Source organism: Streptomyces sp. f51 (assembly GCF_037940415.1).
In the GTDB taxonomy this organism is placed as follows: Bacteria; Actinomycetota; Actinomycetes; order Streptomycetales; family Streptomycetaceae; genus Streptomyces.
The window spans coordinates 1422501-1478394 of record NZ_CP149798.1 but is presented as its reverse complement, the minus strand read 5'-3'; the positions used below and the strand labels follow the sequence as shown (position 1 = coordinate 1478394).

Annotated in this window: 57 protein-coding genes (1 of these 57 running past the window's edge); 34 read left to right on the top strand and 23 right to left on the bottom strand. The window is 71.9% G+C overall.

Going from position 1 to position 55894, the window contains the following annotated elements; translation table 11 throughout:
- Positions 1–446, top strand: the 3' portion of a protein-coding gene (locus WJM95_RS06640) for an enoyl-CoA hydratase/isomerase family protein (protein ID WP_339128564.1). The gene continues 358 nt to the left of window position 1, outside the view; only the last 446 of its 804 coding nucleotides appear in the window; its start codon lies beyond the left edge, outside the window; the stop codon is at positions 444–446.
- Positions 447–1103: 657 nt separating this feature from the next.
- Here the strand turns inward: WJM95_RS06640 and WJM95_RS06635 are convergent.
- Complete coding sequence (locus WJM95_RS06635) at positions 1104–1919, bottom strand: nucleopolyhedrovirus P10 family protein (RefSeq protein ID WP_339128562.1); 816 nt, start codon at positions 1917–1919, stop codon at positions 1104–1106.
- Between the two features lie 87 nt (positions 1920–2006).
- Here WJM95_RS06635 and WJM95_RS06630 point away from each other — a divergent pair, with 87 nt between their 5' ends.
- The 5 genes from WJM95_RS06630 (at position 2007) to amaP (ending at position 4460) form a co-directional block, all read left to right on the top strand.
- Positions 2007–2492, top strand: a complete 486-nt coding sequence (locus WJM95_RS06630; protein WP_339128561.1) for an Asp23/Gls24 family envelope stress response protein — start codon at positions 2007–2009, stop codon at positions 2490–2492.
- An 83-nt stretch (positions 2493–2575) separates the two neighbouring features.
- The gene (locus WJM95_RS06625; protein ID WP_339128560.1) at positions 2576–2761 is read left to right on the top strand and encodes a hypothetical protein; all 186 of its coding nucleotides are present in this window, start codon (positions 2576–2578) and stop codon (positions 2759–2761) included.
- A 3-nt stretch (positions 2762–2764) separates the two neighbouring features.
- Positions 2765–3187, top strand: coding sequence for an Asp23/Gls24 family envelope stress response protein (locus tag WJM95_RS06620; RefSeq protein ID WP_339128558.1), 423 nt, complete (start codon positions 2765–2767; stop codon positions 3185–3187).
- The gene (locus WJM95_RS06615) at positions 3184–3876 is read left to right on the top strand and encodes a DUF6286 domain-containing protein (RefSeq protein ID WP_339128556.1); all 693 of its coding nucleotides are present in this window, start codon (positions 3184–3186) and stop codon (positions 3874–3876) included. Before WJM95_RS06620 ends, WJM95_RS06615 begins: the two co-directional genes overlap by 4 nt.
- Positions 3873–4460: an alkaline shock response membrane anchor protein AmaP gene (gene amaP / locus WJM95_RS06610; protein ID WP_339128555.1), complete on the top strand. Its 588-nt coding sequence runs from the start codon at positions 3873–3875 to the stop codon at positions 4458–4460. The genes WJM95_RS06615 and amaP overlap by 4 nt, the downstream gene beginning before the upstream one ends.
- 66 nt (positions 4461–4526) lie before the next feature.
- On the opposite strand, the gene WJM95_RS06605 is transcribed toward amaP, so the two are convergent.
- From WJM95_RS06605 to WJM95_RS06585, 5 genes are all read right to left on the bottom strand, one after another.
- Positions 4527–5282 (bottom strand): SDR family oxidoreductase, encoded by a 756-nt coding sequence (locus tag WJM95_RS06605; RefSeq protein WP_339128554.1) that lies wholly within the window; start codon positions 5280–5282, stop codon positions 4527–4529.
- A 14-nt stretch (positions 5283–5296) separates the two neighbouring features.
- Positions 5297–7111, bottom strand: a complete 1815-nt coding sequence (locus WJM95_RS06600; protein WP_339128553.1) for a glycoside hydrolase family 15 protein — start codon at positions 7109–7111, stop codon at positions 5297–5299.
- A 176-nt stretch (positions 7112–7287) separates the two neighbouring features.
- Complete coding sequence (locus tag WJM95_RS06595) at positions 7288–8079, bottom strand: SURF1 family protein (RefSeq protein WP_339128552.1); 792 nt, start codon at positions 8077–8079, stop codon at positions 7288–7290.
- A gap of 92 nt (positions 8080–8171) precedes the next feature.
- Positions 8172–8405, bottom strand: coding sequence for a hypothetical protein (locus tag WJM95_RS06590; RefSeq protein WP_339128551.1), 234 nt, complete (start codon positions 8403–8405; stop codon positions 8172–8174).
- 78 nt (positions 8406–8483) lie between these two features.
- Complete coding sequence (locus WJM95_RS06585) at positions 8484–9482, bottom strand: DEDDh family exonuclease (RefSeq protein WP_339128550.1); 999 nt, start codon at positions 9480–9482, stop codon at positions 8484–8486.
- Positions 9483–10390: 908 nt separating this feature from the next.
- Between WJM95_RS06585 and WJM95_RS06580 the strand changes: the two genes are divergently transcribed.
- The 8 genes from WJM95_RS06580 (at position 10391) to WJM95_RS06545 (ending at position 18266) form a co-directional block, all read left to right on the top strand.
- Positions 10391–11188 (top strand): acetoacetate decarboxylase family protein, encoded by a 798-nt coding sequence (locus WJM95_RS06580; protein WP_339128548.1) that lies wholly within the window; start codon positions 10391–10393, stop codon positions 11186–11188.
- Positions 11188–12072 (top strand): SDR family NAD(P)-dependent oxidoreductase, encoded by an 885-nt coding sequence (locus WJM95_RS06575; RefSeq protein WP_339128547.1) that lies wholly within the window; start codon positions 11188–11190, stop codon positions 12070–12072. Before WJM95_RS06580 ends, WJM95_RS06575 begins: the two co-directional genes overlap by 1 nt.
- Before the next feature lie 9 nt (positions 12073–12081).
- On the top strand, positions 12082–13365 hold the full coding sequence (locus WJM95_RS06570; protein WP_339128546.1) for an amidohydrolase family protein: 1284 nt from the start codon (positions 12082–12084) through the stop codon (positions 13363–13365).
- Between the two features lie 104 nt (positions 13366–13469).
- The gene (locus WJM95_RS06565) at positions 13470–14675 is read left to right on the top strand and encodes an amidohydrolase family protein (protein ID WP_339135392.1); all 1206 of its coding nucleotides are present in this window, start codon (positions 13470–13472) and stop codon (positions 14673–14675) included.
- 50 nt (positions 14676–14725) lie between these two features.
- The gene (locus WJM95_RS06560) at positions 14726–15436 is read left to right on the top strand and encodes a VIT family protein (protein WP_339128545.1); all 711 of its coding nucleotides are present in this window, start codon (positions 14726–14728) and stop codon (positions 15434–15436) included.
- 191 nt (positions 15437–15627) lie between these two features.
- Entirely contained in the window at positions 15628–16515 is an 888-nt protein-coding gene (locus WJM95_RS06555; RefSeq protein ID WP_339128544.1) for a sterol desaturase family protein, read from the top strand.
- Positions 16512–17183, top strand: coding sequence for a lysoplasmalogenase (locus tag WJM95_RS06550; protein ID WP_339128543.1), 672 nt, complete (start codon positions 16512–16514; stop codon positions 17181–17183). The genes WJM95_RS06555 and WJM95_RS06550 overlap by 4 nt, the downstream gene beginning before the upstream one ends.
- Positions 17184–17222: 39 nt before the next feature.
- A complete protein-coding gene (locus tag WJM95_RS06545; protein ID WP_339128541.1) occupies positions 17223–18266 on the top strand; it encodes a zinc-dependent alcohol dehydrogenase family protein in 1044 nt (347 codons plus the stop codon).
- 62 nt (positions 18267–18328) lie between these two features.
- Here WJM95_RS06545 and WJM95_RS06540 read toward each other — a convergent pair whose 3' ends face one another.
- Positions 18329–19783, bottom strand: coding sequence for a CoA transferase (locus WJM95_RS06540; RefSeq protein WP_339128539.1), 1455 nt, complete (start codon positions 19781–19783; stop codon positions 18329–18331).
- A 125-nt stretch (positions 19784–19908) separates the two neighbouring features.
- Positions 19909–21435, bottom strand: coding sequence for a S8 family serine peptidase (locus WJM95_RS06535; RefSeq protein ID WP_339128538.1), 1527 nt, complete (start codon positions 21433–21435; stop codon positions 19909–19911).
- Between the two features lie 438 nt (positions 21436–21873).
- Here WJM95_RS06535 and WJM95_RS06530 point away from each other — a divergent pair, with 438 nt between their 5' ends.
- The 3 genes from WJM95_RS06530 to moaA all read left to right on the top strand — a co-directional run bounded on the left by WJM95_RS06530 (position 21874) and on the right by moaA (position 25051).
- Complete coding sequence (locus WJM95_RS06530) at positions 21874–22230, top strand: DUF485 domain-containing protein (RefSeq protein WP_339128537.1); 357 nt, start codon at positions 21874–21876, stop codon at positions 22228–22230.
- Positions 22227–23864, top strand: coding sequence for a cation acetate symporter (locus tag WJM95_RS06525; protein WP_339128536.1), 1638 nt, complete (start codon positions 22227–22229; stop codon positions 23862–23864). The genes WJM95_RS06530 and WJM95_RS06525 overlap by 4 nt, the downstream gene beginning before the upstream one ends.
- Positions 23865–24061: 197 nt before the next feature.
- On the top strand, positions 24062–25051 hold the full coding sequence (moaA, locus tag WJM95_RS06520; protein WP_339128535.1) for a GTP 3',8-cyclase MoaA: 990 nt from the start codon (positions 24062–24064) through the stop codon (positions 25049–25051).
- Positions 25052–25104: 53 nt separating this feature from the next.
- Here moaA and WJM95_RS06515 read toward each other — a convergent pair whose 3' ends face one another.
- Positions 25105–25356 (bottom strand): hypothetical protein, encoded by a 252-nt coding sequence (locus WJM95_RS06515; protein ID WP_339135390.1) that lies wholly within the window; start codon positions 25354–25356, stop codon positions 25105–25107.
- 341 nt (positions 25357–25697) lie between these two features.
- On the bottom strand, positions 25698–26084 hold the full coding sequence (locus WJM95_RS06510; protein ID WP_339135388.1) for a DUF3099 domain-containing protein: 387 nt from the start codon (positions 26082–26084) through the stop codon (positions 25698–25700).
- Between the two features lie 244 nt (positions 26085–26328).
- Here WJM95_RS06510 and WJM95_RS06505 point away from each other — a divergent pair, with 244 nt between their 5' ends.
- Positions 26329–26613, top strand: coding sequence for a GlsB/YeaQ/YmgE family stress response membrane protein (locus WJM95_RS06505; protein ID WP_339128534.1), 285 nt, complete (start codon positions 26329–26331; stop codon positions 26611–26613).
- 78 nt (positions 26614–26691) lie between these two features.
- On the opposite strand, the gene tyrS is transcribed toward WJM95_RS06505, so the two are convergent.
- From tyrS to WJM95_RS06490, 3 genes are read right to left on the bottom strand one after another with little or no spacing between them, the layout of a single operon-like run.
- A complete protein-coding gene (gene tyrS, locus WJM95_RS06500) occupies positions 26692–27960 on the bottom strand; it encodes a tyrosine--tRNA ligase (protein WP_339128533.1) in 1269 nt (422 codons plus the stop codon).
- Positions 27961–28004: 44 nt separating this feature from the next.
- Positions 28005–29399 (bottom strand): metallopeptidase TldD-related protein, encoded by a 1395-nt coding sequence (locus WJM95_RS06495; RefSeq protein WP_339128532.1) that lies wholly within the window; start codon positions 29397–29399, stop codon positions 28005–28007.
- Complete coding sequence (locus WJM95_RS06490; protein WP_339128531.1) at positions 29396–30919, bottom strand: TldD/PmbA family protein; 1524 nt, start codon at positions 30917–30919, stop codon at positions 29396–29398. Before WJM95_RS06490 ends, WJM95_RS06495 begins: the two co-directional genes overlap by 4 nt.
- Positions 30920–31190: 271 nt before the next feature.
- On the opposite strand from WJM95_RS06490, the gene fabG reads away from it, so the two are divergent.
- The 3 genes from fabG (at position 31191) to WJM95_RS06475 (ending at position 33213) form a co-directional block, all read left to right on the top strand.
- On the top strand, positions 31191–31895 hold the full coding sequence (fabG, locus tag WJM95_RS06485) for a 3-oxoacyl-[acyl-carrier-protein] reductase (protein WP_037623748.1): 705 nt from the start codon (positions 31191–31193) through the stop codon (positions 31893–31895).
- A gap of 5 nt (positions 31896–31900) precedes the next feature.
- Positions 31901–32668, top strand: a complete 768-nt coding sequence (fabI, locus tag WJM95_RS06480; RefSeq protein WP_339128529.1) for an enoyl-ACP reductase FabI — start codon at positions 31901–31903, stop codon at positions 32666–32668.
- Positions 32669–32826: 158 nt separating this feature from the next.
- Entirely contained in the window at positions 32827–33213 is a 387-nt protein-coding gene (locus WJM95_RS06475; protein ID WP_339128528.1) for a hypothetical protein, read from the top strand.
- A 17-nt stretch (positions 33214–33230) separates the two neighbouring features.
- Here WJM95_RS06475 and WJM95_RS06470 read toward each other — a convergent pair whose 3' ends face one another.
- Positions 33231–33917, bottom strand: a complete 687-nt coding sequence (locus WJM95_RS06470) for a FadR/GntR family transcriptional regulator (protein WP_339128527.1) — start codon at positions 33915–33917, stop codon at positions 33231–33233.
- A gap of 103 nt (positions 33918–34020) precedes the next feature.
- On the opposite strand from WJM95_RS06470, the gene WJM95_RS06465 reads away from it, so the two are divergent.
- From WJM95_RS06465 to WJM95_RS06450, 4 genes are all read left to right on the top strand, one after another.
- Positions 34021–35442, top strand: coding sequence for a CynX/NimT family MFS transporter (locus tag WJM95_RS06465; protein ID WP_339128525.1), 1422 nt, complete (start codon positions 34021–34023; stop codon positions 35440–35442).
- A 227-nt stretch (positions 35443–35669) separates the two neighbouring features.
- Entirely contained in the window at positions 35670–35786 is a 117-nt protein-coding gene (locus WJM95_RS06460; protein WP_107059069.1) for an SGM_5486 family transporter-associated protein, read from the top strand.
- A 202-nt stretch (positions 35787–35988) separates the two neighbouring features.
- Positions 35989–36204 carry a hypothetical protein gene (locus WJM95_RS06455; RefSeq protein WP_339128522.1) on the top strand — a complete coding sequence of 72 codons (216 nt, stop codon included), beginning with the start codon at positions 35989–35991 and terminating at the stop codon, positions 36202–36204.
- Positions 36205–36361: 157 nt separating this feature from the next.
- Positions 36362–36880: a histidine phosphatase family protein gene (locus WJM95_RS06450; RefSeq protein ID WP_339128521.1), complete on the top strand. Its 519-nt coding sequence runs from the start codon at positions 36362–36364 to the stop codon at positions 36878–36880.
- Positions 36881–36950: 70 nt separating this feature from the next.
- Here WJM95_RS06450 and serB read toward each other — a convergent pair whose 3' ends face one another.
- Positions 36951–38168 carry a phosphoserine phosphatase SerB gene (serB, locus tag WJM95_RS06445; RefSeq protein WP_339128519.1) on the bottom strand — a complete coding sequence of 406 codons (1218 nt, stop codon included), beginning with the start codon at positions 38166–38168 and terminating at the stop codon, positions 36951–36953.
- A 476-nt stretch (positions 38169–38644) separates the two neighbouring features.
- The gene (locus WJM95_RS06440; RefSeq protein WP_339128517.1) at positions 38645–40402 is read right to left on the bottom strand and encodes a streptophobe family protein; all 1758 of its coding nucleotides are present in this window, start codon (positions 40400–40402) and stop codon (positions 38645–38647) included.
- Positions 40403–40641: 239 nt separating this feature from the next.
- On the opposite strand from WJM95_RS06440, the gene WJM95_RS06435 reads away from it, so the two are divergent.
- Complete coding sequence (locus WJM95_RS06435) at positions 40642–43125, top strand: FHA domain-containing protein (protein ID WP_339128516.1); 2484 nt, start codon at positions 40642–40644, stop codon at positions 43123–43125.
- Between the two features lie 82 nt (positions 43126–43207).
- On the opposite strand, the gene WJM95_RS06430 is transcribed toward WJM95_RS06435, so the two are convergent.
- From WJM95_RS06430 to WJM95_RS06420, 3 genes are all read right to left on the bottom strand, one after another.
- A complete protein-coding gene (locus WJM95_RS06430; RefSeq protein WP_339128514.1) occupies positions 43208–43984 on the bottom strand; it encodes a transglycosylase SLT domain-containing protein in 777 nt (258 codons plus the stop codon).
- 290 nt (positions 43985–44274) lie between these two features.
- Complete coding sequence (locus WJM95_RS06425; RefSeq protein WP_339128513.1) at positions 44275–45402, bottom strand: S-adenosylmethionine:tRNA ribosyltransferase-isomerase; 1128 nt, start codon at positions 45400–45402, stop codon at positions 44275–44277.
- Entirely contained in the window at positions 45399–46094 is a 696-nt protein-coding gene (locus tag WJM95_RS06420) for an SDR family NAD(P)-dependent oxidoreductase (RefSeq protein WP_339128512.1), read from the bottom strand. The genes WJM95_RS06425 and WJM95_RS06420 overlap by 4 nt, the downstream gene beginning before the upstream one ends.
- A gap of 184 nt (positions 46095–46278) precedes the next feature.
- Here WJM95_RS06420 and WJM95_RS06415 point away from each other — a divergent pair, with 184 nt between their 5' ends.
- From WJM95_RS06415 to WJM95_RS06400, 4 genes are all read left to right on the top strand, one after another.
- Positions 46279–47445 (top strand): GAF domain-containing sensor histidine kinase, encoded by a 1167-nt coding sequence (locus WJM95_RS06415; protein ID WP_339128511.1) that lies wholly within the window; start codon positions 46279–46281, stop codon positions 47443–47445.
- Complete coding sequence (locus WJM95_RS06410) at positions 47438–48079, top strand: response regulator transcription factor (RefSeq protein WP_339128510.1); 642 nt, start codon at positions 47438–47440, stop codon at positions 48077–48079. The genes WJM95_RS06415 and WJM95_RS06410 overlap by 8 nt, the downstream gene beginning before the upstream one ends.
- A gap of 145 nt (positions 48080–48224) precedes the next feature.
- Positions 48225–48470, top strand: a complete 246-nt coding sequence (locus tag WJM95_RS06405) for a chaplin (protein ID WP_339128509.1) — start codon at positions 48225–48227, stop codon at positions 48468–48470.
- A gap of 199 nt (positions 48471–48669) precedes the next feature.
- Positions 48670–48909: a chaplin gene (locus WJM95_RS06400; protein ID WP_339128507.1), complete on the top strand. Its 240-nt coding sequence runs from the start codon at positions 48670–48672 to the stop codon at positions 48907–48909.
- 422 nt (positions 48910–49331) lie between these two features.
- Here the strand turns inward: WJM95_RS06400 and WJM95_RS06395 are convergent, their stop codons facing one another.
- Positions 49332–50120 carry a hypothetical protein gene (locus WJM95_RS06395; protein ID WP_339128506.1) on the bottom strand — a complete coding sequence of 263 codons (789 nt, stop codon included), beginning with the start codon at positions 50118–50120 and terminating at the stop codon, positions 49332–49334.
- Positions 50121–50240: 120 nt separating this feature from the next.
- Here WJM95_RS06395 and WJM95_RS06390 point away from each other — a divergent pair, with 120 nt between their 5' ends.
- The 3 genes from WJM95_RS06390 (at position 50241) to WJM95_RS06380 (ending at position 52653) form a co-directional block, all read left to right on the top strand.
- Positions 50241–51032 (top strand): ABC transporter ATP-binding protein, encoded by a 792-nt coding sequence (locus WJM95_RS06390; RefSeq protein ID WP_339128505.1) that lies wholly within the window; start codon positions 50241–50243, stop codon positions 51030–51032.
- Positions 51033–51128: 96 nt separating this feature from the next.
- Positions 51129–51563 (top strand): NfeD family protein, encoded by a 435-nt coding sequence (locus WJM95_RS06385; RefSeq protein ID WP_339128504.1) that lies wholly within the window; start codon positions 51129–51131, stop codon positions 51561–51563.
- 130 nt (positions 51564–51693) lie between these two features.
- A complete protein-coding gene (locus WJM95_RS06380) occupies positions 51694–52653 on the top strand; it encodes an SPFH domain-containing protein (protein WP_339128503.1) in 960 nt (319 codons plus the stop codon).
- A 67-nt stretch (positions 52654–52720) separates the two neighbouring features.
- On the opposite strand, the gene WJM95_RS06375 is transcribed toward WJM95_RS06380, so the two are convergent.
- The 3 genes from WJM95_RS06375 to WJM95_RS06365 form a co-directional block, all read right to left on the bottom strand.
- Positions 52721–53227 (bottom strand): HNH endonuclease, encoded by a 507-nt coding sequence (locus WJM95_RS06375; RefSeq protein ID WP_339128501.1) that lies wholly within the window; start codon positions 53225–53227, stop codon positions 52721–52723.
- 144 nt (positions 53228–53371) lie between these two features.
- A complete protein-coding gene (locus WJM95_RS06370) occupies positions 53372–53911 on the bottom strand; it encodes a YbhB/YbcL family Raf kinase inhibitor-like protein (RefSeq protein WP_339128500.1) in 540 nt (179 codons plus the stop codon).
- 38 nt (positions 53912–53949) lie between these two features.
- The gene (locus WJM95_RS06365) at positions 53950–54735 is read right to left on the bottom strand and encodes a sporulation protein (RefSeq protein ID WP_339128499.1); all 786 of its coding nucleotides are present in this window, start codon (positions 54733–54735) and stop codon (positions 53950–53952) included.
- Positions 54736–54941: 206 nt separating this feature from the next.
- On the opposite strand from WJM95_RS06365, the gene WJM95_RS06360 reads away from it, so the two are divergent.
- Positions 54942–55583 carry a DNA-3-methyladenine glycosylase gene (locus WJM95_RS06360; RefSeq protein WP_339128498.1) on the top strand — a complete coding sequence of 214 codons (642 nt, stop codon included), beginning with the start codon at positions 54942–54944 and terminating at the stop codon, positions 55581–55583.
- Positions 55584–55894 lie beyond the last annotated feature (311 nt).

The following is a 55894-nucleotide window of genomic DNA, read 5'->3' as shown; positions in this document are numbered from 1 at the left end:
TCGTGTCCATCGCCGCCGTCCAGGGGCATGCCATCGGTGCCGGGTTCCAGCTCGCCCTCGCCTGTGACCTGCGCGTCGTCGCCGACGACGTGCAGTTCGCCATGCGCGAGACCAGCCTCGGTCTGGTGCCGGACCTCACGGGGACGCATCCGCTCGTCGGGCTCGTCGGGTACGCCCGTGCGCTGGAGATCTGCGCCACGGGCCGCTTCGTCCTGGCCGAGGAGGCCGAGCGCACCGGGCTCGCCAACCTCGCCGTGCCCGCCGAGCAGCTCGACGCCGCCGTCGCCGACCTCTCCGCGGCCCTGCTGGCCGCGCCGCGGGACGCCGTGATCGAGACGAAGGCGCTGCTGCGGGGGGCGCAGGAGCGGTCGTACGAGGAACAGCGCACCGCCGAGCGGGCCGCCCAGGCCCGCAGGCTGCGCGACCTGGCGGGCGTCGGAGAGTAGCCCGTCCGGGCGCGCACCGGCCTTTCGCCCCCGCCCCTCCGAGGCGGCACCCGGTGACACCGGGTGCCCCGCCCCGGAACGGCCGACGTCCCGGCGACCGGGGTGCCCCGGCCCGGAGTGGTCGACGTCCTGGCGACCGGGGTGCCCCGGCTCGGAGCGATCGATGTCCTGGCGACCGGGTGACCCGGCGGCCGGGATCATGCGCTCCGAGGTCGGGTGCGCTGCCGAGCGCGCGTCACCGTCCCCCGAGATCGGGCGCGCTGCCGCTGTCACCTCTCCCGGGTCGGGTGAGCTGCCGGGCGCGTGTCATCTTCCCCCGAGGGGCGGATCTCTGGGCCAGTGGGCGTCACCTTCTCGGACGGAGGTGCCTGGCACCCCGTCCGATGGTGGTCGCCTTCGCCCGGGGCGCCCCGTGTCCCGCCCGGCGGTCGTCGCCTCGCCCGGGGTGTTGCGTGCCCCGGCCGGTGATGGTCGTGGGCGCCCGGGGTGGCCGGTGCCCCGGTCTGCGGCGGTCAGGGTGGCCCGTGCCCCGGTCTGCGGCGGTCAGGGGTGCCCGGGGTGCCCCGCGCCCCGGGCTGCGGCGGTCAGGGGTGCCCGGGGTGCCCCGCGCCCCGGGCTGCGGCGGTCAGGGGTGCCGCGTGTTCCGGCATGCTGCGGTCACCGTCGGGGTGACGGGTGGGGTGGGGGCACCGCTGTCACCAGGACCGCCACCGACGGGGCGTCCTGCGCGGCCTCGGTGACGGCGGCTCTCACCGCGCGTGCCACGTCCGCCGTCCGTTCGTCCCCGGAGACCGCGAGCTCGATCCGGATGTGGCGGCGCGGCAGGGCCGGATCCGTGGCGCGCGGGCTCTCGACGTGGACCGGTCGGCCCAGTACGTCCGTCAGACGAGTGACGCCCGGGACGGCCGACGCGACCGCCGCGATCCGGGCTTCCTCGGGATCCTTGGGCAGCGGCGCCGGCCGCCTGCCGCCGCCCCCCTCCGCACCCCCCTCGGCCGTCCCGGTGTCCGCCGGGATCGCCGTGGGCGTTTCCCGTGCTCCGTCCGGGGGGTGGGGGGAGTCCTCCAGCAGGTCCGTCACCCGTAGATCCACCTCCTCGACGTCGAGGCCCAGGAGCCGGGTCGCGGCGGACACCACCGTCAGACGCAGCCGGGCCGCGACGGCCGGAAGGGGCTCCGCGCCCGCGGCCGTGGGATCAGCCGAGACCCCGAAGTCCGCGGTGACGCGCAGCGGACCGGGCGGCAGGGCGCTCGGCGGCGGCGGTACGGCCGGTTCGCCGGCCGATTCCGGGTCGGCCAGCGCGATCCGCAGCGCCCCGAGCCGCACCCCCGCCACGGCCGCCGCCTCACGCCGCAGCACCGACCCGGCCGCCTCCTCCGTGATCCACGTGCCGTCGAGCGCCAGACCCAGCGGCAGGAATCTGCCGAGCCCGAGCTGATGCCGTACCCCTTGCGTCCACCGGTCCGCCGTCATTGCTCCAGCCTGCCCCATCCACGGCGCGCGACCGCGCGACCCGACCTACTGTGAGCAGAGGAGGACGACCGAAAGGGACGTACGGCGATGACCGACATGACCGAGCGGGACCGGACGGACAGCCCCGACACCGAGAAGGAGTCGCAGCAGACCCGTAAGCCCACCAGGCGCGGCGGCGGAGACGCCGCCACCCGGGGGCGGACCACGATCTCCGACGGTGTCGTGGAGAAGATCGCCGGGCTCGCCGCCCGCGACGTACTCGGTGTCCACACGATGGGCAGCGGGCTGAGCCGGACCTTCGGAGCCGTACGCGACCGGGTGCCGGGCGGTTCCACCAAATCGGTGACGCGGGGTGTGAAGGCCGAGGTCGGCGAGCTCCAGACGGCGCTCGACCTGGAGATCGTCGTCGACTACGGCGTGTCGATCTCCGATGTGGCCCGTGCCGTACGCGAGAACGTCATCTCCGCCGTCGAGCGCATGACGGGGCTCGAAGTGGTGGAAGTCAACATCGCGGTGAGTGATGTGAAGCTGCCCGAGGAAGAGGAAGAAGAGCCGGAGTCACGACTCCAGTGACCCCGGGTCACCGGAATCCGCCGGACACCCCGGCCTTCGCACCATGAGTGATCGCGCGGCCACCGACTGCTGAGGAGAGCCCCATGAGCTTGGCCGTGATCGGCATGATCGCCGGAATGGCGCTGGCCTTCGCCGGGTACTTCGGCGGATTCGGCGCCTTCCTCCTGGTGGCCGCCCTGGGGGCCGTCGGGTTCGTCGTCGGACGGCTCCTGGAGGGGGATCTGGACATCGGCGCCTTCTTCCGCGCGCGTGACGACCGGCGGCGGTGACGCGTGCCAGGTCAGACCGCCCGGCTGGGCGAGACCCGGCCGGCCCCGACGGCCGTCGCGCCCCCCGAGCGGGGCGCCACCCGGATCGCCGACCGCGTCGTCGCGAAGATCGCCTCGCGGGCGGCGCGCGAGGCCCTGCCCCCGCTGCCCCCCGACGCGGTGCCCCCGCACGCGACGGTCGTCGTGCGGCGGCAGGCGTCCGGCACCGGCGGCACGGACGGCACCCCGACGCACAGCGCGCGGATCAGGGTCAGCCTCGAACTCGGCTACCCCGCCGACATCGGGGCCCAGTGCGGCGCGGTGCGTCGTCATGTCACCGAGCGGGTAGAGGCGTTGGCGGGAATGGAAGTGCCCGAGGTCGCCGTCCAGGTGGAGCGGCTGCATCTGGCACCCGAGTCCGGCGCGGTACAGGGGAGGACGCGATGAGCGAGCCCCAGGGCTCCGACGACACGCGCAAGACACCCGTCCTGGAGAAGCCGGAGCCGGGGGGCGGGGACGACGCGGGCGCCCTCGGGCAGTCCGCCTCCTCCGCCGCGTACGAACCGCTGGGCACCGCCGGGGACGAGGACGGCCGCCAGGGCAGGTTCTGGTCGGCGCGCCGCGTGCCCGCCGGCGTCCTCGCGCTCCTGCTCCTCGTCGCGGCGGGCGCCTTCCTGTACGACGTCGTGGCCGTGCGCGCCGGACGCACCGCTCTGTACTGGCGGACCTGGCTGGCCCGGCAGCTCGCCGAACGGCCGCTCGACGACACCGCGGTGCTCGTCGGCGCCGGGATCGCCGCCGCGATCGGACTCTGGCTGATCGTCCTCGCGGCCACACCCGGACTGCGGGACGTCCTGCCCATGCGGCGCACCCACGCCGACGTCCGGGCCGGACTGCACCGGGGCGCCGCCGCGATGGCGCTCCGGGACCGGGCCATGGAGGTCGCCGGTGTGCAGTCGGTCCGTGTGCGCGTGAAGCGCCGCAAGGTCGACGTCCGCGCGCTGTCGCACTTCCGGGAACTCGACGACGTCCGCGCCGACCTCGACACCACGCTCGCCGACGGCATCAAGGGACTGGGACTGGCCCGCTCGCCCGCCCTGTCCGTGCACGTCGCGCGCCCCGGAAAGAAGAGGTGAGATCCGTGCTGCGGACCGTCAACCGGGTACTGATCGGCTTCACCGGGCTCGTGCTGCTCGTCCTCGGCGGTTCCGTGCTCGCCGTCGGACTCGGCGTACGGCCGCCCTCGTGGTGGATCTACGACGGACGGCACGACGTGCTGCTCAGCACCGCCGAACGGACCAAGTGGCGGGACCAGGGCTGGTGGTGGCCCGCCGTCATCGCCGCGCTCGCGGTGCTCCTGCTGCTCGCCCTGTGGTGGCTGGTCGCCGTCGTGCGCCGCAGGCGGCTCGCCGAGGTGCTCGTCGACACCGGCGACGGCGCGGGCGCGCTGCTGCGCGGAAAGGCGCTGGAGGGCGTACTGGCCGCCGAGTCGGCCCGGCTGGACGGCGTCGAGCACGCGAACGTCCATCTGACCGGGCGGCGCAGCCTGCCCGCGGCGCGGGTGCGGCTCCTGCTGGAACCCCATGTGGACCCCGGGTACGCGCTGCGGCTGCTGACCGTGGAGGCCCTCGCCCACGCGCGGGACTCGGCCGGTCTCGCCGCGCTCCCGGCGGAGGTGCGCCTGCGCGGCGTCAAGCACCGCGCCGAACGCGTGACCTGACGGGGCACCTGCCCGGGCGGGCGCCCCGTACGCCGGCGGACACGTCTCGCAGGCGCCCCGGAAGTCCTAGAACCCGCCCCGCATCCCGCCGTCCACCGGGAGCATGATGCCCGAGAGGTACGACGCGGCGGGGGAGAGCAGGAACGCGGCCGTGCGGCCGAACTCCTCAGGGGCGCCGTAGCGGCGCAGCGGGATGCGGGCCTCGTTGGCCGCGCGGGTGGCCTCGGGGTCGGCGGACAGCCCGTCCAGCTGGCGGACGCGGTCCGTGTCGATGCGGGACGGCAGCAGCCCGACCACGCGGATGCCGCGCGGGCCCAGCTCGTTCGCGAGGGACTTGGCGAACCCCGCGAGGCCAGGACGCAGACCGTTGGAGATGGTGAGCCCGGGGATCGGCTCGTGCACCGAGCCGGAGAGCACGAAGCCGATGACCCCGCCCTCGCCGAGTTCCCCCGCGGCCGCGCGGGCCAGGCGGACCGCGCCGAGGAAGACCGACTCGAACGCCACCATCCACTGTTCGTCGGTGTTGTCCGCGGCGAACCCGGGCGGCGGCCCGCCGACGCTGATCAGGATGCCGTCGAAGCCGCCGAAGTGCTCACGGGCACCGGCGATCAGCCGGGCCGGGGTCTCCGCGGCGCCGTTGTCGGCCGCCACCCCTACCGCGTTCGGGCCGAGCGCGGAGGCGGCGGCCGCCGCGGTGTCCTCGTCGCGTCCGGTGACGACCACCTTGGCGCCGTCGGCGACCAGTTCGCGCGCGGCGGCGTTGCCCAGGCCCCGGGTGGCTCCCGTGACGACGTACACACGATCCTTCAGTCCAAGATCCATGGCCCCATCCTTCCCTATCCCGGCGGCACGGCCCCTTCCGCCTGCACCGGCCCGTCGACGCCGAACAGACTGAGGGCGGTCACCACGAGGCCGATGTGACTGAAGGCCTGCGGGAAGTTGCCGAGCTGGCGGCCCGCGACCGGGTCGTACTCCTCGGACAGCAGTCCCAGGTCGTTGGTGAGGCCGACCAGCCGCTCGAACAGCTCGCGCGCCTCCCGCGTACGGCCCGTCAGATGCAGCGCGTCCGCGAGCCAGAAGGAGCAGACGACGAAGGCGCCCTCGTCGCCCGGAAGCCCGTCGACACCGGCCGCCGCGGCGGTGTAGCGGCGGACCAGGAAACCGTCCGGGGCGAGTTCCGCGCGGACCGCGTCGACCGTGCCGATCACCCGGGGATCGTCGGGGGGCAGGAAACCCACGCGCGGGATGAGCAGCAGGGAGGCGTCCAGTTCGGTCGAGCCGTAGGACTGCGTGAACGTGTTCCGGGCCGCGTCGAAGCCGCGTTCGCACACCTCGCGGTGCACCTCGTCGCGCATCGCCCGCCACGCCTCGATGTCGCCGTCGAGCGTCGGGTCGTCCTCCAGGGTGCGCACCGCGCGGTCGGCGGCCACCCAGGCCATCACCTTGGAGTACACGAAGTGCCGGCGCGGGCCGCGCACCTCCCAGATCCCCTCGTCCGGCTGCCGCCACGCCACCCGGAGGAATTCCATCATGGCGCACTCCACCCGCCACATATGGGGCCTGGACGGCAGGCCGGAGCGCCGGGCGAGCGACAGCGAGTCGATGACCTCGCCGTACACGTCGAGCTGGAGCTGTTCGACGGCGCTGTTGCCGACCCGCACCGGCGCGGAGTCCGCGTAGCCGGACAGCCAGGGGATCTCGTACTCCGGCAGCCGGCGTTCCCCCGAGAGGCCGTACATGATCTGGAGGGCCGCCGGATCGCCGGCGACCGCGCGCAGCAGCCAGTCGCGCCAGGCCTCGGCCTCCTCGTGGTAGCCGGCCGACAGGAGCGCGCCGAGGGTGAGGGTGGAGTCGCGCAGCCAGCAGTAGCGGTAGTCCCAGTTGCGGACGCCGCCGATCTCCTCGGGCAGCGAGGTCGTGGGGGCGGCCACGATGCCGCCGGTCGGCGCGTAGGTGAGCGCCTTGAGGGTGATCAGGGAGCGGACGACGGCGTCCCGGTGCGGTCCGTCGTACCGGCAGCGCGCCGCCCACGCCTTCCAGTCCTGGACGCTGGTCTCCAGCGCCTCGAAGGGGTCGCACAGGGGTGGCCGGGGCCGGTGCGAGGGATGCCAGGTCAGGACGAAGGCGACCTTCTCGCCCGCCTCCACGGTGAACTCCGAGTGGGTGCGGAAGTCCTGCCCCCACGTGTGCACGGGCGGTTCGCTGCGCAGCCACACCGAGTCCGGCCCCGCGACCGCGACCCGGTGACCGTCCGAGCGGCGCATCCACGGGACGACGGAGCCGTAGTCGAACCGCAGCCGCAGCAGACTGCGCATCCGGACCCGGCCGCTGAGACCTTCGACGACGCGTACGACGTCGGGGGCGTGCTCGCGCTGCGGCATGAGGTCGGTCACCCGGACCGAGCCCTCGGCCGTGTCCCACTCGGTGTCCAGCACCAGGGTGTCCGGGCGGTAGGCGCGCCGGGTGCACACCTCCGCGCCCTCGGGCGCGATCCGCCAGTGACCGTTGTCCTCGTCGCCCAGCAGGGCCGCGAAGCAGGCCGCGGAGTCGAAGCGGGGCAGGCACAGCCAGTCGACGGAGCCGTCGCGGCCCACCAGAGCGGCGGTCTGTTCGTCCCCGATGAGCGCGTAGTCCTCGATGTGTCGGTGCACGGTGGACGGGTTCCCGAACGGGGCAACGGTCAATCGGGCCGCCAGAGTGGCGTGGGCGCCCGAGCCGGGGCGGGCCCGGGGTGGACCGGGCAGTCACCGGCTCCCGCGACGGGTCGTCACACCTGCCGGTCTCAAGCCTGCCGGTCTCAAGCCCGCCCGGCTGCGCGCCCGCCCGGCTACACGCCCGCCGGTTCGGCTTCCGGTGTGCTCTCGGGGGCCGCGGCCTCCGCCCGGTCGCGGCGCTCGCGGCGGACCAGGACCACCCAGCCCACGGGGACGCCGGCGGAGAAGAGCCACCACTGGATCGCGTACGCCATGTGGGGGCCGATGTCGCTGTGCTCGGGGTCGGGGATCAGCTCGGGCGAGCCGCCCTTGGGCGCGGGCGCCGTCTGCTCGACGTAGCCGCCGAGCACCTGCCGGCCGAGCCGCCGCGCCTCCTGCCCGCTGCTGATCAGCATGACCTGACGGGCGGGCAGGCCCCGGACGTTCTTGATGCCGCTGTCGGCGGTCGTCTGGTCGGCCATCAGCCGGCCGGTGACGGTGATCTCGCCCGAGGCGGGGGCCGGGATCTTCGGGAAGGCGGTCTGCGCGCCGTCCGCCGGGACCCAGCCCCGGTTCACCATGAGGACCCGGCCGTCGTCCAGGACGAAGGGGGTCAGGACGTGGTAGCCGACCTCGCCGTCGGCGTTGGTGCGGCGGCGGACGACCTCTTCGTGCGCGGTGTCGAAGTGGCCCTTCGCCGTGACCCGGCGGAACAGGTCGTCGTCCCGGATCGGCCGGCCCGGCTCGGTGACCGACTCCGCGGGCACCGGCTTCGCGGCGAGCGAGTCGGAGATCACCGTGTTCAGGGCGACCTTGTGCTCGTGCCGGTGGAGCTGCCAGAAGCCCAGCTTGATCATCGTCGGGATGAGGGCGAGGGCCACGAGGGTGAGGATCACCCACTGCCGGGACAACAGGAAGCGGTACACCCCATTGACGGTACTCGGCATGATTCGGCCCCCGACGGGAGGGTCCCGCCGAGGGCCGTTCGGTGCCCCGTCCGGCGGACGGGCGGGGGCTCTCAGACCTTGTCGACGATCCCCGCCTTCCCCTCCGCGCGGGCACAGTGCGCGCCGCAGTACCAGTGACCGTCGACCTCGACACCCTGGCCGATGACCTGCACGCGACAGTGCTCGCAGATCGGGGCCATCCGGTGGATCGCGCAGGAGAAGCAGTCGAATACGTGCACGGCGCCCTGGGCGTGCACTTCGAAGGTCATTCCGTAGTCATTGCCGCATACTTCGCATCTCGCCATGCGCCACAGGGTGGGGTGCGGGGGCGACGCGGGCGAGAGGGCGCGGGGCGAGTCGCCCGTCAATCACCCGTACGTCCGTCACCCTTCCGACGCGGGTTCGACGTCCCGCAGAAGCTGGCCGAACGCGGCCTCGTCGACCACCGGTGTCCCGAACTGTCGGGCTTTGACCACCTTTGACGTGTGCGAGTCCGGGTCGTTGGTCACCAGCAGGCTGGTGAGCCGGGACAGGCTCGTCGCGACGTGCAGCCCGGCCTCGACCGCCCGGTCCTCCAGCAGTTCGCGGTCGACGGAGGTGTCACCGGAGAACGCGACCCGCATGCCCTGCTTGAGAGGTTTGTCCGCCGAGTACCGTCCGGGGTTCGGATGGGGGCACGCGGGGCGCTTGCGGGAGGGGCGCCAACTCCCCGACGGGTAGCCGCCGGACCCCGGGCTCCCGGCCTGCCGTCCGATCCGCGGTGCCGCGGCGCTGTCGGACCACTCCTTGAGCGGCAGGCATTCGAGGAGCGGCAGCCGCACCCCGCCCTCCGCGGCGGCGCGCAGGCTCGGCCGGAACGCCTCGGCCAGCACGCGCGCGTCGTCCAGCGCGTGGTGGGCCCGCTGCTGCACGACACCGAAGTGCGCGGCCAGCGACTCCAGCTTGTGGTTGGGCAGGGGCAGGGCCAGCTCCTTGGAGAGCGCGATGGTGCACAGGCGCTGGCGCACCGGGGCCTCGCGCTGCGCGCGCGCGTACTCCCGCGCGATCATCGACCAGTCGAAGACCGCGTTGTGCGCGACGAGCACCCTCCCTGCGAGCCGGGCGGCGAACTCCTCGGCCACCTCGTGGAAGAGCGGCGCCCCTTCGAGCATCTCGCTCGTCAGACCGTGGATCCACACCGGGCCCGGGTCGCGCTCCGGATTGACCATCGTGTACCAGTGGTCCTCGACCTCGCCGCGCGCGTCCAGCCGGTAGACGGCGGCGGAGATTATCCGGTCGTCGCGGGCCAGCCCTGTGGTCTCCACGTCGACGACCGCGTATCCCTGCGGATACGCGGCCGGCCAGGAGGCAGGGGACGCTGCGGTCGTGAGGTCTTCGAGCATGGTCAATGAGGATACGGGCCCCGACTGACACACCGGCCCCCGCCTTCCCCGATCCGCGGCCGCCGCCGGGCCATCGGCGCACGGCCCCGCAACCGGGTCCGGCGGGCGCGGCGTTGACGCCCGGCCGGGCGCCGCCACCGGGTCGCCCGCCGGCAGGGGCGTCGGACCGAGGCCGCCGACCGGGCCGGGCGGCAGCCCGTACACGGAGCGGCCCGCGCCCTCGGGGGCGACGCCGCCGCGCACCGGGGCGAGCGAGCACGCGCTGCCTCGCGGAGGCCTCCGCGGCGAGCCCCTCCGGCCCTCGGCCGACCGCCTCCGCGGTGATCCCCTCGCCCTGGCCCGGCCGTCGCCACTGCCGGGGCTCGGCGTCCGGATCCGGGCGGCGAAGGCGGTGTCCGACGCGTCCCCGCGCGCGTGCGCTGCCACCGTTCGTCGGGGGACGCGCGAGTCGCCCTCCAGGCCGTAGCGCTGACGCACCGTGCGGGATCGTACGAGGCCTCGGGCCCGTCCTGCGAGGGCAGGGCGTACTCGGTCGCGCCGTCGCGCGCCGGAGCCGCCATCAGGTCCCCGGAGTGGACGATCGCCCGTTCCGTGCCGAGGTGCGCGGCGAGCAGCGGGCGCACGGCGGCGCGCGTGCGCCGGTGTGGCGGGAGGCTCCCGAGGGCCCCCGGCCGAACGGCGCGGCCTCCGGGGCGACCAGGCCCTCGGCCGTCGCCGGATCCCCCCGGCGGTGACTGCACCCCCCCCCGCGGGGCCACCCAAGACGTCCGGGGTCCGTGCGACGGCTTGGTCGGTGCTCGCGACGGGCCCGCGGATCCCGGTCCGCGCACGGCTATGGACCTTTCGCCCGTGCGGTGCAAGCGTGCTGCGCGCCCCAGCAGGTAGCGCCTACGAAGGGCGGTACGGACATGGCACGAGTGAGGTACGGCGCGCGGACCGAGGCGGAGATCACCGCCGCGCGCACCGCGAGTTCCCGGCTCCCCGACATCTGGTCCACCGGCCTTGTGGCCGTCTGGGAGAGCGACCCGGACGCGGTCGCGGCGGTTCTGCCGCCTCCGCTGAAACCCACCGCACGGCCCCTGGTGCGGGTCGCCATCAGCAAGGTCGATCTGCCCGGATACCCGCTGGGCGCGGGCTCGTTCGCCGTCGCGGCCGCGCACGGGGACGTCGAGGGCTGGTATCCGCTGGTCATGCCGATGACCCACGAACGGGCCCTGATCGGCGGCCGCGAGGTCTTCGGAGAGCCCAAGAAGCTCGGCGAGGTGACCGTCGAGCGCGACGGGCTCGTCGTACGGGGCGTGCTCGCCCGGCACGGCATCGCCTTCGTCGAGGTGCGGGGCGCGGTGAGCGGCTCCCTGCCGCTGCCGGAGCCCGCGCAGAAGACCGACTTCTACTTCAAGTTCCTTCCGGCGGTGGATGGTTCGGGCTTCGACGCCGATCCGGTCCTGGTGCACTGCCTGCGCGAGGAGAAGGTCCGCAGACTGGAGCGGGTCACCGGGGACGTCGTCCTGCGCGAGTCGATGTACGACCCGGTGGCCGACCTGCCCGTGCGCGGTCCGGTGGAGATCACCTTCGGCGAGAAGACCTCGGCACAGCGGGGCCGGGTCGCCGAACGCGTGAGCGCGCAGGCCCTGTTGCCCTACGTCCACCAGCGCTACGACGATCCGCGGCAGATCCTCGACGGCCCGCCCGAGGGGAGCGTCTGATGGAACTGCGCGCGGGACAGGTCGCCGTCGTCACCGGCGCGGCGAGCGGCGTCGGGCTCGCGATGGCCCGGCGGTTCGCCGCGGACGGCCTGACGGTGGTCCTCGCCGACGTCGAGGAGGGCGCGCTGGAGAAGGCGGCCGGGGAGCTGCGCGAGGACGGCGCCGACGTCCACGCGCGCGTGGTGGACGTCTCGGAGCGTGCCGAGGTCCTCGCGCTCGCCGAGGACGTGTACGCCACCTGCGGCGCGGTGCACGTCCTGTGCAACAACGCGGGTGTCGGCTCGGGCGCCGAGGGCCGGATGTGGGAGCACGACCCCAACGACTGGAAGTGGGCGTTCGCCGTCAACGTGTGGGGCGTCTTCCACGGTGTCCAGGCGTTCGTGCCCCGGATGCTCGCGAGCGGCGAGCCCGGCCATGTCGTCAACACCTCGTCCGGCGACGGCGGGATCGCCCCGCTGCCCACCGCCTCCGTGTACGCCGTCACCAAGGCGGCCGTGGTGACGCTGACCGAGTCGCTGTACGCGCATCTGAAGGCGGAGCACGCGCGCGTGGGCGCCTCCGTGCTGTTCCCCGGGCCGCACATGCTCCGCACGGGCCTGTGGGAGTCGCACCGCAACCGGCCCGCGCGGTACGCGAAGGAGCGGCCCCGCAGGACCCCGTACCGCAGCCTCGCCCAGTGGGAGGCCGCGATGAACGAGGCGGGGCACGAGGTGCGGTTCACCCCCGTCGAGGAGGTCGCCGACCTCGTCGCCGAGGGGATCGGCGAGGGCCGCTTCTGGCTGTTGCCCCAGAGCGAGCACAGCGACCGGCAGATCAGGGCGAGGTCGCGGTCGATGCTGGAGCGGGCCGATCCGTCGTACCTGGAAAGTTTCATCCTCGACTGAGGGGGCGCGGTGAGCGAACAGGACCCGTATCTGATCATCTCCTCCGACTGCCACGCCGGACTTCCCACCGAGGAGTACCGGCCCTATCTGGACTCCCGGTTCCACCGGGACTTCGACGAGTTCCTCGCGGGCCAGGGCCGGCGCCGCGAGGAGATGAACCGCCTCGGCATCCGCAACGAGGCGTTCGCGGACAAGTGGTTCCAGGACAACGAGGAGGGTCTGCGCGGTGGTTGGGACACCGCGCAGCGCCTCAAGGAGCTGGACGGCGACGGGGTGGCGGCCGAGGTCGTCTTCCCCGACGCGGACGCCGTCGACAGCCGCACCGCGGCCCCGTTCGGTGTGGGCCTCGGCCTCTCCGGCGACCAGGACCCGCGGCTCGGCATGGCCGGTGCCCGGGCCCACAACCGCTGGCTCGCCGACTTCGTCTCCGAGCATCCCGAACGGCACTGCGGGGTCGCCCTGTTGCCGGTCACCGGGGAGACCGAGGCCGTCGTCGCGGAGGTGTACCGGGCCAAGGAGTCCGGTCTCGGCGCGCTGATGATCCCCTCCATGTGGGTCGACAAGGAGCCCTACCACGACCGCCGTTACGACCCGGTGTGGGCGGCCGCCGCCGAGTGCTCGATGCCCGTGCTCACCCATTCCGGCGCGGCCCCGCGACACGAGTACGGCGACCATCTGGGCATCTACGTCTCCGAGGTCACCTGGTGGCCCGCGCGCCCCCTGTGGTTCCTGCTCTGGTCGGGCGCCTTCGAACGGCACCCCGGACTCCGGTTCGGCATCGCCGAGTCGGGCTGCTGGTGGCTGCCCAACCTGCTGTGGTTCATGGACCGTCTCTACCTCGGCGCGCACGGCGGCAAGAAGCTGTCGCCGTTCGCGGAGCTGAAGCGGCCCCCGCACGAGTACCTGGACCGGCAGATGTTCGTCTGCGCGACCAACACCAAGCGCCGTGAACTCGCCCAGCGTTACGAGATCGGCGTCGACAACATCCTGTGGGGCAGCGACTTCCCGCATCCGGAGGGCACCTGGCCCGACACCCGGGCGTGGCTGGCGAGGACCTTCCACGACATCCCGGTGGCGGAGACCCGGCGCATGCTCGGTCTCGCCGCCGCCGAGGTGTTCGGCTTCGACACCGACGCGCTCGCCCCGCTGGCCCGCAGGATCGGTCCGACCCCGGCCGAACTCGGCCAGGACGAGGACCAGCCGGCGGTCGAGGCGTCCTGGGCGCGCTCGCGCGAGGTGGGCCGCCACTGGCTGACGGACCACGACTTCCCCGTCCTGGGGGTGAACCCGTGACCAGCGAGAACACCCAGAACACCCAGAACGCCGAGAACACCGAGAACGCGGGACGAGCCGACGGCGCCGGGCGCGCCTTCGACGCCGAGGACCGCTACACCGTCATCTCCGCCGACTGCCACGCGGGCGCCGATCTCCTCGACTACAAGCCGTACTTGGAGCGCCGGTACCACGAGGAGTTCGACGCCTGGGCGGCGGACTACGTCAACCCCTACGAGGACCTGCTCGCCGACACCGCCGACCGGAACTGGAACTCCGGGCGGCGGATCGCGGAGCTGGAGGAGGACGGCATCGTCGCGGAGGTGGTGTTCCCGAACACCATCCCGCCGTTCTTCCCCTCCGGTTCCCTGATGGCACCGGCCCCGACGGCGGCGGAGCTCGACCGGCGCTGGGCGGGGCTGCGGGCCCACAACCGCTGGCTCGCCGACTTCTGCGCCGCGGCGCCCGGCCGGCGCGCGGGCGTCTTCCAGATCCTCCTGAACGACGTCGACGCGGCGGTCGGGGAGATCCACCGTTCGGTGGGCGCGGGCCTGAGGGGCGGAGTGCTGCTGCCCGGCACACCCCCCGGTTCGGGACTGCCCGAGCTGTACTCGCGGACGTACGACCCGATCTGGGCGGCGTGCGCCGAGCTGGGCGTCCCGGTGAACCACCACGCCGGATCCGCCTCGCCGCCGCTCGGGGACGAACCGGCGGCCCGCGCGGTCTACATGGTGGAGACCACCTGGTTCTCGCACCGGGCGCTGTGGCACCTGGTGTTCGGCGGCGCGTTCCGCAGGCACCCCGGTCTGCGGCTGGTACTGACCGAGCAGGGATCGGGCTGGATCCCCGGGATCCTCGACATGCTGGACTACTACCACGGACGGCTGGTCGCGGCGGCGGACAGGGCGTCCACGGCCGAGTCCAAGTTCGGCGCGGGGCTGGCCGCGACGGCGGGCGAACGCCCCTCCCGGGTCTGGCGCGAGAACTGCTTCGTCGGGGCCAGCTTCATGCGCCCCCACGAGGTGCCGCTGCGCGGACGCATCGGCCTCGACAAGATCATGTGGGGCAGCGACTACCCGCACGACGAGGGCACCCACCCCTACACCCGCGAGGCACTGCGCTTCGCCTACGCGGGTCTGCCGCGCGAGGAGGTCGCCGCCATGGTCGGCGGCAACGCGGCCCGCGTCTACGGCTTCGACCTCGCGTATCTCGATGCGATCGCCGCCAAGACCGGTCCCACCGTCGCCGAGGTCGCCGAGCCCCTCGACGTCCCGCCCGCCGACGCGACGAGCCCGGTGTTCGCGAGAGGAGGCTCGGTGCGCGTGTGGTGAACTCCGGGTCGGTGCGTCCCCGGTGGCGCCCCGGGTGCGATCCTCCCCCTGTGACGGAACCGACGCACGACGAGGCCCACGGCGGCACCCTCGGCTCGCGGCTGAACTGGCTGCGGGCCGCCGTCCTGGGCGCCAACGACGGCATCGTCTCCACCGCCGGCCTCGTCGTCGGCGTGGCGGGCGCCACGGGCGAGCGCGCGGCCCTGTTCACCGCGGGCATCGCGGGACTGCTCGCCGGGTCGATGTCCATGGCCGCGGGCGAGTACGTGTCGGTCTCCACCCAGCGGGACTCGGAACTGGCCGCGCTCGCCACGGAGAAACGGGAGCTGAGGGAAGCGCCGGAGGCCGAGCTGGAGGAGCTGACCGGACTCCTGGAACAGCGCGGCCTGTCCCGGAAGGTGGCCCGCGAGGCGGCCGTCCAGCTCACCGAACGGGACGCCCTGCGCGCCCACGCCTCCGTGGAACTGGGCATCGACCCCGACGACCTGACCAACCCGTGGCACGCGGCCTGGGCGAGCTTCCTCGCGTTCACCGCCGGAGCCCTGCTGCCCCTTCTGGCCATCGTGCTGCCGCCGGAGCGCTGGCGGCTCGGCGTCACCGTGGTCTCGGTGCTGGCCGCGCTCGCCCTCACCGGCTGGAGCAGCGCACGGCTGGGCTCGGCCGACCCGCGGCGCGCTGTGCTGCGCAACACGGCCGGGGGAGCGCTCGCCATGGCGGTGACCTACGCGGCCGGCGCCCTGCTCGGAGCGGCGGGCGTGTGAGCGTGACGACCCTGCCCGGAGCCGTCGGCGTGCGCGCGTACGACCCTGTCCGGAGCCGTCGGCGTGCGCGCGTACGGCCGGGCGCGGGACGGGCTTTGGCGGAGAGCACCAAGAAGCAAGCGCATACCGCCGGTAATACTTATCGGTAACGACCTCTGTACGCGGCCGACCAGCGCATCTACGGTTCACCCATGCCGAACCTCCCCGATGTCGTGGTGCTGTCGATCCCCGCGTTCATCCTCCTCGCCGTGATCGAGATGATCAGCGTCCGGATCCATCCGGACGAGGACGCCGCGGGGTACGAGAAGAAGGACGCCGCGACGAGCCTCGGCATGGGACTCGGCAGTCTCTTCTTCGACTTCCTGTGGAAGTTCCCGATCGTCGCGATCTACAGCGCGGTCTACGCGCTGACGCCGCTGCGGGTGCCCGTCCTGTGGTGGACGATCCCGCTGATGCTGCTCGCCCAGGACTTCTTCTACTACTGGTCCCACCGCGGCCACCACGTGATCCGCCTCCTGTGGGCCTGCCACGTCGTGCACCACTCCAGCAGGAAGTTCAACCTCACCACCGCCCTGCGCCAGCCCTGGACGGGCCTGACCTCCTGGCCGTTCTACCTCCCGATGATCGCCCTCGGGGTGCACCCGGCCGCGCTCGCCTTCTGCTCCTCGGTGAGCCTCGTCTACCAGTTCTGGATCCACACCGAGCGCATCGACAAGATGCCCAGCTGGTTCGAGTTCGCCCTGAACACGCCCTCCCACCACCGCGTCCACCACGCCTCCCAGGGCGGCTACCTGGACCGCAACTTCGGCGGCATCCTCATCGTCTGGGACCGGCTCTTCGGATCGTTCGTCGCGGAGACCGAACGGCCCGTCTACGGGCTCACCAAGAACATCGCCACGTACAACCCGCTGCGCGTGGCCACCCACGAGTACACCGCCATCGCCAGGGACCTGCGGGCGGCGGCGAGCTGGCGCGAGCGCGCCGGCCGGCTCCTCGGCGGGCCCGGCTGGCAGCCCGCGCCCCCGGCCGTCGGGCAGGACCCCGTCACGCAGGCCCCGGTCACGGAGTCCGTCGCGTGAGCCCGCGTCCCGCGCGCGCCCTGCTCGTCTGCTTCGCGCTGGCGGCGGCCGCCGACCTCCTCGGGCTCCTCGCCGGAATCGACCCCGCGCACCGGATCGCCAAGATGCTCCTGATGCCGCTGCTCGCCGTGTACGCGGGCGTGCGCGGCGCGCCCCGGCTGCTCATCGCGGCCCTGCTCTTCGGCTGGTGCGGCGACCTGGCGCTCCTGTCCGACGCCGACCCCGCCTTCCTGGCCGGCATGGCCTCCTTCGCGGCCGGGCACGTCTGCTACCTCGTGCTCTTCCGCCGGACGGCACGCGTACGGGACGCACGGCTCGTCCTCGCGTACGCCACGGCTCTCGTCGTCCTCGTCGTGCTGCTGTGGCCCGGTCTGCCGGCCGGCCTGCGCGTCCCCGTCGCCGGCTACAGCCTGCTGCTGACCGCGATGGCGTACGGGGCCACCCGCCTCGGGCCCGTCGCGGCGGTCGGCGGCGCTCTCTTCATGCTCTCGGACACCCTGATCGCCACCGGCGTCGCCGACTGGCCGCAGCTCCCGATGGCGTCCTTCTGGATCATGTTCACCTATATCGCGGCCCAGTTTCTGCTGGTCCGGGGGGTGCTGGACCCCCTCGCGGTGCGACGCGCGCCCGAGGCGGCGTACGGTGAGATGCGCTCAACCACCCCCTGAGCGCATCTCACCACGCTCCGCACGAGAAGGATCCTCGCCATGCGCGCCACCACCATCCACGCCCCGTTCGACATGCGTGTGGAGGAGGTGCCGGAGCCCATGGTGCAGCTGCCCACGGACGCGATCGTGCGCGTGCTGCGCTCCTGCATCTGCGGCAGCGACCTGTGGGCGTACCGCGGCGAGGCCGCCCGGCAGCCGGGCCAGCGGATCGGGCACGAGTTCCTCGGCATCGTCGAGGAGACCGGTTCCGAGGTGTCCGGCGTCCGTCGCGGCGACCTGGTCGTGGCGCCCTTCATGTGGTCCGACGGCGTCTGCGACTACTGCCGTGACGGGCTCACCACGTCGTGCGTGCACGGCGGGTTCTGGGGTTCCGTCGGCTACGACGGCGGCCAGGGCGAGGCCGTACGCGTCCCCTTCGCCGACGGCACCCTCGTCCAGCTGCCCAAGGAGGCGGCCTCCGACGACCACCTGCTGTCGGCGCTGCTGACCCTGTCCGACGTCCTCGGCACCGGCCACCACGCGGCTCTCGGCGCCGGTGTCCGCAAGGGCTCGACCGTCGCCGTCGTGGGCGACGGTGCCGTCGGCCTGTGCGCGGTCCTGGCCGCCAAGCGGCTCGGCGCCGACCGGATCATCGCGCTCGGCCGCCACCAGGTCCGCACCGACATCGCGCGCCGCTTCGGCGCCACGGACGTCGTCGCCGAGCGCGGCGAGGCGGCGATCGAGGCCGTCCGCGAGCTGACCGGGGGCCAGGGCGCCCACTGCGTCATCGAGGCGGTCGGCACCGAGCAGTCCATGAGCACCGCGGTGAACATCACCCGCGACGGCGGCGCCATCGGCTTCGTCGGCGTGCCGCACGGCAGCGGCACGGGCCTCGACCTGGGCGTCATGTTCGACCGGAACATCGCCCTGCGCGGCGGGGTCGCCCCGGTGCGCTCCTACATCCCCGAGCTGCTGCCCGACGTCCTCGACGGCACCATCGACCCCTCGCCGGTCTTCGACATGACCGTCGGCCTGGACGGCGTCCCCGAGGGCTACAAGGCGATGGACGAGCGCACGGCCCTGAAGGTGCTCGTCACCGGCTGACCCGGACCTCGTACGGCGGCCCCGGGGAGGATTCCCGGGGCCGCCGGTCGTTCCCGGCCCCTTCACGCCCAGCGCGCGGGATCCGTCCCCCAGGGGCCCGGCGCGCGGGACCAGTCGGCCGGGCCGCCCTCGAAGGAGACGGGGGGCAGGGCGTGGCCGAGGCGCCCGAAGGGGCTGCTCCGCTCGGACAGCCAGGCGTCGGGACGGTCGTACGGTTCCCCCGCCGAGGGGTCCGGCTGGCAGCCCGGTGACGGGTCGGCCGTCGTGCCGGGCTTCCGCCGCGAGGCGTCCGCTGCGGAGCCGGGTGCCTCCCGTCGCCCGATCCCGTCCGTCAGCCACATCGCCGTGCGGGCCAGCGCCAGGCGTACGACGCCGCCGCGGCCCGACTCCGCCCGCCCGGTCAGCGCCCGCAGGACGGCCGCCGCCAGCAGATACCCGGTGCCGTGGTCCAGGGCCTGCGCCGGCAGTGCGCCCGGCCGCTCGGGCGATCCCTCCGTCACGGCGATCCCGGTGGCCACCTGTACCAGGCTGTCGAAGCCCCGCCGCCCGCCCCAGGGCCCGTACGTCCCCCACGCCGACACCTGCGCCACCACGAGACCCGGAACGCGCTCGGCCAGCGCCTCGGGAGAGAGCCCGAAGCGGTCGAGGGAGCCGGGCCGGTACCCGGTGACGACCACGTCCGCCGACGCCAGCAGCTCCTCGAAGGCGCCCCGGTCGGCCGCCAGGTCCAGGACCGTCGAGCGCTTCCCGAACCCCGTGTCGGCGTGCGCGTCCGGGTCCTCCGGCAGCCGCGGCCCGTCCACGCGCAGCACGTCGGCGCCCAGCAGGGCCAGCGTGCGGGTGGCGACCGGGCCCGCGATGACCCGGGTCAGATCGAGGACCCGCACCCCGGCGGCGGGCAGCAGCGGGCCGCCGTCCGGCAGCGGGGGGAGGGCGCGGGTGCCGGCGCCTCCAGGCGCGGGCACCCCGTCCCGCTCGATCAGCGGTCGGCGGGCCAGGGCGAGCCGCTGCTCGTGCCGCGCCCATTCCTCCGGTGCGCGCAGCGCGACCGCGAGCCCGCCCGCCCGGTACACGCTCTCCTCGGCCTCCCGCGCGGAGCGCCCCGCGAGCAGGGCGGCCACGTCCTCGGCGTCAGCGTCGTCCGGAGCCCCCAGCGCGTCCAGCAGTCGGGCCCGGTGATGGGGGTAGTTCGCGTGCGTCCGCACCCAGCCGTCCGCGGTCCGCCAGAACCGGGACAGCGGAGCGAAGCCGACCGGAGCGCGCCCGTCGATCCGCAGATGCCGTTCGCTGACGAACGCCGTGGCGACGGCTCCGTCGTCCACCCTCACCCCCGGCACCCGCGCGAGCCCGGCCCGCCCGGCCCCCAGTTCGGCGGCGGCCAGCGCGCAGGCGCCCACGCACGCGCGCGCCAACTCCCTTGCGGGCAGGACGGCTTCCAGCGCTCCCGCCCGCTCCACGGTCGAAACCCCGGAGAGCAGCGCCGGGTCTCCGCCCAGCTCCTCCCACACAGCGGTCATCGGTGCATGTGTCATACCGGCACTATGCGGTGTGGACGCGATCAACACGGCAGGCGGCCCCGACGGCGCGTGGCCCCGGCCGCCGCGCAGGGCGGAGGCCGGGGCCACGGGAGGTGCGGCGGGCGCTACTTGACCGCGCGCAGGGCGTTGACGATGCCGGCTCCGTAGAAGCCGTTCACGTGCTTGCCGCCCACGCAGGTCGCGTCGACGACACCGTCGCCGTTGCCGTCGTACGGCGCGGTCGGGCAACCCGGGTTGTCCGCCTCGGCCTTGAGGAGGAGCTGGAGCTGGGCGGGCGTCGCCCAGGGGTACGTGGACTTCAGCAGGGCGGCCACACCGGCGACGTGCGGGGTCGCCATCGAGGTGCCCTGGAGGAAGCCGTACGTGTTGTTCGGCAGCGTGGAGAGGATGCGGCCGTTCTGCGAGGGGGTGTCCGGGATCTGGTAGCGGTCGCCGCCGGGTGCGGCGACGTCGATGACCCCGTTCCCGTAGCTGGAGAAGTAGGACTTGGCACCCTTGACGCCGGTCGAGGCGACCGTCACGACACCGGGCAACTGGGTCGGGATGTCATAGCACTTGTGCGGGTCGACCGTCCGCGTGGTGGCGGTCGAGTCGTCGGGGCTGGACGCGTCCGTCAAGGCGTTCGCGTCGAGGTCGTCGTTGGAGTTGCCCGCCGCGGCGACGTTCAGCGTGCCCTTGCGCTGGGCGTACAGCTGGGCGCGGTTGACGGCGTCGACGATGGCCTTCTGATCGGGGTCGTCGACGCAGTTGTACAGCCAAGGGTCCACGTAGTAGCTGTTGTTGGTGATCTCGACGCCGTGGTCGGCGGCGAACACGAAGGCGCACACGACGCTCTCCGGGTAGAACAGCTGCGTGGAGTCGGGCTCGGCCACCGTGATGCCCGAGACCCTGACACCCGGCGCGACGCCCGCGACGCCGATGCCGTTGCGGGCCGCGGCGATCTCGCCCGCGACATGCGTGCCGTGGTAGTGGTCGGCGTCCACCGGGCGCCAGGAGCCGTAGGTGGTGTCGGGCTTGCCGCCCACGCAGTTGGCCGACTGCGAGGGGGAGAAGTTCGGCGCGATGTCGGGGTGCGTGTCGTCGACACCGACGTCGATGACGGCGACGGTCACCTTCTTGCTGCCGGGGTCGATCGCGGCCGCCTTGTCGGCGCCTATCGCGCGCAGGTCCCACTGGTCGGCCTCGAGGGGCTCCTGGCCCGCGTCGGCCTTCTTCGCGACCTTGGCCGCCTCGGCCGCGGACAGCACCTGCACCGCGCCCTCGTCCGTCGTGCCCGCGGCCTTCAGCGGCGAGGTGCGGGTGGCCCCGGCCGACTGCACTCCCCGTACCGTCCGGATCTGCCGGCCGAAGTCCGGGTTCGCGGAGTGGACGACGATCACGCCGATCTGCTCGTACGCGATGACGACGCTGCCGCCCGCCGCCGCGATCGCCTTCTCCACCGACGCGATCGTGCGGTGGTCCGTCGTCGTGTTGACCACATAGGAGAGGTTCGGCCCGTCCGCGGTCGTCACGGCGGGGGCGGTGAACGGTGCGGCCGAGGCGGCGCCCGGCAGGAAGCCGAGCGAGGCGGTGAGCGACAGGACGACCGGTACCGCGAGCGCGAGACGGCGTCTGGAACGCAGATGAGCCATGGGATCTCCACATCATCCGGAAAACGGAGCTGCCCGAACACGGATGGTGCTCGGGCAGGTACATGACGGAATGGCGCAGGCAGAAGCTATCCCGCCGCCGGCCGGGCCAGCAATGACTTGCGCCGACGACTTCCGAATGACACGCGGGACCCGGGGCGCCGACCCCCGCGCGCCGCCGGGAACGCGCGGCGGCCCGTGAAAGAAGCGGGGCGGGTTGAACCGGTCCACGCGTGGCGCCGTGACCTTGGGCAGGGAGCCCGTGGACGATCGAGCCCCCGGTTCGGATCACGGAGCGGACACGATCGATGACAGAACGTCACGTGATACGGGCCGGTACGAGGTCGAAGCCCCATGTCCGAACCCGGACCGTCCCCGACCGCGGGCCCCGGCCCGCCCCCGTCCACCGTCGTAACCGCACCGGCAACGCGAGGAGACACCGTGGCCACCGACGCACCACCCCCGGCGCACACCGGAACCCAGCTCCCGTCCACCGAGAAGTTCGTCGAGATGCAGGAGAGCGCCGAGTTCGGTGAACTCCGCAGCTCCCACCGCTCCTTCGCCTTCCCGCTGACCGTCGGATTCATCCTCTGGTACCTGCTGTACGTGCTGCTCTCGAACTACGCGGGCGGCTTCATGGGCACCAAGCTGTTCGGCAACGTCAACGTCGCCCTGGTGCTCGGCCTCGCCCAGTTCCTCACCACCTTCCTCATCGCCTGGTGGTACGCGCGGCACGCGGCCGCTCAACTCGACCCCAAGGCCGACGCCATCAAGTCCCGGATGGAGGGCGACGCATGAGCCCCGCATGGACCACCGCGCACACGACCCTGCTCGCCGCGGGCGAGGCGAGCCGGCACCGCCCGCTGATCATCACCCTGTTCGCGGTGTTCGTCGCCGCGACCCTCGTCATCACCGTCTGGGCCGGCCGCCAGACCAAGGACGCCGCCGACTTCTACGCGGGCGGACGCCAGTTCACCGGATTCCAGAACGGACTCGCCGTCTCCGGCGACTACATGTCCGCCGCGTCCTTCCTCGGCATCGCGGGCGCCATCGCCCTCTTCGGCTACGACGGCTTCCTCTACTCCATCGGCTTCCTGGTCGCCTGGCTGGTGGCCCTGCTCCTGGTCGCCGAACCGCTGCGCAACTCCGGCCGGTACACGATGGGCGACGTCCTCGCCTACCGCATGCGCCAGCGTCCGGTCCGTACCGCCGCGGGCACCTCCACCATCGTCGTCTCGATCTTCTACCTGCTGGCCCAGATGGCGGGCGCGGGCGTCCTCGTCTCGCTGCTCCTCGGCATCACCAGCGACGGCGGCAAGATCGGCATCGTCGCGCTCGTCGGCCTCCTGATGATCGTGTACGTCACCATCGGCGGCATGAAGGGCACCACCTGGGTGCAGATGGTCAAGGCGGTCCTGCTCATCGCCGGCGCCGTCCTGCTCACCTTCCTGGTCCTGCTGAAGTTCCACTTCAACATCTCCGACCTGCTCGGCAGGGCGGCCGAGAACAGCGGCAAGGGCTCGCCCTTCCTGGAACCAGGGCTGAAGTACGGCGCCACCTCGACCACCAAGCTGGACTTCATCTCCCTCGGCATGGCACTGGTCCTCGGCACCGCGGGCCTGCCGCACATCCTGATCCGTTTCTACACCGTGCCCACCGCCAGGACCGCGCGGAAGTCGGTCATCTGGGCGATCGGCCTCATCGGCGCCTTCTACCTGATGACCCTCGCCCTCGGCTTCGGCGCCGCCGCGCTCATCAAGCCGGACGAGATCATCGCCTCCAACAAGGCGGGCAACACGGCGGCACCCCTGCTCGCCCTGCACCTCGGCGGCGTCGACTCCAACTGGGGCGCGATCCTGCTCGCCTCCATCTCGGCCGTCGCCTTCGCCACGATCCTCGCGGTCGTCGCGGGACTGACGCTCGCCTCGTCCTCCTCCTTCGCGCACGACATCTACGCGAACGTCATCAGGAAGGGCCAGGCCTCGGAGAAGGACGAGATGAGGGCCGCCCGGTACGCCACGGTCGGCATCGGTGCCGTGTCCATCCTGCTCGGGGCCCTCGCCCGCGACCTCAACGTCGCCGGTCTGGTCGCCCTCGCCTTCGCCGTCGCGGCCTCCGCCAACCTGCCGACGATCCTCTACAGCCTGTTCTGGAAGAGGTTCACCACCCCGGGCGCCCTCTGGTCGATCTACGGCGGCCTGGTCACCGCGGTCGGCCTGGTCCTGTTCTCGCCCGTCGTCTCCGGAAAACCCACCTCGATGTTCCCGGACGTCGACTTCCACTGGTTCCCGCTGGAGAACCCGGGCCTCATCTCCATCCCGGTCGGCTTCCTGCTGGGCTGGCTCGGCACCGTCCTGTCCAAGGAGGAGCCGGACGCCGGCAAGTACGCCGAACTGGAGGTCCGCTCCCTGACGGGCACCGGGGCGCACTAGCCAGGACCCGAGACCCCGGGCCCGAGGCCCCGGCATCGCACGGGCCCGTCGCAGACCGCCGGTGGATCACCACTGGTAGGTCCCTACGACGGGCCCGTGCCGCGTCTCGTGGGATCGGGCCGCTGTCGTTGTCCGTGCCGTCACGTAGGCTCGCAGGTATCCGGACAACGAGATCGGCGACGAGGGAGGGGGCCCACGTGCTCATCGACACCTATGGCCGGGTGGCCACCGACCTGCGTGTCTCACTGACGGACCGGTGCAACCTCCGCTGCACCTACTGCATGCCCGAAGAAGGATTGCAGTGGCTCGGCAAGCCCGATCTGCTCACCGACGACGAGATCGTCCGCCTCATCGGGATCGCCGTCACCCGCCTCGGCATCGAGGAGGTCCGCTTCACCGGCGGCGAGCCCCTGCTGCGCCCCGGCCTGCCCGGCATCGTCGAGCGGGTCGCCGCCCTCGCGCCCCGGCCCCGGATGTCCCTGACGACCAACGGCATCGGGCTCAAGCGCACCGCGGCCGCCCTGAAGGCGGCGGGCCTGGACCGGGTGAACGTCTCCCTGGACACGCTGCGCCCCGACGTCTTCAAGACCCTCACCCGCCGCGACCGCCACAAGGACGTCATCGAGGGCCTCGAAGCCGCCCACGACGCCGGCCTGACCCCGGTGAAGATCAACTCGGTCCTGATGCCGGGCCTGAACGCCGACGAAGCCCCCGAGCTGCTCGCCTGGTCCATGGAGCACGACTACGAACTCCGCTTCATCGAGCAGATGCCCCTGGACGCCCAGCACGGCTGGAAGCGCGACGGCATGGTCACCGCCGCCGACATCCTCGCCTCGCTGCGCACCCGCTTCCGGCTCACGCAGGAAGGCGCCGACGAGCGGGGCTCCGCACCCGCCGAGCGCTGGATCGTCGACGGCGGCCCGCACCGCGTCGGGGTGATCGCCTCCGTCACCCGCCCGTTCTGCGCGGCCTGCGACCGCACCCGGCTCACCGCCGACGGCCAGGTGCGCACCTGTCTGTTCGCCACCGAGGAGACCGATCTGCGGGGAGCCCTGCGCTCGGGCGCGTCCGACGAGGAGATAGCCGGCACCTGGCGCACCGCGATGTGGGGCAAGAAGGCGGGAGCGGGCCTGGACGACCCCTCGTTCGTGCAGCCCGACCGCCCGATGTCGGCCATCGGCGGCTGACGGCGCCGACGCTCCGCGCCGACGCCGCAGCGCCGGCCGGCGGTGCGTGCGGGTCACTCCCCGTCGGGCTCCGCGGGCCGGGAGGCCTCCCACTCGTCGAGGGACACGACGTCCTTGAGAAACCCGCGCACCCCGAGGAACTGCGACAGATGCTCGCGGTGCTCCTCGCACGCGAGCCACGTCTTGCGGCGCTCGGGCGTGTGCAGTTTCGGGTTGTTCCACGCGAGCACCCACACGGCGGCCGCACGACAGGCCTTGGCCGAGCAGACGGGGGAGGCGGGACCGGAACCGGGGGCGTTCGACATCACCCTGCCGACCCTAGCCGAGGCCTCACGGCACCTGCGCCGCACGGTGGGCGGGACCGTTCGCGGGCGGGGCTCCGAGTGCGCACAAAGGCGACGCCGAGCAGCCACGGGGGGAGCTGCCCGGCGTCGGTCCGTCGCTCCGACGGGGGATGCGGAGCGCGTACGAAGTATGTCACGGGTAGCCCGCCGCCCGGCACCGGAACAACATGATTGATCTGAGCTTTTCTTGAGCTTGCCCGCGCGGCGGCATTCCGTTTTCGACGCTTCCGAAGGCGTCCGTCCGAAGCCGAACCGGCCCTGTCCCGGGGCGAGTTCGCGTTCCCGCCGACTTCTGTCCGGCCTCAGCCCGGGTCGCGCGGTTCGGCCCCGGGACGCGTCCCGGCACCGCTCGCGGCGTCGTCCGTGAACGGCTCCCGCGAGCCGTCCGGCACGGGTCCCGTGATCATCGGACGCAGCGGAGCCGTGACGAAGGTCGAGGGGAGCGAGGGCGCGTTCTCCCGCCCGGCGTTGGCGATGACCACCGCGACGTACGGGAGGAGGATCCCGAGGACCAGAGCGACCAGGGCGACGGGCCGTTCGACGTTCCACAGGGAGGCCGCCAGGATCACCGACACCGTGCGGACGGACATCGAGATGACATAGCGGCGCTGCCGGCCGCGCACATCGTCGTCCAGGCTCTGTCTGGCTCCGGTGATCCGGAAGACCTGGACGTTGCTCTGCTTCCTGATCACACTCCACCACCCGCCTGTGTCGGACACTCCCGGCCCGTACCCGGCACGGACCCGTCGAGGAAGCGGGCCCGGACGGCTTCCACGTTACGCCGCGTCTGCGTCGGCTTCGAGACCGGGGGCACGCCTCGTACGGGGGGACCGGATGCGCCGTAGCGCGTACGGCCGCGCCCGACATGCGCCGTATGGCGCACAGCCGGACACTGGCCGTACGGCTCACCCGGAGCGGTACGAGGAGGCGGACATGGGCTGGCTATGGGCGATCATCGTCGGATTCGTGCTGGGCCTGATCGCCAAGTTGATCATCCCGGGGAAGCAGCACAGCCCGCTCTGGCTGACCACCATCTTCGGCATGCTCGGCGCCATCGTGGGCAACGCCCTCGCGCGCGCCTTCGGGGTCGCGGCGACCTCCGGCATCGACTGGACCCGCCACCTGTTCCAGCTGATCGCCGCCATCGTCATCGTGGCGCTGGGCGACATGGCGTACATGGCCCTGTGGGGAAACAAGAAGGCCGAGCAGCGGGCCTGACCCCGCCCGGACGCACGAAGGGCGCGGGCCGCCTCCCGATCCGGGAGGCGGCCCGCGCCCTCGCTGTCGTCGGACCGCTCAGCCGCCCGTGACCTCGACCGCGGCCAGGCTCTTCTTGCCCCGGCGCAGCACGAGCCAGCGCCCGTGCAGCAGGTCCTCAGCGGCCGGCACCGCGTCCTCGGCGGCGACCTTCACGTTGTTCACGTACGCGCCGCCCTCCTTGACCGTGCGGCGGCCGGCGGACTTGCTGGCCACCAGACCGACCTCGGCGAACAGGTCCACGACCAGGCCCGCCTCGGCGACCCGGATGTGCGGCACCTCGGACAGGGCCGCGGCCAGCGTCCGCTCGTCCAGGTCGGTCAGCTCGCCCTGCCCGAACAGGGCCTTGGACGCGGCGATGACGGCGGCCGTCTGGTCGGCGCCGTGCACCAGCGTCGTCAGCTCCTCGGCCAGCGCGCGCTGCGCCGCACGGGCCTGCGGACGCTCCTCCGTCTGCTTCTCCAACTCCTCCAGCTCCTCCGGGGACCGGAAGGACAGGATGCGCATGTACGTCGAGACGTCCCGGTCGTCCACGTTCAGCCAGAACTGGTAGAACGCGTACGGCGTCGTCATCTCCGGGTCGAGCCAGACGGCGCCGCCCTCGGTCTTGCCGAACTTGGTGCCGTCCGCCTTGACCATCAGCGGCGTCGCCAGCGCGTGCACCTGGGCCCCGGGCTCCAGGCGGTGGATCAGATCCAGGCCCGCCGTGAGGTTGCCCCACTGGTCGCTGCCGCCCTGCTGGAGGGTGCAGCCGTGGCGTCGGTACAGCTCAAGGAAGTCCATGCCCTGGAGGAGCTGGTAGCTGAACTCCGTGTAGCTGATGCCGTCCTCGGACTCCAGGCGCCGGGCGACGGAGTCCTTGGTGAGCATCTTGTTCACGCGGAAGTGCTTGCCGATGTCCCGCAGGAACTCGATCGCCGACAGCCCGGCCGTCCAGTCGAGGTTGTTCACCATGACCGCGGCGTTCTCGCCCTCGAAGGACAGGAACGGCTCGATCTGCGAACGCAGGCGCGTCACCCAGTTCGCGACCGTCTCCGGGTCGTTCAGCGTGCGCTCGGCCGTCGGGCGCGGGTCACCGATCTGGCCCGTCGCCCCGCCCACCAGGGCGAGCGGCCGCAGCCCGGCCAGCTGGAGCCGGCGCATCGTGAGCACCTGCACCAGGTGACCGACGTGCAGGCTCGGCGCGGTCGGGTCGAAGCCGCAATAGAACGTGACGGGACCGTCCGCGAGCGCCTTGCGCAAAGCATCTTCGTCGGTGGACAGGGAGAACAGGCCCCGCCACTTCAGCTCGTCGACGATGTCCGTCACGGTTCTCGTATCTCCTCGGGTGGTCTCGTGAATCAGGTACGAGGTTATACGCCCTGGCTGACAGAACTCATATTGAAATCCGGCACCCGCAGCGCGGGCATCGCGGCCCGGGTGAACCAGTCGCTCCATTCCCGGGGCAGCGTCTTCTCCGTACGCCCCGCCTCCGTGGCCCGTCCCAGCAGGCCCACCGGCGACTCGTTGAACCGGAAGTTGTTCACCTCGCCGACGACCTCGCCGTCCTCGACGAGGTAGACGCCGTCCCGGGTGAGCCCCGTCAGCAGCAGGGTCGCCGGGTCGACCTCGCGGATGTACCACAGGCAGGTCAGCAGCAGACCGCGCCGCGTGGAGGCGACCATGTCCTCCAGGGAGCGGTCCTCCCCGCCGTCCAGGACGAGGTTCCCGATCGAGGGAGTCACCGGCAGCCCGGTCAGACCGGCGCTGTGCCGGGTGGTGGACAGATGCCGCAGCTCGCCCTCCCGGATCCAGTCGGTGGCCTTCAGCGGCAGACCGTTGTCGAACACGGAGGCGTCGTCGCCCGAGGAGTGGGCCAGGACGAACGGAGCGCACTCCAGACCCGGCTCGTTCGGGTCGCTGCGCAGCGTCAGCGGCAGCTCGCTGAGCCGCTCGCCGATCCGGGTGCCGCCCCCGGGCTTGCTGAAGACCGTCCGGCCCTCGGCCGCGTCCCGGGCCGCGGCCGACCACATCTGGTAGATCAGCAGGTCCGCGACCGCGGTCGGCGGCAGCAGCGTCTCGTACCGTCCGGCGGGCAGCTCGACGCGCTTTCGCGCCCAGCCGAGCCGTACCGCCAGCTCCGCGTCCATCGCGGCCGGGTCGACGTCCTTGAAGTCCCGCGTCGAGCGCCCCGCCCACGCCGAACGCGTACGGTCCGGGGACTTGGCGTTGACCTCCAGCGTGCCGTTCGGCTGGTCGTGCCGCAGCCGCAGCCCGGTCGACGTCCCCAGGTAGCTGGAGACGAGCTCGTGGTTGGCGAAGCCGTACAGCTCACGGCCGCCCGCACGCGCGCGGGCGAACGACTCGCCGAGCGCCGGCGCGAAGTCGGCGAAGACGGCGGAGGAGGTCTCGGTGGGCGCGTCCGTGAAGTCGGGGGACTGCGGTACGCCCGTCACCAGCGGCCGGCCGTCCTCGGCGGGACCCGCGCCCCGCGCCGCGGCCTCCGCCGCGCGCACCAGCGGCTCCAGCTCGTCGGCGGTCACCGCCGAGCGCGAGACCACACCGGAGGAGGTGCCCTCGCGGCCGTCGACGGTGGCGATCACGGTCAGGGTGCGCCCGCGCGTGACCCCGTTCGTGGTGAGCGCGTTGCCCGCCCAGCGCAGGTTCGCGGTGGACCGCTCGTCGGCGATCACCACACAGCCGTCGGCCGTGGACAGTTCGAGGGCGCGCTCGACGACCTCGTGCGGCTTGCTCGTACGGGCGCTCATCGACCGGCCTCCGACGTGGTGTTGAGGATGTTGACACCCTTGAAGAGGGCGGAAGGGCAGCCGTGCGACACCGCGGCGACCTGGCCCGGCTGGGCCTTGCCGCAGTTGAAGGCACCGCCGAGGACGTACGTCTGCGGGCCGCCCACGGCGGCCATCGAACCCCAGAAGTCGGTGGTCGTCGCCTGGTAGGCCACATCACGCAGCTGGCCCGCGAGCCGTCCGTTCTCGATCCTGAAGAAGCGCTGGCCGGTGAACTGGAAGTTGTAGCGCTGCATGTCGATGGACCAGGACCGGTCGCCGACGACGTAGATGCCGCGGTCGACACCCCCGATCAGGTCCTCCGTGGACAACCCGCCGGGATCGGGCTTCAGCGAGACGTTGGCCATCCGCTGCACCGGCACGTGCCCGGGGGAGTCGGCGTACGCGCAGCCGTTGGAGCGCTCGAAGCCGGTCAGGCTCGCGATCCGCCGGTCCAGCTGGTAGCCGACGAGCGTGCCCTCCTTGACCAGGTCCCAGGACTGGCCCTCGACGCCCTCGTCGTCGTACCCGACGGTCGCGAGGCCGTGCTCGGCGGTACGGTCACCGGTCACGTTCATCAGGTCGGAGCCGTACCTGAGCTTGCCGAGCTGGTCGAAGGTGGCGAAGGAGGTCCCCGCGTACGCGGCCTCGTAGCCGAGCGCGCGGTCCAGCTCGGTGGCGTGCCCGATGGACTCGTGGATGGTCAGCCACAGGTTGGACGGGTCGACGACGAGGTCGTACACCCCCGCCTCCACGCTCGGCGCCCGCATCTTCTCCGCGAGCAGCCCGGGGATCCGCTCCAGCTCCGCGTCCCAGTCCCAGCCGGTGCCCAGCAGGTACTCCCAGCCGCGCCCGGCCGGCGGCGCGATCGTCCGCATCGAGTCGAACTCGCCGCTGGACTCGTCGACGGCCACCGCGGTCAGCTGCGGGTGCAGCCGCACCCGCTGCTGCGTGGTCACGGTCCCGGCCGTGTCCGCGTAGAACTTGTTCTCGTGCACGGTCAGCAGGGACGCGTCGACGTGGTTGACGCCGTCGGCCGCCAGCAGCCGCGCGCTCCAGTCGGCGAGCAGCCCCGCCTTGTCCTCGTCCGGCACGGAGAACGGATCGATCTCGTACGAGGAGACCCACGTCTTCTCGGCGTGCACCGGCTCCCGGGCCAGTTCCACCCGCTCGTCCGACCCCGCCGCCTTGATGACCTGGGCCGACAGCTTGGCCATCGCCACGGCCTGCGAGGCCACCTTCGCGGCCGCGTCCATCGTCAGGTCGACCCCCGAGGCGAACCCCCAGGTCCCGCCGTGCACGACCCGTACCGCGTACCCCAGGTCCGTGGTGTCCGACGATCCGGCCGGTTTGGCGTCGCGCAGCCGCCAGGACGCGCTGCGCACCCGCTCGAACCTGAAGTCCGCGTGGTCGGCGCCCAGCGCCCGCGCCCGCGCGAGCGCGGCGTCGGCGAGTGCGCGCAGCGGTAGCGCCGTGAAGGCTTCGTCGATGGAATGAGGCACCGAGGTCTCCCTGCTGTCGTGGCCCGTCGGGTCCGATCATGTCGCGCGGGCGGGCCCGGCGGCCACGCCTTTGCCGTCAACGGGCGCGTCTTCCGGCCTCCGCGCGTCCGCCTTCCGGCCGAACACCCTCGGCTTTCTGTAGGGACCCGACAGCAGTCACCCGAACCCACTGTCGGTGCCCGATTCCCTGGGAGGCCGGGCGGACCGATAGGTTTTCGAGGAAGGCGCCTGTATTGCAGGGGTTTCCGTCCGCTAACGAAAGGGTGATCCGTTGAGCCGCTCGGTTCTCGTCACCGGAGGCAACCGGGGCATCGGCCTCGCCATCGCCCGCGCATTCGCCGACGCAGGCGACAAGGTCGCCATCACGTACCGGTCCGGCGAGCCGCCGGCCGGCTTCCTGGCGGTCAAGTGCGACATCACCGACAGCGAGCAGGTGGAGCAGGCCTACAAGGAGATCGAGGCCGAGCACGGCCCGGTCGAGGTCCTGATCGCCAACGCCGGCGTCACCAAGGACCAGCTCCTGATGCGCATGTCCGAGGAAGACTTCACCTCGGTCATCGACACGAACCTCACGGGCACCTTCCGCGTGGTCAAGCGGGCCAACCGCGGCATGCTGCGCGCCAAGAAGGGCCGCGTGGTCCTCATCTCCTCCGTGGTCGGCCTGCTCGGCTCCGCGGGGCAGGCGAACTACGCCGCGTCCAAGGCCGCCCTTGTCGGCTTCGCACGTTCCCTCGCCCGCGAGCTCGGCTCGCGCAACCTCACCTTCAACGTCGTCGCGCCCGGCTTCGTGGACACCGACATGACGCAGGCGCTCACCGAGGAGCAGCGCGCCAACATCGTGTCCCAGGTGCCCCTGGGCCGTTACGCGCAGCCCGAGGAGATCGCCGCGACGGTGCGGTTCCTCGCCTCGGACGACGCCTCGTACATCACTGGAGCCGTCATCCCGGTTGACGGCGGACTGGGAATGGGTCACTGATCACCATGAGCGGAATTCTCGAGGGCAAGCGCGTCCTGATCACCGGTGTGCTGATGGAGTCCTCCATCGCCTTCCACACCGCCAAGCTGGCCCAGGAGCAGGGTGCCGAGATCATCCTGACCGCGTTCCCGCGGCCCACGCTGACCGAGCGCATCGCCAGGAAGCTGCCGAAGCCCACCAAGGTCATCGAGCTCGACGTCACCAACGAGGAGCACCTCGGGCGCCTGGCCGACGTCGTCGGCGAGGAGCTGGGCGGCCTGGACGGCGTCGTGCACTCCATCGGCTTCGCCCCGCAGGACGCCCTCGGCGGCAACTTCCTGAACACGCCGTTCGAGTCGGTCGCCACGGCCATGCACGTCTCGGCGTTCTCCCTGAAGTCGCTGACGATGGCCTGCCTGCCGCTGATGCAGAACGGCGGCTCCGTCGTCGGTCTCACCTTCGACGCGCAGTACGCGTGGCCGCAGTACGACTGGATGGGCCCGGCCAAGGCCGCCCTGGAGGCCACCAGCCGCTACATGGCCCGCGACCTGGGCAAGCAGAACATCCGCTGCAACCTCATCTCCGCCGGCCCCATCGGCTCCATGGCCGCCAAGTCCATCCCGGGCTTCGGCGAGCTGGCCTCCGTGTGGGACACCCGCGCCCCGCTGGAGTGGGACCTGAAGGACCCGGAGCCGGCCGGCAAGGGCGTCGTCGCCCTCCTGAGCGACTGGTTCCCGAAGACCACGGGCGAGATCATCCACGTGGACGGCGGTCTGCACGCCATCGGCGCGTAAACGCTTACGCCCGGTTCCGGCGCCCCGTTTCCCGCAGTACGCGGGGAGCGGGGCGTCGCCCGTTCGGCCCAATCGGCCGGGCGGCCCGCACCCCCTGACCGGCACCCTGGGAGAACGCACCGCCCGCCCCGCAGCCTTACGGCCGAGGAGGTCCCCTTGTGCGCCTGTCCCGCCGCTTTGCTCCGGTGTTCGCCGCCGTCGCCCTGCTGACGGCCGTTCCGTACGACGCGATGTCCCACCCGCGCGCGGAGCGTGCGGACGCGGGGCCCAGGCCGGCCGCGGGCAGCCGGGCGGCGGGCCGCCCCGACGTTCCCCGGCCGTTCGGCGCCGACTGCCGGACCACCGTCACCGGCTCCCACGTCGTCGTGTACTGCCACAACCCCTATGTGGGCACCGACCGCGTCGCTCTGCACGTCGAGTGCGCCCGCTGGTGGGACATCGACAGCGACAGCGACCCGGTCGACGTCGGGCCCGCCATGACGGTCCGGCTGACCGGCCGCTGCTGGAAGGAGGTCAAGAGGGCCTGGGTCACCCACGAGGACTGACGTCCGGCGTCCCGCTCCTACCCCCGGCCCGCCGCCGGTCCTGGACGGCACTGGAAGGGATACGAGGCGGCCTCCGCCGCCGCGGCGTCCGCGTCGCCCGCCCTGATCGCGTCGACGAGCAGCGTGTGGTCCATGTACGACTCCGGCGTCAGCTCCTTGCCGACGTCCACGCGCAGCCAGTCCCGCAGCACCTCGCCCAGGTCCGCGTACATCGCCTGCATGACGTCGTTGCGGGACGCGGCCACCACCGCCAGGTGGAAGGTCGCGTCGGCGGCCACGAAGGCCTCCGCGTCACCCGACTCCCAGGCCTCCTCCCGGCGTACGAGGAGCGCCTCCAGCTGCTTGAGATCGCGCTCGGTGCGCCGCTCGGCGGCCAGCCTCGCCGCGCTCGACTCCAGCGTGGAGCGCAGTTCGGCGATGTGCCGCGGGTCGGCGTCCGCGAACCGGCGCTGCATCACACCCGCCAGCTCGCTCGTCGCCACGACGTACGTCCCCGACCCCTGCCGGATGTCCAGCAGCCCGTTGTGGGCGAGCGCCCGGACGGCCTCGCGCACGGTGTTGCGGGCCACCCCGAGCTGGTCGACGAGCTCCGGCTCGGTCGGGATACGGGAGCCGACGGGCCACTCGCCCGAGGTGATCTGGTTCCGCAGCTCGGCGATGACCTGCTCGGACAGGGCCGAACGGCGGGGATGGCTCAGCGGCATGACGGTCCTTCGTACGGGCCCGGGTGCTGTGATCGTTCGCGCGGGGCCGGAGGCTCCGGAGGTTAACGCAGCGAGATTGGACACCCAATCATCCCATGATTCTATGATGGGCCTCATGGCCCCCCAGGAAACCCGCACGCCGACGCCTTCCCCGCCGATACCGTCCCCGCCGATACGCACCGGGAGCACGGCACCCGAGCCGCCCGCCCCGCGCGCGTGGCCGGCCCGGCTCGTGGTCGCCGGCATCGTCCTGGCGGCCCTCAACCTGCGCCCGGCCATCACCAGCCTCGGCGCCCTCCTCGAAGAGGTCCGCGACGGCCTCGGCATGAGCGGCAGCGTCGCCGGACTGCTCACCTCGGTGCCGCCCCTGTGCTTCGCCGTCTTCGGCGTGACGGCACCGCGGCTGGCCCGCCGCTTCGGACCCGCCGCCGTCGTCTGCGCGGGCATGGTCGCCATCACGGCGGGCCTGGCGATACGCCCGTACATCGGGGGCACGGCCGGATTCCTGGCGGCCAGCGCACTCGCCCTCATGGGCATCGCCGTCAGCAACGTCCTGATGCCGGTCATCGTCAAGCGCTGGTTCCCCGACCGCGTCGGCTCCATGACCGGCCTCTACTCGATGGCCCTGGCCCTCGGCACGTCGGTCGCCGCCGCGGCGACCGTCCCCATGACCGACGCCCTCGGCGGAGACTGGCACGCCGGCCTCGTGGTGTGGGCGGGACTCGCGGCGGCCGCCGTCGTCCCGTGGATCCTGCTGGTACGAGCGCGGGGCACCGGCGACCGCGAAGGTCCCGCGTCCGGTACGGCGGGAACCCGGGACCGCGAGCCCACCGCCAAGGCGGAACCCGCGCCTTCGTCGCCCCCCGCGGCCGGCACCCCGCAGCCGACCCCCACCCCCGTCGCCCCCTCCGTCAGCGCCCACGAGCCTGACGAGGGAGCCCTGCGCATCACCCGCAGCCGTACCGCCTGGGCCCTCGCCGTCTTCTTCGGCCTCCAGGCCACCGCCGCCTACATCACCATGGGCTGGATGGCCCAGATCTTCCGTGATGCGGGCGTCGCCGCGGGCACCGCGGGACTGCTCCTCGCCGTCACGATGGTGATGGGCGTGCCGCTTGCCTTCGTCATCCCGCGTCTCGCCACCCGCCTGCCCCGGCAGGGGCCCATCGTCGTCGTCCTGGGCCTCTGCGGGCTCGCCGGATACACGGGCCTCTACCTGGCCCCGGCGGCCGGTGCCTGGGCCTGGGCGCTGCTGCTCGGCATCTCCAACTGCGCCTTCCCGCTGGCCCTGACCATGGTCGGCATGCGCGCCCGCACCGGCGCCGGCGTCGCCAAGCTGTCCGCGTTCGCCCAGAGCGCCGGGTACCTGATCTCGATCCCGGGTCCGCTGCTCGTGGGCGTGCTCTACCAGCACAGCGGAGGCTGGGGCCTGCCGCTGGCGCTGATGGCCGGGCTCATGGTCCCGCAGATCGGGGTGGGCATCCTGGCGGGCCGCGACCGCACGGTGGAGGACGAGGCCACCGCGTGACGCCTGCCCCGGGCCCCGCCCCGGGCCCCGCCCCGGAACACGCACCCCTGCCTCTCTCCCGGGCGCCCGCCGGTCTCCCGGGCCCCCGCCCGTCTCCCGGCCCCCACCCCTCTCCTGGGCCCCCCGCCCCCACCCCTCTCCCGCCACCCCACCCCCACCCCACGAACCCGAACCCGGACCCGGACCCCGGCGGTGGCACACCGGACGAAGGGTGCGAGACTGCCCTCATGCCTGTGCTCGACCCGAACCCCCAGAACGGCCAGAAGAAGCTGCTGATCGTGCTCGGCGCGATGCTGGCCATCACCGTGATCATCGGGATCATCGCGTCCATCGCGTCCCCGTGACCGGCGGCGCCCCGCACCCTCCGTCCGCGCCGTAGGCCGGCCCCCGGACCCGGAGGTGGGGTTAACCCCCCATCCCCTAGGGGGTGAGTGTCAGGGTCAAGTGGGTGGATCACCGGATGGGCCGGAGACGCCGGATTCCGTAGCTTCGTAACGTGACCGCGAACCGCGGTCCGGGGACCACTCGAAGACTCACGGAGGCGGCATGTCGGCCCCTACGCACACCCGGCTCCACCCGGCGACCACGGGCCGCGTCGACATCCGGCTCCGCTGGTGGGCCCTCGCCCTTCCCACGCTCGCCTTCATCACCCTGCTGCTGATGATCCTCAACCCGGTGGACGCGCACGCCGCGACCGGCGACCCGACGATCGCCCACCTGTTCGAGCGCGTCCGGCAGGCAGTCATGCACAACACCCCGTGAGCCGAGGTCCCCGGCCCCTCGCCGTACACCCGGGAGCCCGGCCCCACGCCGTCCACGGCGGACCGCATCACCCCTGACGGGGCGGTGCGTCACCCGCGCCGGGGGACCGCATCAACTCCCTGCGCCCCATGGCATGTTTCGTGCGAAGCTGGGACGCATGAGCGTCGCAGAACCCCGCAGGATCGTCCTCTTCCGGCATGCGAAAGCCGACTGGCCGCAGGTGTCCGACCATGAGCGGCCGCTCGCCGACCGGGGCCGCATGGACGCCGCCGTCGCCGGACGCAGGCTGGCCGACAGCGGCATCCCCCTGGACCTGGCCCTCTGCTCCACCGCGATCCGGACCCGAGAGACGTGGAAGCACGCCGTCCAGGAGCTCCCGCACCGGCCGAAGACGGTCTACGAGGAGAGGATCTACGAAGCCTCGCCCGGCGAGCTGATCGCCGTCCTCAACGAGACTCCGGACGACGCGCACAACGTGATCCTGATCGGTCACAACCCAGGTGTGCACGGACTGACCGACGTGCTCGCGGGCCGGTCCGAGGGCGACACCCGCGCCCGCATGACCGCCCACGGTTTCCACACCGCCGCCTTCGCGGTGCTGTCCTTCGACGGATCCTGGAAGTCCCTGGAGCCCGGGACGGCCGACCTGACGGAGTACTGGGCACCGACGGAGTGACCCCCGACGACGGACGGGGACCTGCGCACCACCACGGTGCGGGCCCCCGTCCGTCGGCCGGAACGCTTCCTCAGCCGGCGGCCTCGTCCACGTGCATGTCGGCGGCCTCGACCTCTTCGCGGGTGACGCCCAGCAGATACAGGACCGTGTCGAGGAACGGGAAGTTCACCGCGGTGTGCGCGGCCTGCCGCACGACCGGCTTGGCGTTGAAGGCGACCCCGAGGCCGGCCGCGTTGAGCATGTCGAGGTCGTTGGCGCCGTCGCCGATCGCCACGGTCTGGACCAGCGGGACCCCGGCCTCGGCGGCGAACCGGCGCAGCAGCCGCGCCTTGCCCGCCCGGTCCACGATCTCGCCGGTCACCCGGCCGGTCAGCTTCCCGTCGACGATCTCCAGCGTGTTGGCCTGGGCGAAGTCGAGCCCGAGCCGCTCCTTCAGATCGTCGGTGACCTGGGTGAACCCGCCGGAGACGACACCGACTTGGAAGCCGAGCCGCTTCAGCGTACGGATCAGGGTCCGCGCGCCCGGCGTCAGCCGCACCTCCTCGCGCACCTTCTGCACCACCGAGGCGTCCAGCCCTTCGAGGAGGGCCACGCGCGCGTGCAGGGACTGCTCGAAGTCCAGCTCACCGCGCATCGCGGCCGCCGTGACCTCCGCGACCTCGGCCTCGCACCCGGCGTGCGCGGCGAAGAGCTCGATCACCTCGTCCTGGATCAGCGTGGAGTCCACGTCCATCACGACCAGACGCTGGGCCCGCCGGTGCAGGCCCGCGGCCACGACCGCGATGTCGACACCGAGTGCCGAGGCCTCGGTCACCAGCGCGGTGCGCAGCTCCTCGGTCTCCGTACCGGACACCGCGAACTCGACCGCAGTCACCGGGTACTTGGCGAGCCGGAAGATACGGTCGATGTTGCCGCCGGTCTTGGTGATCCGCGCGGCGATGGCGGCCGTCGACTCCGCGGTGAGCGGGTGCCCGAGCACCGTCACCAGCGAACGGCCCAGGCCACGCGGGCGGTTGTCGCCGTGGCCGGAGATGATCTCCGCCTGCATCTTCATCGACTCCGCCCAGCTGTGGACGGTCGACCGGAGATCGCCTTCGAGGCCTGCGGGCGGCTCGGTCACGAGCGCGCACAGCACGATCCGGCCCCGGGTGACGACCTGCTCGATGTCGACCACGTCGACGGAGAAGGCGGCGAGGGTGTCGAAGAGTCCGGCGGTGATGCCCGGCCGGTCCTTGCCGAAGATCTTGACAAGAAGAGTGGGCACATCAGGGGTATGTGAAGCGCTCATGGTATTTCCCACCGTATCCGGCACCCAGTGCCTCCCGCCCGCCCGGTCCGCCTAGCGGACACGGAACACTGGGTGACACCCCGGAGGCCCCAGGATGACAAGTCTCCCCCTACCCGAGACAACGCCCCTCGCCCCGGCCCCCGCAGCCGCCCCACAACCTCCCTTCGCCCCCTCCGCCCCTACCCAACCCGTACCCGGGGCTCCGCCCCAGCCCCCGCTCCTCAAACGCCGGAGGGGCTGAAACCTTCGCCGGCCGGGGCTGGAAATCTCACCCGCAGCCGGGATGGGACGCGAGGGGTTGAAACTTTCACCGGCCGGAGCCGAAATGTGGACGGACCCGCAGCCGGAATGGGACGCGAGGGGCCGTGCCGGTACATCGATGCCCGTCGCCACCGACGGTCACTCCTCATCCAACGGCGACGGGCTGATGCACCGGCACGGCCCCGACCCCCCACCGGACGGGAACCGCTCGCCCCTCAGCGCCGAGGACGCCGAGGACCAGAGGGCCCCTCCCCGGGCGACGGCGGAACCGGCGGCGGGGGAGGAGGCAGCGGCGGCGGCCCGTCCGGCCTCCGCTTCGGCAGAGGCTTCGGCGTCGGAGACGGCCCGATCGGCCCCACCATGGTCGGCGCCCCGTACACATCCCCGGGTGCCCGATCCTCCGGCTCCCGCACCTCGTCCGGCACCCTCAGATACGGATTGGTGTCAGGATTCGGCGCTCGGTAGGACCCCCCAGGCACGTACGGCCCAGCCATGCCACCGCCCCCCGAAACCACCCCGTCACCCGGTGCCACCCCGGCCACCCCACCACCCCCGGCAACCCCTACACCCCCAACCCCCACACCCCCCACTTCCACAACCCGCCACCCCGCCACCCCACACACCAACGCCAGCACAGCCCCCACACCCCCGGCCCCCGCCCCCCACAGCGCCCCCAGCACCAACGCCACCCCCAGACGCCCCCGCAACTCGACCCCCGCCCCGAACGCGTCGAACCCGAACACGGACAGCGAGGCGTCCACCGACACCTCCGTCAGCCAGGCCAGCAGCGGCAGCGCCAGCGCCGTCACGACCCCCAGCCGAACCGCGCAGCGCCCCGCGAACCGCAGAGCACCCCCACCCCGTACGAACGGCGTACGCACCGCCGTCAGAACGCCCGCGTACAGCATCATCAAAGCGACGGCGACGGCCAACAGCCATACCCGCCCGTCGAGTTCGGAGAGCCGCCCGAGCGTGACGGGCCGGGACGCGTCGGCGGTCAGCAGCTTGTCGAGGGGATCGGGCAACAGCTTCGCGAGCTCGCCGGTGGCCTTGCCGTCGAAGGGGACGAAGAGCCCGAGGGGGACACCGAGCCACACCCCGTTGGGCGCGCCGAGCAGCGCGGCACCCGCGATCCGCTTCGGATGCGCGTCCCCGATCGCGGCGTACGCGGCCGCCGCGAGCCCCGCGAGGACGGCGACGAGCAGGACGGCGACGAGCGAGGAGACGGCGGGCCGCACCGCACGGTGCACGGCGTCCCAGCCGGGCGGCAGCGGCGTACGCCGGGAGGCCAGCAGCGCGATCAGCAGCACCGCGGCGGCCCACGCGGCCCCGCCGAGCAGGGTCGGCGCGGTGTCGACCGAGAACCCCACGGCCGCCTTCGCCTTCACGAGGTCCCCGATCCTGCCGGGCAGCAGCCCGCCGAGGTCCCCGAGCCCGCCGGGCAGCTTGTCCGTGATGGAGCCGAGCCCGCCGCCACCGCCCGCGACCTTGCCGAGCCCCAGCTTGTCGCCGTCGATGGTGACGACGTCGTGCCCGGCCCAGGCCAGGCCGCCCATCATCGCGACGAACAGGGCGACCACCGAACCCGCCCGGGCGAGGAGTTCGGCCGGCCCGACGACAACTCCCGCCCCGCGCAGGGAGCGCAGGAAGAACCACGACAGCAGCAGGGCGCCGACCAGGCCGACACCCAGCGGCGTGATCTGGACGGCGGTGTGCGCCTGCGCCCCCTTCAGCCCGAACGCGGAGACGTTCCCGGACGGTGTCACCGCGCCGCCGGCCCCGAGAGCCACCATCGCCGCGGTCATGGGGCCGAGCGAGGCCGCCGCGTCCGCCCCGAGCAGATGCAGACCGAGCGCGGCGGTACCCGCCATCCCGATCAACGCCCAGCTCACCGAGGCGATCGCGGACAACAGCACGTCCCCCCAGGGCACGGTCCCGCCGTTCCCGCCGTGGTGCGTGGTCCCGTTGCTCATCGCCAGACCCCCCGATCAGCGCCGCGGTGATCCCGCGAATGTCCCCCTCGTGTGGGATTACCACTCTCCGGGCCGGTTTCAACCCCGTCAACGGATGCGGACAACCCGCCTGTTGTCCATCGTTCCCAAGGCCCGACTTTCGGTCAGGGGGCCTGAACTGAAATAGTTCCCCACGATGTTCGACATCCCTAGACTCCCTGTAGCGGGGGTAACTCGGGGGACAACTCAGTGGGGCTGGAGTGCCGGAACTCGTACTGGAATTGAATGGACGGACCTGGACGCTCGACGCGTCCAGGCCTCACACCCTCGGACGTGATCCGCAGGGGGACATCGTGCTCGATGACGCCAGGGTCTCCTGGCGGCACGCCACGATCAGCTGGAACGGCCGTAGTTGGGTCATCGACGACCACGGGAGCACCAACGGCACGTTCGTACAGGGGCAGCGGATCCACCAGTTGGAGATCGGACCCGGCTCGGCCGTGCACCTCGGCAACGCGACCGACGGTCCGCGGCTGAGCGTGGCCGGTGCCGCGGCCCCGGCGGCGCAGCAGCCGTTCGCGGCCCAGGGCGCCGGCCCGGGCTGGGCCCAGCCGCCGACGCCGCAGGCGGCGGAGCCCGCGATGAACGCACAGCAGGCGGGGGGCATTCCACAGCAGCAGGGAACCGGTGGAGGCGCGGGGGCGCCGCCGGTCTACGGCGACCGCAGCCCGACGACGTTCCACCAGTTCTCGCTGGGCCGCGTGATGCGTATCGGCCGTGCGCTGGAGAACGAGCTGGTCGTCTCGGACCTCCAGGTCTCGCGCCACCACGCCGAGTTCCACGCGACGCCGGACGGCCGCTTCGAGATCCGCGATCTCGGCTCGCACAACGGCACGTACGTCAACGGTATGCCGATCGCCAAGGGCGGCTCCGCGCTGCTCGGCCCGCACGACATCGTCGGCGTCGGCCACTCGACGTTCCGCCTGGTCGGCGACCGGCTCGAGGAGTTCGTCGACACCGGTGAGGTCTCCTTCTCGGCCCGCCATCTGACGGTCACCGTCGACGGCGGCAAGCAGATCCTCAAGGACGTCTCCTTCGGCGTGCCCGAGAAGTCGCTCGTCGCGGTCATCGGCCCGTCGGGTTCCGGCAAGTCGACGCTCCTGAAGGCGCTCACGGGCTACCGCCCCGCCAACCAGGGCGACGTCCTCTACGACAACCGGAACCTGTACAAGCAGTTCGCCGAGCTGCGCCAGCGCATCGGTCTGGTCCCGCAGGACGACATCCTGCACAAGGAACTGACCGTCAAGAAGGCCCTCAAGTACGCGGCCAAGCTGCGCTTCCCCGCCGACACCACGGGCGCGGAGCGCGACGCGCGCATAGACGAGGTGCTGCGCGAGCTGAAGCTGGACATCCACAAGGAGAAGAAGGTCACCTCGCTCTCCGGTGGCCAGCGCAAGCGTGTCTCGGTGGCCCTGGAGCTGCTCACCAAGCCGTCGCTGATCTTCCTGGACGAGCCGACCTCCGGTCTCGACCCGGGCATGGACCGTGACGTCATGCAGCTGCTGCGCGGCCTCGCCGACGACGGCCGTACGGTCCTCGTCGTCACCCACTCGGTGGCGGAGCTCGCGATCTGCGACAAGCTCCTCGTGATGGCGCCCGGCGGTGCCGTCGCCTACTTCGGTCCGCCGGAGGAGGCGCTGAACTTCTTCGGCTACGACACCTGGGCCGACGTGTTCTCCGCGTTCGAGAACTACCGCGACTACGACTGGGCGGGCCGCTGGAAGGGCTCGCAGCACTACCAGATGTACGCGGCCGACATCGACGCGGTGGCTCCGCAGTCGACGCAGATGCCTCCGGCGCAGGCGATGAAGCCGCCGAAGCCGCAGGGCTGGGGCTCGCAGCTGATGACGCTGATGCGCCGCTATGTCTCGGTGATCGCGTCGGACAAGGGCTTCCTGGCCCTGACGGTGATCCTGCCCGCGGTGCTGGGCTCGGTCAGCCTGCTCATCGACAACGGCAAGACGCTGCTGGTCAACGCGAAGATACTGCCGTCGGGCGCCCATGTGGCGAACGGCACCGCCACGACCGTGCTGCTGATCCTCGCGGTCGGAGCGTGCTTCGCGGGCGCGGCCAACTCGGTCCGTGAGCTGATCAAGGAACGGGTGATCTACGAGCGGGAGCGGGCGACGGGCCTGTCGCGCTCGGCGTATCTGATGTCCAAGGTGATCGTGCTCGGTGTGATCACCATGCTCCAGGGCGCGCTGGTCGGCGCGATCGGTTTCGGCAGCCGCGAGGTCCCGTCCGAGGGGCTGATCCTCAAGAGCCTGCCCAAGGTCGAGCTCACGCTGCCGATCATGGCTCTGGGCTTCGTGTCGATGATGTTCGGCCTGATCATCTCGTCGCTGGTGAAGACGGCCGAGAAGACCATGCCGCTGCTGGTCATGTTCGCGATCGTCCAGGTGGTCTTCACGGGCTGCCTGTTCATCCTGAACGGCACGGTGGGCGTCAACCAGTTCTCGTACCTGATGCCGGCCCGGTGGGCGGTGGCCGCGTCCGGGGCCACGCTGGACCTGAACAACATCTTCCCGAACCAGGACGATCCGACGAGCACGGACCCGCTGTGGAACCACACGGCCGGGGCCTGGACCCTCGACATGATCGCGCTGGTCGTCCTCGGTGTGGTCTGCGGCTTCTTCGTGGCCCGCTTCCTGCGCCGCCACGAGCCCGAGGTCATGCGCAAGTAGACGCCCGGGAACGACGCGAGGGCGGCACCCCCGACCGGGGTGCCGCCCTTCGGCGTCTGTGTGGGAACTCCGCGCTGAGTCCTCAGTACGCGCTGTTCACGTTGTCCATGGAACCGTACTTGTCGGCCGCGTAGTTGGCGGCGGCGGTGATGTTGGCGACCGGGTTGTAGATGTCCCACGAGGTGCCGGCCACGTGGTACGCCTTGAACGTCGGCGGGATGACCTGGAGCAGGCCCTTCGAGGGGATGCCGTTGATGGCGTTGATGTCCCAGTCGTTGATGGCCATCGGGTTGCCCGAGGACTCACGCATGATGTTCTTGTGCAGTCCGTTGTAGGTGCCCGGGATGCCGTGCGCCTTCATGATGTCGAGGGACTGGCGGATCCAGCCGTCGAGGTTGTTGGCGTACGTCTTCGCGGCGACGGTCTGCATCGTGATGCGCTGCGTGGAGCGGCTCGCGGCGGCGGCCTTCGCGTGGGACGCGGCCGCCTTCTTCTTCGCGGCGGCCTTGACGGCGGCGGCGTGCGCCGCGGCCTTCTTCTTGGCGGCCGCCGTCGCGGCGGCCTTCTTCTTCGCCGCGGTCGCGGAGTCCGCGGCCGCCTTGTGCTTGGCGGCTATGGACTCCGCCTTCAGCTGGGCACCGGTCGTACCGGCGACGCCGGCCTCGACGCCCTTGATCTGCTGGCCGCTGTAGGCGACCGGCGCCGCGGGGGCGGCGGCGTCGGTGGTGGTGTGCGAGCCGGAGGGCGCCAGGGAGAACGCGAGGGTGGCGGCACCGAGGGTGGCGACACCGGCCACCGAGTACTTGTGGAGCTTGGTGAGCTTCGTACTGGGACGACGAGCAGCAATGTTCTTAAGCATGACTGAAGACCTCTTCGAATAGCGCGGAGGTCGCTCTTCGTCCCGGTCGGGGACTGTGTTTCCGGAACAAACGCCCCGGGGGAGAACCCGAGGCGCTGAGCGACATGAGCAATTCTTAGCGGTCGCAAAATGCCCTGGCAAAGGTGTGACCTACGAAGCCAGGTAGTGGACGCAGAAGGTGCAAATCGGGGCAGACTGGCATGTCTTCCCTGGTCACCTTGTCCCTTTTATCTCCTATGCACCTTCGTACGTGACCTGGACCCTATGCGAGGGCTCACAGGGGTCCTCGATCATTCTGACGCGGAGTTGCTGGAGCAATGCTCTGTGTGAGGCCCGTTTCCGGGGAGGATGAGGTGCACGTCGCCGAACTCGTGCCAGAGATAGCGCCTGCGCAAGGCCTCGGCGTAGCCCCGGTCGATCGCCGCTCCGCCCGCGATCGCCTCCAGCATCAGCAGATGCGAGGCCTCCGGCTCGTGCAGCCCGGTCAGCAGCCCGTCGACCGCCCGCACCCCGCGCTCCGGAGTCACCACCAGACCGGTCCACCCTTTCGCCGCCCGGACCAGCCCGTCCTCACCGGTCGCTGACTCCACGGCCCGCACCGCCGTCGTACCGACCGCGACGATCCGGCCTCCGCCGGCCCGCGCCGCGTTGATCAGCCGGGCCGACACCGCCGAAACCTCGTACCGCTCCGGGTACGGCGGCTCGTGCGCCTCCGCCGACGCGACCCCCGTGTGCAGGGTGACCGGCGCGAACTGCACCCCCCGGCTCACCAGCTCCGCCACCAGGCGCGCGGTGAAGGGACGCGCCGCGCTCGGCATCTCCGCGCTCCCCGCCCCGTCGTCCGACGGCAGCGCGAACACCGTCTGGTACACCGACAGCGGCTGGTCCCGCTCCGTGTAGGAGTAGCGGATGGGCCGCCCGTGCCGTCGCAGCAGCCCCAGCACGTCCGTGTCCGCGACGCGCCCCCACCACAGCCGCGACCCCCGCGCGGCCAGCGGCTCCTCCAGGACCAGACGCCCGTCCCCGGGCAGGCGCACCTCTGTCCCCGCGGGCCCACCCGCCCGCGCGCGCGTGGTTCCACGTCCGTCGGGATCCCGCAGCTCGACCGCCCACCGGCCGTCGTCACCGCGCGTGGAGAAGTGCACGACCACACGCGCGGGCCCGATCCGCCCGTCCACGGCCGCCGCCAGCGTGGCCGAGGTGTTGACCACCAGCAGATCCCCGGCCCGCAGCAGCCGCGGCAGCTCCACGAACGCGTGATGCGACACCTCGACACCGCGCGACACCAGCAGCCGTACGGAGTCCCGGTCGCGCCCGGGACCGCGCTGCTCCGTCGGAACCCGCGCCGACAACTCCTCCGGAACGCTTCCCCGGTCCCGGCCGCGCCCCTCCCGGGCAATCCCCGTCGCCGTCGTCACCGCTCCTCCAGCAGGTCCGAGGCCGCGTAGCGCCCACTGGCCGGCCGTTCGTCGAGCAGACGGAGGAAGGCCGGAACCACCCGGTCGGGGGCCGGCCGCGGCCCGTCGTCGTCCGGCACCGCCGCCGTGTAGAGGTCGGTGCCCATGTCCCCCGGGTCCATCGCCCACACCCGCAGCCCGGGCTCCTCCTCACCCAGCACCGCCGAGAGCTGGTCGAGCGCCGCCTTCGAGGCCCCGTAGCCGCCCCAGGTCTCGTACGCCTCGGCCGCGGCGTCCGAACTGACACAGACGACCGCGCCCGCCACCGCCGCCCGCAGCGGCGGCAGCGCCTCCTGCACCAGACCCAGCGCGGCGACCACATTGACCTCGAGAGCCCGCCGCAGCCCCTCCAGGTCCAGCTCCTCCAGACGCACCAGCGGCTCCGCGCCCAGCGCGCTCGCGTTGTTCACGAGCAGGTCGACACCGCCCAGCTTCCGGGCCGCCGCCACCAGCTCCGCACGGTGACCGGCGTCCGTCACATCCCCGGGCAGGGCCTCCACCCGCGTCCCGTACGCGGCGAGCGCCCGCGCGGTCTCCTCCAGCACCCCCGCCGTCCTCGCGTCGAGCACCAGATCCCAGCCGCGCCCGGCCAGCGCCGCGCCGAGCACCCTCCCCAGACCCTTCGAAGCTCCCGTGATGATCGCTACCGGCATGACAACCGTCCCCTCGCTCGGACCGCCTTCCCGGCGGCTGCCCTCACCGTAGGAACGGGCCCCGCCCGGGCGCCTCGTACGCGGGCCGCAATGATCAGGGGCCCTTCGTCCTAGGCCCAATGGCCCGGCCCGCGCGTCCACAGGGCCGATACGCGCTGTCACCGCCCGCCGGTAGTTTGGGGGCATGAGTCACGGACCCCGGTCGGGCCTGTACGCGGTGAGCTCCGCGCTGCTGGCCATGAGCAGGCATCTCGAAGTGCGCGACGTCCTCAAGACGATCGTCGCCTCGGCCCGCGAACTGCTCGACGCGCAGTACGCGGCCCTCGGGGTGCCCGACGACCACGGAGGCTTCGCCCAGTTCGTCGTGGACGGGGTCAGCGACGCGCAGTGGAAGGCCATCGGACCGCTCCCGCGCCAGCACGGCATCCTCGCCGCGATGCTGCGCGAGGCCCGCCCCGAGCGCCTGGCCGACGTGCGCAAGGACCCCCGCTTCGAGGGCTGGCCCGCGGCCCACCCGGACATGTCCGACTTCCTCGGCCTGCCCATCCGCGACGGCGACGAGATCATCGGCGCGCTCTTCCTCGCGAACAAGATGCGGCCCGAGGGCGAACCGCCGTGCCCCGGGCCGGACGGCCGCTGCGGCTTCACCGAGGACGACGAGGAACTCCTCACCATCCTCGCCCAGCACGCGGCGATCGCCCTGACCAACGCCCGGCTCTACGAACGCAGCCGCGAACTCACCATCGCCGAGGAGCGCTCCCGGCTCGCGCACGAACTGCACGACGCCGTCAGCCAGAAGCTGTTCTCCCTGCGTCTGACCGCGCAGGCCGCCGCCGCCCTGGTCGACCGCGACCCCTCCCGTGCCAAGGGCGAACTCCAGCACGTGGCCGCTCTCGCCGCAGAGGCCGCCGAGGAACTGCGCGCCGCCGTCGTCGAGTTGCGCCCCGCCGCTCTCGACGAGGACGGTCTCGTCGCCACCCTGCGCACCCAGATCCAGGTCCTCGACCGCGCCCACTCCGCGCGCGTGACCTTCTGCGGCCACGGTGTACGGGCACTGCCCGCCTCCCAGGAGGAGGCCGTGCTGCGGGTCTCCCAGGAGGCCCTGCACAACGCGCTGCGGCACTCCGGCGCCACCCGGGTCGACGTCACCCTGGAGCGGCGCGGCCCCGGTGCCGTCCTGTGCGTCCGCGACGACGGCAGCGGCTTCGACCCCACCGCGATACGCAGCGCCGGCCGCCATCTCGGCCTGGTGTCGATGCGGGACCGGGCGAGCGGGGTCGGCGGCACACTCACCGTGGAATCGGCGCCCGGGAAGGGCACCGTGATCGAGATGGAGGTCCCTGGTGGCTGACGCAATCAAGGTGCTGCTCGTCGACGACCACCAGGTCGTCCGCCGGGGACTGCGCACCTTCCTCGAAGTACAGGACGACATCGAGGTCGTGGGGGAGGCGTCCGACGGGTCGGAGGGCGTCACCCGCGCCGAGGAGCTGAGACCCGACGTCGTCCTCATGGACGTCAAGATGCCGGGAATGGACGGCGTGGACGCGCTGCGCAAGCTCCGCGAACTCGCCAACCCCGCGCGCGTGCTGATCGTCACCAGCTTCACCGAGCAGCGCACGGTGGTACCGGCGCTGCGCGCGGGCGCCGCCGGGTACGTGTACAAGGACGTGGACCCCGACGCGCTGGCCGGGGCCATCCGCTCCGTCCACGCGGGGCATGTCGTCCTGCAACAGGAGGTCGCCAACGCCCTGTTGTCGCAGGAGGAGGTCAACTCGGGCCAGGGCAGAGGTGTCTCGCTCACCGAGCGGGAACGGGAGGTGCTCGGCCTGATCGCGGACGGCCGGTCCAACCGGGAGATCGCCCGCGCCCTCGTCCTATCCGAGAAGACGGTGAAGACCCACGTCTCGAACATCCTGATGAAACTCGACCTCGCCGACCGCACCCAGGCCGCCCTGTGGGCCGTACGGCACGGGATCGCGGACTGACCGTCAACTCGGAAGGTCCCGCTCCGGGATGAGATTCATACCGTCGTGTGTATGTCACCCGGATGGCGCATCCTCCGTGGGGCCCGGCCGTTCTCCAGTGCGCCGCGGTGATCCGCCGCGGTGTTCACCAGGAGGGGTTTCGCAAGTGAAGAACCTGAAGAAGTTCACGGCCGTCGCGATGGTGGCGGGCGGTCTCGTCGCCGCCGGTGCGGGGATGGCCTCGGCGGCGGACGGCGCTTCGGCCGCCGGCAAGGCCGTGGGTTCCCCGGGCGTCGTCTCCGGCAACCTCGTCCAGGCCCCGGTCGACGTCCCGGTGAACCTCGTGGGGAACAGCGTGAACGTCATCGGCGCCCTGAACCCGGCCTTCGGCAACCTCGGCCTCAACCACTGAGGTTCCCCGCCCCGGCGGTCACGACCACCGGCCTTCCAGGGAGTCCCCTGGAGGGCCGGTCGGCTTGTCGGCTCATCCGTGGACTGAACCGGACGGGGCATTCCGTACCGCCTGCCCGTGCCGTCCCCGGCTCCGGGGCGTTGCTCAGCGTACGACCCGCGGCAGGGTCGGATCCGTACACGCAGGAGGAACGCTTCCCATGAACATCGCCAAGAAGGCCGCCCTGGCCGTCACCGTCGCCGGTATCGCCGCGGGCGCTGGTGCCGGTGCCGCTGTCGCCGACGCGGGTGCCGAGGGCGCCGCCGCGCACTCGCCGGGCGTCGTCTCGGGCAACGTCGCCCAGCTCCCCATCCACATCCCCGTCAACGTGGTGGGCAACTCCGTCAACGTCGTCGGCCTCCTGAACCCGGCGTTCGGCAACGCGGGCGTCAACGGCTGAGCCGGTCACCCCAAGGGGCCCCGCAAAACGGAAACGTTTCGCGGGGCCCTTCCGCATGCCCCCGCAGTCCGCAGACTCCAGGCCCCCGAAACCGACGCCGACCCCGCCAAAGCCTTCTTTCGCCCCCTCCGCCCCTACCCAACCCGCACCTGGGGCTCCGCCCCAGCCCCCGCTCCTCAAACGCCGGAGGGGCTGAAAATCACGCACTTGAGGGGCTGAGACTTTCCCCGGCCGGGGCTGACTTTGTCCTGGGCTGCTGCCGCCACCAGGACGGACCCGCAGCCGGAATGGGACGCGAGGGGCCGTGCCGGTACATCGATGCCCGTCGCCACCGACGGTCACTCCTCATCCAACGGCGACGGGCTGATGCACCGGCACGGCCCCGACCCCCCACCGGACCGAAGCCGAACCCGGAGCGGAGCTCAGCGCACGCCCCGCTCCCGCTCCTCCACGAACGCGTTGTACGCCGCCACCTGCGCCCGCCGAGCGGTCCGCTCCACCGGACGCAGCGCCTCGGCCCGAGCGGCCATCTCCGACGCGCTCACCGCACCACCGTGCCCACTCTCGTACGCCACCGAGATCAGCATCCCGACCCGCTGCGCCAGCTCCAGCACCCGCACCGCACGCGGCGGATACCCCGGAGCCAGCACCTCCCGCCCCCGCTCCGCCCGAGCCCGGTACGCCTCGATCGCCGCCGCCGCGACCGGCCCCGACCCGGCCACGTCCAGCCGCGACAGCACCTCCGTCGCCTCGCGGAGCGCCTCCGCCAGCTCCCGCTCCGCCTCCCCGAGCGAGGGCACGTCGGCGGGCGGCGCCTCGCGCACGGCGAGGCAGTGCCAGACCACCTCGACATGCACGTCACCGGCGGGCCCGGCCTCGTAGACCTCGGGCACGAGCCCGAGCGCGGAGCCGTGGCACACCACGGCCTCCTCGGCGTCGAGGGCGCGCGCGTTGAACTCGGGCGGCCCGCTGAGGCCGAGCGGATGCCCCGGCGCGGGCAGCGCGATCCGCAGTCCGGTCACCCCGAGTCTGCGCAGCCGGCCGAGGGCGAGCGTGAGCCCGACGGGCCCCGACTCGCCGGGCAGCCCCTCGACCCGGTGCACCGCGTCGTCCCCGACGATGGCGAGGACGGCGTCGTCCGGAGAAACAAGTCCGGCCAATAGGGCATTTCCCCAAGCGGCCAGCTGTCCTGAGCGTGGTTCCGAGAGCATGGTCCCACCCTAAGGACCGGCCGATGGGTCGGTGCGGCCGACCGGTGGCGTAGGTTTTCCCTGGGGGCTTCGTCCACAGACGTAAGCGACGGCCGAGATGCAATGGGAGACAACGCGCTCATGAGCGATGTACTGGAACTGGTGGACGTATCCGTGGTCCGCGAGGGCCGGGCTCTGGTGGACCAGGTCTCCTGGTCGGTCAAGGAGGGGGAGCGCTGGGTCATCCTCGGCCCCAACGGCGCCGGGAAGACAACCCTCCTGAACGTCGCCTCCAGCTACCTCTTCCCCAGTACGGGCACGGCCTCCATCCTCGGTGAGACCCTCGGCCAGGTCGACGTCTTCGAGCTCCGCCCGCGCATCGGCATCGCCGGTATCGCCATGGCCGAGAAGCTCCCCAAGCGCCAGACGGTCCTCCAGACGGTCCTCACCGCCGCGTACGGCATGACCGCCGGCTGGCACGAGGACTACGAGGACATCGACGAGCAGCGCGCCCGCGCCTTCCTCGACCGCCTCGGCATGAGCGACTACCTGGACCGCAGGTTCGGCACCCTCTCCGAGGGCGAGCGCAAGCGCACCCTGATCGCCCGCGCCCTGATGACCGACCCCGAACTGCTGCTCCTCGACGAGCCCGCGGCCGGCCTGGACCTCGGCGGCCGCGAGGACCTCGTACGCCGCCTCGGCCGCCTCGCCCGCGACCCGATCGCGCCCTCCATGATCATGGTCACGCACCACGTCGAGGAGATCGCCCCGGGCTTCACCCACGTCCTGATGATCCGTCAGGGCAAGGTTCTCGCCGCCGGTCCGCTGGAGCTCGAACTCACCTCGCGCAACCTCTCGCTCTGCTTCGGTCTCCCCCTCGTCGTCGAGCAGGTCGGCGAGCGCTGGACCGCACAGGGCCTCCCGATGGCCTGAAACCGCTACGACACGCGGACGCACCCCCGTCACCAGGCGTACCCGACTTGATCGCGCGCTCTGTCCGCCGGGGGAGCGCGGTCCTACCATGACCACGTGAACGACATCGACGCATGGGTGTGGTGGCTGATCGCGGCGGCCGGACTCGGCATCCCGCTCGTGGTGACCGCGATGCCGGAGTTCGGCATGCTCTCCGTGGGCGCCGTCGCCGCGGCGGTCGCGGCGGGGCTCGGCGCCGGTGTCGTCGTCGAGGTGCTCGTCTTCGTCGTCGTGTCCGTCGCGCTCATCGCCGTCGTGCGGCCCATCGCCGCCCGGCACCGCAACCAGCGCCCCGAACTCGCCACCGGGATCGAGGCGTTGAAGGGCAGACAGGCACTCGTCCTGGAACGCGTGGACGGTTCGGGCGCCGGCCGCATCAAGCTCGGCGGAGAGATCTGGTCCGCGCGCGCCCTCGACGGCGCACAGGCCTACGAAGTGGGCCAGGAAGTCGATGTCGTGGACATCGACGGCGCCACGGCGATCGTCATGTGACCTCGTACAACGCAAGTGAACCGAACGCCCCACGTGGCAGACGACGTTCTGTCAGACTCGACCAGCAAGATCTTCAACACCCATAAGATCTTTCGGAATTGCCGAGTGGAGAAGGGTACGGGGAGCATCGATGGAACCGATCATCATCGTCCTGATCATTCTGGTGGTGCTGGTCTTCATCGCCCTGATCAAGACCATCCAGGTCATCCCGCAGGCCAGCGCCGCCATCGTCGAGCGCTTCGGCCGCTACACGCGGACGCTGAACGCCGGCCTCAACATCGTCGTCCCGTTCATAGACTCGATCCGCAACCGCATCGACCTGCGTGAACAGGTCGTGCCGTTCCCGCCGCAGCCGGTGATCACCCAGGACAACCTGGTCGTCAACATCGACACGGTCATCTACTACCAGGTCACCGACGCGCGAGCCGCGACGTACGAGGTCGCCAGCTACATCCAGGCGATCGAGCAGCTCACCGTCACCACGCTGCGCAACATCATCGGCGGCATGGACCTGGAGCGGACCCTGACCTCGCGCGAGGAGATCAACGCGGCCCTGCGCGGAGTCCTCGACGAGGCCACCGGCAAGTGGGGCATCCGCGTCAACCGCGTCGAGCTGAAGGCGATCGAACCGCCCACCTCCATCCAGGACTCGATGGAGAAGCAGATGCGCGCCGACCGCGACAAGCGCGCCGCGATCCTCACCGCGGAGGGCATCCGGCAGTCCCAGATCCTCACCGCGGAGGGCGAGAAGCAGTCCGCGATCCTGCGCGCCGAGGGTGAGGCCAAGGCCGCGGCCCTGCGCGCCGAGGGCGAGGCCCAGGCCGTCCGCACGGTCTTCGAGGCCATCCACGCCGGAGACCCGGACCAGAAGCTCCTCTCCTACCAGTACCTCCAGATGCTCCCGAAGATCGCCGAGGGCGACGCCAACAAGCTCTGGATCGTGCCGAGCGAGATCGGCGACGCCCTCAAGGGCCTCAGCGGGGCCATGGGCAACTTCGGCGGCCTGGGCGGAGGTTCGGGCAACGGAGGCTCCTCGGGAGGCTCGGGCGGCGGCTCGGAGCGCCGCGAGAAGCCGTCCATCACGGACTGACGGCCGCGACGGTACGACGATGGGGCCCACCTCCCACGGGAAGGGGCCCATCGTCCTGTCGTACGGGCTACGCGGCCGGCTGGGCCAGCCACTCCGGTAGCGCGTCGAAGTCGTCCTGACCCAGCGCCAGCAGCATGGCGTCCGCGGGCGTCGGCTCGAACGGCTGCCGCAGCAGGGGCATCTGGGCCTGCTCCGGAGTACGGTCGGCCTTGCGGTGATTGTCCTCGGCGCAGGACGCCACGGTGTTCAGCCAGGAGTCCTGGCCGCCCTGTGCCCGCGGCACGACGTGGTCCACGGTCGTGGCCCGGCGTCCGCAGTACGCGCACCGGTGCCGGTCGCGTACGAGCACGCCCCGCCTCGACCACGGCGCTTGTCTTCGGAACGGCACCCGGACATACCGGCAGAGCCTGATCACCCGCGGCACGGGTATGTCCAGCGCGGCACCGCGCATGCGCAGTTCGGGGTGGGCCTGCTCGACGACGGCCTTGTCCGTCAGCACCAGAACGACGGCTCGGTTCAACGTCACCGTCGACAATGGCTCGAAACTCGCGTTCAGTACCAGCGTCTCCCGCATCCAGCCCACCTCCTCTTGCGCACCGGCCCCCCTGCGGCGGGCTGGGATCAACTCTGGCCGGGCACGCCGAGATGGACAACGCAATAAAAAATGCCCGCCCCTGATCACTTCCATGACCAGAGGCGGGCAAACGTTCGGCGAACGTCAGTCTGCGGCGGGATGGGCGTACTCGCCGATCAACTGGGCGCGCGCCAGCGTGTGGAACCGCAGATTGAAGCCCACCACGGCGGGAGACACCTCCGCGTCGGGACCGAGCTTCTCCTGATCCACCGCGTACACGGTGAAGACGTACCGGTGCGCCGGATCCCCCGCCGGCGGCGCGGCGCCGCCGAAGTCCCGGGAGCCGTAGTCGTTGCGCACCTGGACCGCGCCCTCGGGCAGACCCTCGAACTTGCCGGTGCCCGCGCCCGCGGGCAGCTCCGTCACCGAGACCGGGACGTCGAACAGCACCCAGTGCCAGAAGCCGCTCCCCGTCGGTGCGTCCGGGTCGAAGCACGTCACGGCGAAGCTCTTGGTCTCCGGCGGAAACCCTTCCCAGCTCAGCTGCGGCGAGGTGTTCCCGGCCGCGTGGACCTGCTCGTCCTTCAGCACGGCGCCCGGCGCGACATCCTCACTGGTGAGGGTGAACGCCGGCACCGGCGGATGGAAGTCGTGCGGAAGCGGCGGCCTCTTGGGCTCGGTCACGTCAGTACCTCCTGAACGGCGGGGTCTCTGATCCGAGCCTAGAACCAGCTGCGCTTGCTGCCGACCTCCGACAGCCAGTGGTTCAGGTATCCGGCCCAGTCGGTGCCGTGGAAGTCGTGCAGACCCACCTCGAAGGAGCGGTAGGAGTCGCTGCCCTCGCTGAAGATGCCCGGCTTCTTGTCCATCTCCAGGACGACGTCCATCGCGCGGTCGTCCGCGACGAAGCTCAGCTCCACCTGGTTCAGACCGCGGTACTGCGACGGCGGGTAGAACTCGATCTCCTGGTAGAAGGGAAGCCGCTGACGGGTGTTGCGGATGTGCCCCTTCTCCATGTCCGCGTTCTTGAAGCGGAAGCCCAGCTGGATGAAGGCGTCGAGAATCGCCTTCTGCGCCGGCAGCGGGTGCACGTTGACCGGGTCGAGGTCGCCCGGGTCGATGGCACGGGCGATCTGGAGCTCGGTGGTGACACCGATGTTCATCCCGCGCAGGCTCTGCCCGTCGATCATCGTGATGGGCGTCTCCCACGGAACCTCAAGACCGAACGGGACCGTGTGCACGGCACCCGCCTGGAGGTCGAAGGCCCCGCCGAGCCGCAGCTTGGTGAACTCGATGTTCTGCTTGTACTCCTGGTCGTCGTGGCCCTCGACCTCGACCTTGGCCTGAAGGCCGACCGACAGGCCCTCGATCGCCTGGTCGACCGAGCCACCCTGGATCCGCACCTCACCCTGGACGACGCCGCCCGGAACGGTGTTGGCCTCCGTCAGCACCGTCTCGACCGAAGCCCCACCGGCCCCCAGGCTCGCAAGCAGCCGCTTGAACCCCATGTCGTCACTTCCTCCCCAGGCGATGCCTGTTCGTCCTCTGGCTGTATGGATCCCTTGATCCCTACAAACGCGATCCGGCCCCGACCGGTTCCGCGCCCTCACCCTTGCAAGAGAGAGGACCCCTGACCACCCCGTCGGCGGGCATCCGTCCGAACGGCTCCGGACTCCGCCGCGCGGGCGACAGGGAGGGACTACGCTCGTACGCCATGATCGCGGCCCCTGACCGTACGCCCCTGACCCGGGACTTCTTCGACCGCCCTGTCCTGGAGGTCGCCCCCGACCTGCTGGGACGCGTCCTCGTGCGCCTCACCCCGGACGGTCCGATCGAGTTGCGTCTCACGGAGGTCGAGGCCTACGATGGTCCGAACGACCCGGGCTCGCACGCGTACCGCGGCCGCACCGCCCGCAACGGCGTGATGTTCGGCCCGCCGGGTCATGTGTACGTCTACTTCACCTATGGCATGTGGTTCTGCATGAACCTGGTGTGCGGACCCGAGGGCAGGCCCAGTGGAGTGCTGCTCCGGGCCGGCGAGGTCACCGAGGGTGCGGATCTCGCCCGCAAACGTCGACTCTCGGCCCGATACGACAAGGAACTGGCCAAAGGCCCGGCGCGCCTCGCGACGGCCCTGGGGGTGGACCGGTCACTCGACGGAGCGGACGCCTGTGGACCCGAGGGCTCGCCCCTCACTCTCCTGAGGGGTACCCCCGTGCCCTCCGACCAGGTACGCAACGGTCCCCGCACCGGGGTCTCCGGCGACGGAGGCGTCCACCCCTGGCGTTTCTGGGTCGACGGCGATCCGACCGTGAGTCCTTATAGACCCCACGCGCCCCGCCGCCGTTCAACTTGACGCGCCTCTGGCGGATCCGTAATGTAGCCCGAGCCGCTTGAACCGGTTACGGCGTTCAGCCAGCAGCCGAGAGCGGCCAACCCACTACCTACGACTTCCCCGCAGCGGGGGTCTATTCGGCGTGTCCGCACGTTCGAATGCGAACCCGTGGAACTCGATTATGAGTCGCCGAGGGAATCGGCTAGCGTAGTGAATGTCGAAAGGCCCGAAACGCGAAAGCGCCGAAAGGCCGGAAGGCAAACCCCGCTGACTGGGAGTCAGGCCCGAAAGGATCTGATAGAGTCGGACCCGCCGGAAAGGAAAACGCGAAA

Excerpts from the sequence above, each read along its gene's own strand:
- WJM95_RS06360 (WP_339128498.1), top strand. The coding sequence starts at position 54,942 with ATGATCGCGGCCCCTGACCGTACGCCCCTGACCCGGGACTTCTTCGAC.
- WJM95_RS06605 (WP_339128554.1), bottom strand. The coding sequence starts at position 5,282 with ATGGATCTTGGACTGAAGGATCGTGTGTACGTCGTCACGGGAGCCACC.
- WJM95_RS06515 (WP_339135390.1), bottom strand. The coding sequence starts at position 25,356 with ATGTCGAACGCCCCCGGTTCCGGTCCCGCCTCCCCCGTCTGCTCGGCC.
- WJM95_RS06375 (WP_339128501.1), bottom strand. The coding sequence starts at position 53,227 with ATGCGGGAGACGCTGGTACTGAACGCGAGTTTCGAGCCATTGTCGACG.
- WJM95_RS06450 (WP_339128521.1), top strand. The coding sequence starts at position 36,362 with ATGAGCGTCGCAGAACCCCGCAGGATCGTCCTCTTCCGGCATGCGAAA.
- WJM95_RS06590 (WP_339128551.1), bottom strand. The coding sequence starts at position 8,405 with ATGGCGAGATGCGAAGTATGCGGCAATGACTACGGAATGACCTTCGAA.
- WJM95_RS06365 (WP_339128499.1), bottom strand. The coding sequence starts at position 54,735 with ATGGGGTTCAAGCGGCTGCTTGCGAGCCTGGGGGCCGGTGGGGCTTCG.
- WJM95_RS06455 (WP_339128522.1), top strand. The coding sequence starts at position 35,989 with ATGTCGGCCCCTACGCACACCCGGCTCCACCCGGCGACCACGGGCCGC.
- WJM95_RS06625 (WP_339128560.1), top strand. The coding sequence starts at position 2,576 with ATGAGCTTGGCCGTGATCGGCATGATCGCCGGAATGGCGCTGGCCTTC.
- WJM95_RS06415 (WP_339128511.1), top strand. The coding sequence starts at position 46,279 with ATGAGTCACGGACCCCGGTCGGGCCTGTACGCGGTGAGCTCCGCGCTG.
- fabI (WP_339128529.1), top strand. The coding sequence starts at position 31,901 with ATGAGCGGAATTCTCGAGGGCAAGCGCGTCCTGATCACCGGTGTGCTG.
- WJM95_RS06545 (WP_339128541.1), top strand. The coding sequence starts at position 17,223 with ATGCGCGCCACCACCATCCACGCCCCGTTCGACATGCGTGTGGAGGAG.
- WJM95_RS06635 (WP_339128562.1), bottom strand. The coding sequence starts at position 1,919 with ATGACGGCGGACCGGTGGACGCAAGGGGTACGGCATCAGCTCGGGCTC.
- WJM95_RS06440 (WP_339128517.1), bottom strand. The coding sequence starts at position 40,402 with ATGAGCAACGGGACCACGCACCACGGCGGGAACGGCGGGACCGTGCCC.
- WJM95_RS06470 (WP_339128527.1), bottom strand. The coding sequence starts at position 33,917 with ATGCCGCTGAGCCATCCCCGCCGTTCGGCCCTGTCCGAGCAGGTCATC.
- WJM95_RS06525 (WP_339128536.1), top strand. The coding sequence starts at position 22,227 with ATGAGCCCCGCATGGACCACCGCGCACACGACCCTGCTCGCCGCGGGC.
- WJM95_RS06555 (WP_339128544.1), top strand. The coding sequence starts at position 15,628 with ATGCCGAACCTCCCCGATGTCGTGGTGCTGTCGATCCCCGCGTTCATC.
- WJM95_RS06420 (WP_339128512.1), bottom strand. The coding sequence starts at position 46,094 with ATGCCGGTAGCGATCATCACGGGAGCTTCGAAGGGTCTGGGGAGGGTG.
- WJM95_RS06395 (WP_339128506.1), bottom strand. The coding sequence starts at position 50,120 with ATGCTCTCGGAACCACGCTCAGGACAGCTGGCCGCTTGGGGAAATGCC.
- WJM95_RS06460 (WP_107059069.1), top strand. The coding sequence starts at position 35,670 with ATGCCTGTGCTCGACCCGAACCCCCAGAACGGCCAGAAGAAGCTGCTG.
- WJM95_RS06585 (WP_339128550.1), bottom strand. The coding sequence starts at position 9,482 with ATGCTCGAAGACCTCACGACCGCAGCGTCCCCTGCCTCCTGGCCGGCC.
- WJM95_RS06575 (WP_339128547.1), top strand. The coding sequence starts at position 11,188 with ATGGAACTGCGCGCGGGACAGGTCGCCGTCGTCACCGGCGCGGCGAGC.
- WJM95_RS06400 (WP_339128507.1), top strand. The coding sequence starts at position 48,670 with ATGAACATCGCCAAGAAGGCCGCCCTGGCCGTCACCGTCGCCGGTATC.
- WJM95_RS06580 (WP_339128548.1), top strand. The coding sequence starts at position 10,391 with ATGGCACGAGTGAGGTACGGCGCGCGGACCGAGGCGGAGATCACCGCC.
- WJM95_RS06380 (WP_339128503.1), top strand. The coding sequence starts at position 51,694 with ATGGAACCGATCATCATCGTCCTGATCATTCTGGTGGTGCTGGTCTTC.
- WJM95_RS06540 (WP_339128539.1), bottom strand. The coding sequence starts at position 19,783 with ATGACCGCTGTGTGGGAGGAGCTGGGCGGAGACCCGGCGCTGCTCTCC.
- WJM95_RS06505 (WP_339128534.1), top strand. The coding sequence starts at position 26,329 with ATGGGCTGGCTATGGGCGATCATCGTCGGATTCGTGCTGGGCCTGATC.
- WJM95_RS06495 (WP_339128532.1), bottom strand. The coding sequence starts at position 29,399 with ATGAGCGCCCGTACGAGCAAGCCGCACGAGGTCGTCGAGCGCGCCCTC.
- WJM95_RS06430 (WP_339128514.1), bottom strand. The coding sequence starts at position 43,984 with ATGCTTAAGAACATTGCTGCTCGTCGTCCCAGTACGAAGCTCACCAAG.
- WJM95_RS06390 (WP_339128505.1), top strand. The coding sequence starts at position 50,241 with ATGAGCGATGTACTGGAACTGGTGGACGTATCCGTGGTCCGCGAGGGC.
- WJM95_RS06615 (WP_339128556.1), top strand. The coding sequence starts at position 3,184 with ATGAGCGAGCCCCAGGGCTCCGACGACACGCGCAAGACACCCGTCCTG.
- serB (WP_339128519.1), bottom strand. The coding sequence starts at position 38,168 with ATGAGCGCTTCACATACCCCTGATGTGCCCACTCTTCTTGTCAAGATC.
- WJM95_RS06630 (WP_339128561.1), top strand. The coding sequence starts at position 2,007 with ATGACCGACATGACCGAGCGGGACCGGACGGACAGCCCCGACACCGAG.
- WJM95_RS06465 (WP_339128525.1), top strand. The coding sequence starts at position 34,021 with ATGATGGGCCTCATGGCCCCCCAGGAAACCCGCACGCCGACGCCTTCC.
- WJM95_RS06535 (WP_339128538.1), bottom strand. The coding sequence starts at position 21,435 with ATGGCTCATCTGCGTTCCAGACGCCGTCTCGCGCTCGCGGTACCGGTC.